At 40.9% G+C, this 53,360-nt stretch carries 47 protein-coding genes, 1 tRNA gene and 1 CRISPR repeat array; of the genes, 25 read left to right on the forward strand and 23 right to left on the reverse strand.

What is annotated here, in order from left to right; all coding sequences use genetic code 11:
• Positions 1–99 precede the first annotated feature (99 nt).
• Positions 100–351 (forward strand): AbrB/MazE/SpoVT family DNA-binding domain-containing protein, encoded by a 252-nt coding sequence (locus JW841_08205; protein MBN1960915.1) that lies wholly within the window; start codon positions 100–102, stop codon positions 349–351.
• Complete coding sequence (locus tag JW841_08210) at positions 348–761, forward strand: PIN domain-containing protein (protein MBN1960916.1); 414 nt, start codon at positions 348–350, stop codon at positions 759–761. The genes JW841_08205 and JW841_08210 overlap by 4 nt, the downstream gene beginning before the upstream one ends.
• 13 nt (positions 762–774) lie before the next feature.
• On the opposite strand, the gene JW841_08215 is transcribed toward JW841_08210, so the two are convergent.
• Positions 775–2,001, reverse strand: a complete 1,227-nt coding sequence (locus tag JW841_08215) for a U32 family peptidase C-terminal domain-containing protein (protein MBN1960917.1) — start codon at positions 1,999–2,001, stop codon at positions 775–777.
• Positions 2,002–2,028: 27 nt separating this feature from the next.
• Entirely contained in the window at positions 2,029–6,246 is a 4,218-nt protein-coding gene (locus JW841_08220) for a hypothetical protein (protein ID MBN1960918.1), read from the reverse strand.
• 98 nt (positions 6,247–6,344) lie between these two features.
• Between JW841_08220 and JW841_08225 the strand changes: the two genes are divergently transcribed.
• From JW841_08225 to JW841_08250, 6 genes are all read left to right on the forward strand, one after another.
• On the forward strand, positions 6,345–7,589 hold the full coding sequence (locus JW841_08225; protein ID MBN1960919.1) for a hypothetical protein: 1,245 nt from the start codon (positions 6,345–6,347) through the stop codon (positions 7,587–7,589).
• 120 nt (positions 7,590–7,709) lie between these two features.
• Positions 7,710–9,647, forward strand: coding sequence for a molecular chaperone DnaK (gene dnaK / locus JW841_08230; protein ID MBN1960920.1), 1,938 nt, complete (start codon positions 7,710–7,712; stop codon positions 9,645–9,647).
• A gap of 25 nt (positions 9,648–9,672) precedes the next feature.
• Positions 9,673–10,323 (forward strand): PilZ domain-containing protein, encoded by a 651-nt coding sequence (locus JW841_08235; protein MBN1960921.1) that lies wholly within the window; start codon positions 9,673–9,675, stop codon positions 10,321–10,323.
• Positions 10,324–10,347: 24 nt separating this feature from the next.
• Complete coding sequence (locus JW841_08240) at positions 10,348–11,445, forward strand: DUF4388 domain-containing protein (protein ID MBN1960922.1); 1,098 nt, start codon at positions 10,348–10,350, stop codon at positions 11,443–11,445.
• A gap of 180 nt (positions 11,446–11,625) precedes the next feature.
• Positions 11,626–12,840 carry a hypothetical protein gene (locus JW841_08245; GenBank protein MBN1960923.1) on the forward strand — a complete coding sequence of 405 codons (1,215 nt, stop codon included), beginning with the start codon at positions 11,626–11,628 and terminating at the stop codon, positions 12,838–12,840.
• A gap of 284 nt (positions 12,841–13,124) precedes the next feature.
• Entirely contained in the window at positions 13,125–14,546 is a 1,422-nt protein-coding gene (locus tag JW841_08250; protein ID MBN1960924.1) for a hypothetical protein, read from the forward strand.
• Positions 14,547–14,761: 215 nt separating this feature from the next.
• Here the strand turns inward: JW841_08250 and JW841_08255 are convergent, their stop codons facing one another.
• A complete protein-coding gene (locus JW841_08255; GenBank protein MBN1960925.1) occupies positions 14,762–15,325 on the reverse strand; it encodes a hypothetical protein in 564 nt (187 codons plus the stop codon).
• 52 nt (positions 15,326–15,377) lie between these two features.
• Here JW841_08255 and JW841_08260 point away from each other — a divergent pair, with 52 nt between their 5' ends.
• Entirely contained in the window at positions 15,378–16,421 is a 1,044-nt protein-coding gene (locus JW841_08260) for a GTPase (GenBank protein MBN1960926.1), read from the forward strand.
• 19 nt (positions 16,422–16,440) lie between these two features.
• Here JW841_08260 and JW841_08265 read toward each other — a convergent pair whose 3' ends face one another.
• The 4 genes from JW841_08265 to JW841_08280 form a co-directional block, all read right to left on the reverse strand.
• Complete coding sequence (locus JW841_08265; protein ID MBN1960927.1) at positions 16,441–17,199, reverse strand: hypothetical protein; 759 nt, start codon at positions 17,197–17,199, stop codon at positions 16,441–16,443.
• 24 nt (positions 17,200–17,223) lie between these two features.
• Positions 17,224–17,299 (reverse strand) — tRNA-His (locus JW841_08270).
• An 88-nt stretch (positions 17,300–17,387) separates the two neighbouring features.
• Positions 17,388–17,810 (reverse strand): hypothetical protein, encoded by a 423-nt coding sequence (locus JW841_08275; protein MBN1960928.1) that lies wholly within the window; start codon positions 17,808–17,810, stop codon positions 17,388–17,390.
• A 214-nt stretch (positions 17,811–18,024) separates the two neighbouring features.
• A complete protein-coding gene (locus JW841_08280; protein MBN1960929.1) occupies positions 18,025–18,828 on the reverse strand; it encodes a hypothetical protein in 804 nt (267 codons plus the stop codon).
• Positions 18,829–18,927: 99 nt separating this feature from the next.
• On the opposite strand from JW841_08280, the gene miaA reads away from it, so the two are divergent.
• The 3 genes from miaA to aroA are packed head-to-tail and all read left to right on the forward strand — an operon-like array spanning position 18,928 to position 22,632.
• The gene (gene miaA / locus JW841_08285) at positions 18,928–19,854 is read left to right on the forward strand and encodes a tRNA (adenosine(37)-N6)-dimethylallyltransferase MiaA (GenBank protein ID MBN1960930.1); all 927 of its coding nucleotides are present in this window, start codon (positions 18,928–18,930) and stop codon (positions 19,852–19,854) included.
• Positions 19,855–19,871: 17 nt separating this feature from the next.
• The gene (locus tag JW841_08290) at positions 19,872–21,287 is read left to right on the forward strand and encodes a histidinol-phosphate transaminase (GenBank protein MBN1960931.1); all 1,416 of its coding nucleotides are present in this window, start codon (positions 19,872–19,874) and stop codon (positions 21,285–21,287) included.
• A 1-nt stretch (position 21,288) separates the two neighbouring features.
• Positions 21,289–22,632: a 3-phosphoshikimate 1-carboxyvinyltransferase gene (gene aroA, locus JW841_08295; protein MBN1960932.1), complete on the forward strand. Its 1,344-nt coding sequence runs from the start codon at positions 21,289–21,291 to the stop codon at positions 22,630–22,632.
• A gap of 348 nt (positions 22,633–22,980) precedes the next feature.
• Here the strand turns inward: aroA and JW841_08300 are convergent, their stop codons facing one another.
• Positions 22,981–24,153: a hypothetical protein gene (locus JW841_08300; GenBank protein MBN1960933.1), complete on the reverse strand. Its 1,173-nt coding sequence runs from the start codon at positions 24,151–24,153 to the stop codon at positions 22,981–22,983.
• 199 nt (positions 24,154–24,352) lie between these two features.
• Between JW841_08300 and cmk the strand changes: the two genes are divergently transcribed.
• The 11 genes from cmk (at position 24,353) to JW841_08355 (ending at position 36,295) form a co-directional block, all read left to right on the forward strand.
• The gene (gene cmk / locus JW841_08305; protein ID MBN1960934.1) at positions 24,353–25,036 is read left to right on the forward strand and encodes a (d)CMP kinase; all 684 of its coding nucleotides are present in this window, start codon (positions 24,353–24,355) and stop codon (positions 25,034–25,036) included.
• Positions 25,037–25,164: 128 nt separating this feature from the next.
• Positions 25,165–26,007: a GAF domain-containing protein gene (locus JW841_08310; protein MBN1960935.1), complete on the forward strand. Its 843-nt coding sequence runs from the start codon at positions 25,165–25,167 to the stop codon at positions 26,005–26,007.
• A 16-nt stretch (positions 26,008–26,023) separates the two neighbouring features.
• Positions 26,024–26,398, forward strand: a complete 375-nt coding sequence (locus tag JW841_08315; GenBank protein ID MBN1960936.1) for a response regulator — start codon at positions 26,024–26,026, stop codon at positions 26,396–26,398.
• 221 nt (positions 26,399–26,619) lie between these two features.
• Positions 26,620–27,081 (forward strand): cyclic nucleotide-binding domain-containing protein, encoded by a 462-nt coding sequence (locus tag JW841_08320; GenBank protein ID MBN1960937.1) that lies wholly within the window; start codon positions 26,620–26,622, stop codon positions 27,079–27,081.
• A 22-nt stretch (positions 27,082–27,103) separates the two neighbouring features.
• The gene (locus JW841_08325) at positions 27,104–27,784 is read left to right on the forward strand and encodes an outer membrane beta-barrel domain-containing protein (protein MBN1960938.1); all 681 of its coding nucleotides are present in this window, start codon (positions 27,104–27,106) and stop codon (positions 27,782–27,784) included.
• On the forward strand, positions 27,781–28,446 hold the full coding sequence (locus JW841_08330; protein MBN1960939.1) for an outer membrane beta-barrel domain-containing protein: 666 nt from the start codon (positions 27,781–27,783) through the stop codon (positions 28,444–28,446). The genes JW841_08325 and JW841_08330 overlap by 4 nt, the downstream gene beginning before the upstream one ends.
• Positions 28,443–29,984, forward strand: coding sequence for a hypothetical protein (locus JW841_08335; protein MBN1960940.1), 1,542 nt, complete (start codon positions 28,443–28,445; stop codon positions 29,982–29,984). Before JW841_08330 ends, JW841_08335 begins: the two co-directional genes overlap by 4 nt.
• Positions 29,981–33,430 carry a tetratricopeptide repeat protein gene (locus JW841_08340; protein ID MBN1960941.1) on the forward strand — a complete coding sequence of 1,150 codons (3,450 nt, stop codon included), beginning with the start codon at positions 29,981–29,983 and terminating at the stop codon, positions 33,428–33,430. Before JW841_08335 ends, JW841_08340 begins: the two co-directional genes overlap by 4 nt.
• Positions 33,430–34,089 carry a hypothetical protein gene (locus JW841_08345; GenBank protein MBN1960942.1) on the forward strand — a complete coding sequence of 220 codons (660 nt, stop codon included), beginning with the start codon at positions 33,430–33,432 and terminating at the stop codon, positions 34,087–34,089. Before JW841_08340 ends, JW841_08345 begins: the two co-directional genes overlap by 1 nt.
• Positions 34,086–36,059, forward strand: a complete 1,974-nt coding sequence (locus tag JW841_08350; GenBank protein ID MBN1960943.1) for a tetratricopeptide repeat protein — start codon at positions 34,086–34,088, stop codon at positions 36,057–36,059. Before JW841_08345 ends, JW841_08350 begins: the two co-directional genes overlap by 4 nt.
• 98 nt (positions 36,060–36,157) lie before the next feature.
• Positions 36,158–36,295 carry a hypothetical protein gene (locus tag JW841_08355; GenBank protein ID MBN1960944.1) on the forward strand — a complete coding sequence of 46 codons (138 nt, stop codon included), beginning with the start codon at positions 36,158–36,160 and terminating at the stop codon, positions 36,293–36,295.
• 7 nt (positions 36,296–36,302) lie between these two features.
• On the opposite strand, the gene JW841_08360 is transcribed toward JW841_08355, so the two are convergent.
• The 13 genes from JW841_08360 to JW841_08420 form a co-directional block, all read right to left on the reverse strand.
• Positions 36,303–37,013: a hypothetical protein gene (locus JW841_08360; GenBank protein ID MBN1960945.1), complete on the reverse strand. Its 711-nt coding sequence runs from the start codon at positions 37,011–37,013 to the stop codon at positions 36,303–36,305.
• A gap of 196 nt (positions 37,014–37,209) precedes the next feature.
• Positions 37,210–37,623, reverse strand: coding sequence for a type II toxin-antitoxin system VapC family toxin (locus JW841_08365; GenBank protein MBN1960946.1), 414 nt, complete (start codon positions 37,621–37,623; stop codon positions 37,210–37,212).
• Complete coding sequence (locus tag JW841_08370; GenBank protein MBN1960947.1) at positions 37,620–37,847, reverse strand: ribbon-helix-helix protein, CopG family; 228 nt, start codon at positions 37,845–37,847, stop codon at positions 37,620–37,622. Before JW841_08370 ends, JW841_08365 begins: the two co-directional genes overlap by 4 nt.
• 454 nt (positions 37,848–38,301) lie before the next feature.
• Positions 38,302–41,445: an efflux RND transporter permease subunit gene (locus JW841_08375; GenBank protein MBN1960948.1), complete on the reverse strand. Its 3,144-nt coding sequence runs from the start codon at positions 41,443–41,445 to the stop codon at positions 38,302–38,304.
• A complete protein-coding gene (locus tag JW841_08380; protein ID MBN1960949.1) occupies positions 41,442–42,584 on the reverse strand; it encodes an efflux RND transporter periplasmic adaptor subunit in 1,143 nt (380 codons plus the stop codon). The genes JW841_08375 and JW841_08380 overlap by 4 nt, the downstream gene beginning before the upstream one ends.
• Before the next feature lie 233 nt (positions 42,585–42,817).
• Positions 42,818–43,108, reverse strand: a complete 291-nt coding sequence (gene cas2, locus JW841_08385; protein ID MBN1960950.1) for a CRISPR-associated endonuclease Cas2 — start codon at positions 43,106–43,108, stop codon at positions 42,818–42,820.
• 3 nt (positions 43,109–43,111) lie between these two features.
• Positions 43,112–44,743 (reverse strand): CRISPR-associated endonuclease Cas1, encoded by a 1,632-nt coding sequence (cas1, locus tag JW841_08390; protein MBN1960951.1) that lies wholly within the window; start codon positions 44,741–44,743, stop codon positions 43,112–43,114.
• Between the two features lie 500 nt (positions 44,744–45,243).
• A CRISPR array of direct repeats spans positions 45,244–45,936; the repeat unit is 36 nt; unit sequence GCTTCAATGGAGCCGTAGTTTTTCAACTACGGAAAT.
• A gap of 560 nt (positions 45,937–46,496) precedes the next feature.
• Positions 46,497–47,528, reverse strand: coding sequence for a hypothetical protein (locus JW841_08395; GenBank protein ID MBN1960952.1), 1,032 nt, complete (start codon positions 47,526–47,528; stop codon positions 46,497–46,499).
• A 211-nt stretch (positions 47,529–47,739) separates the two neighbouring features.
• A complete protein-coding gene (locus tag JW841_08400; GenBank protein ID MBN1960953.1) occupies positions 47,740–48,900 on the reverse strand; it encodes an ATP-binding protein in 1,161 nt (386 codons plus the stop codon).
• 302 nt (positions 48,901–49,202) lie between these two features.
• Complete coding sequence (locus tag JW841_08405; GenBank protein MBN1960954.1) at positions 49,203–49,496, reverse strand: type II toxin-antitoxin system VapC family toxin; 294 nt, start codon at positions 49,494–49,496, stop codon at positions 49,203–49,205.
• Positions 49,497–49,541: 45 nt separating this feature from the next.
• Positions 49,542–49,805 (reverse strand): type II toxin-antitoxin system Phd/YefM family antitoxin, encoded by a 264-nt coding sequence (locus tag JW841_08410; GenBank protein MBN1960955.1) that lies wholly within the window; start codon positions 49,803–49,805, stop codon positions 49,542–49,544.
• Positions 49,806–50,010: 205 nt separating this feature from the next.
• Positions 50,011–50,319 (reverse strand): hypothetical protein, encoded by a 309-nt coding sequence (locus JW841_08415; protein ID MBN1960956.1) that lies wholly within the window; start codon positions 50,317–50,319, stop codon positions 50,011–50,013.
• Positions 50,320–50,983: 664 nt separating this feature from the next.
• Entirely contained in the window at positions 50,984–51,280 is a 297-nt protein-coding gene (locus JW841_08420; protein ID MBN1960957.1) for a hypothetical protein, read from the reverse strand.
• A gap of 341 nt (positions 51,281–51,621) precedes the next feature.
• Between JW841_08420 and JW841_08425 the strand changes: the two genes are divergently transcribed.
• Both JW841_08425 and JW841_08430 read left to right on the forward strand, forming a co-directional pair.
• Complete coding sequence (locus JW841_08425; GenBank protein ID MBN1960958.1) at positions 51,622–51,882, forward strand: DUF4160 domain-containing protein; 261 nt, start codon at positions 51,622–51,624, stop codon at positions 51,880–51,882.
• Between the two features lie 6 nt (positions 51,883–51,888).
• Positions 51,889–52,125 carry a DUF2442 domain-containing protein gene (locus JW841_08430; protein ID MBN1960959.1) on the forward strand — a complete coding sequence of 79 codons (237 nt, stop codon included), beginning with the start codon at positions 51,889–51,891 and terminating at the stop codon, positions 52,123–52,125.
• 168 nt (positions 52,126–52,293) lie between these two features.
• On the opposite strand, the gene JW841_08435 is transcribed toward JW841_08430, so the two are convergent.
• A complete protein-coding gene (locus JW841_08435; protein ID MBN1960960.1) occupies positions 52,294–52,596 on the reverse strand; it encodes a hypothetical protein in 303 nt (100 codons plus the stop codon).
• Positions 52,597–52,946: 350 nt separating this feature from the next.
• Positions 52,947–53,159 carry a hypothetical protein gene (locus tag JW841_08440; GenBank protein MBN1960961.1) on the reverse strand — a complete coding sequence of 71 codons (213 nt, stop codon included), beginning with the start codon at positions 53,157–53,159 and terminating at the stop codon, positions 52,947–52,949.
• Positions 53,160–53,360 lie beyond the last annotated feature (201 nt).

Consider the following 53,360-nt stretch of genomic DNA (forward strand, 5'->3'; position numbering starts at 1 on the left):
AAATTTTAAGTGAGATTATTCGTAATCAAGTCTATTGACACTAAAAAGATAACACTAAAAAATCTTGCTTTTTTTGTAAGAATATCCTTCATTTAAAGTATGAAACAAATAGCTGTGGTTGGGGTAAAAGGCCAGGTAACGATCCCAAAATTATTGCGTAAGCGTCTTGGTATTAGCCAAGGTACTGAGTTACGGTTTGAAGAAGTGGCAGGCGCATTAATTGTTAAACGAGTTGCTACTGATGATCCTCTTGCTACTTTAGTAGGTCTTGGTAAACCACAAACTACTGAGCAATTACTTACGCAACTGCGTGGTCCAAAATGGTCTACTGATTTAGATGATGAAGAATGATTACCGCTATTGATAGTTCTGTTTTATTTGATGTTATCCTTAATGATGCAACATATTGTAATAATTCACTTACTGCACTTCGTCGTGCTCGTTCTGTAGGGGCCTTAATAGTTTGTCCGGTAGTTTGGGCTGAAATTCGTGCTGCGCTTATTAAGCCTGAAACTATTAGTGAAGTCTTATTCAACGCAAATATTTCATTTGATCCATTTGATCAAAAATGTGCAGATATAGCTGGAGACATATGGCGAGAATATCATCGCAATGGCGGCAAAAGACAGCAGCTTATTCCTGATTTTTTAATTGGAGCACATGCAAAAATTAAAGCAGATAGAATTTTAACGCGTGATCGTGGATTTTTGCGACGATATTTTCATGGCTTGAATGTAATCGAACCAGACGCATTGGTGTAATATATGTAACGCCTCAAGGTCGTTTTTTGTGCAAAAAACTCCAAAGAGGCAAGCGTGTTGGGTGATCTTTAAAACGCACTTTATAGCTAGCACCGCTTATTACTTTGTCACATTTTTGTTCTTGACTATCGATGATTGTATCGATAGCGATATGGCCATTTTGCATATTGGGGGCAAACCATTCGAGATCATCTGACACAGAAAACGGATTACGTGTGGCAATTGTATACCAATCGTTATCTATAGTTTCGATAAAGGCCAACACTTGATATGTTGCTTTCACAGTACTGTTGGTTTGCAATGCTTTTAGGTCACGATAGGGGTAACCAAAGAAAAACCCTGTTTCATAATCGCGATGACTGATATTAGTGAGTTCGACAAGCCAATTGGGATCAGCAAGGTATTGCGCAGGGTTATTAAAGTAGGCATCCAGGGCAGCGCGGTATACTCGCGTCACACTGGCAATATAATATTCGCCCTTCATTCGCCCTTCGACTTTAAGCGCGCTAATACTACTTTTTACCAATTCAGGTATGTGCTCGATCATGCACAGGTCTTTAGAACCAAGAAATATAGTTTCTTTACTGGTTTCAAATACTGGTAGGGTTAAGCCTGGTCGTTTTGATTCTACTAATTGCCAATCCCAGCGGCAAGTGTGTTTGCAACGACCTTGAGAGGCACTCTCACCACATAAATGTGCCGACAGTAAACAGCGGCCAGAGACAGCCATACACATGGCGCCATGGACAAAAACTTCAAGCTCAAGTGAAGTTTTTTGGGCAATATTTTTAATATCGGCCAAGCTGCATTCGCGAGCCATATTTACCCGCTGTATCCCAAGGCTTGCAAGCAGATTAACGGCGTGAGCATTGGCGGTGCTAAGCTGGGTTGAGGCATGGATATTAAGGTCAGGGCGTTTTTGGCGCACAAGAGAAAGTGCACCAAAATCAGCAACAATTACCGCATCGAAATCAAGATGGCTGGTGGTTTCAAGCCAATCTTCAAGGTGAGCACAATCTGCTTCAAACATGAGCGAATTTATTGCCACATATAGTTTTTTCTCTTGCTGGTGCGCAATATTAAGAGCGGTTGCTAGCTCTTCTACACTCAGGCATGTCTGATCTGGTCGCATTGACAAGCCGCTAGCTCCAACATAAACAGCATCCGCACCATATGCATAAGCTATTTTGATTTTTGTCAAACTGCCGGCGGGTATGAGGAGTTCGGGTTTTGTGGACATTTTTTTTAAAAAACCAAAATAAATCTTTTACGCAGCCTCTAGCTTAGATGCCTTTGTGGTTTTACTGGCTTTGTTACTTGAATCATTTTTTTGCCGATTCATAGCGTTGTTTAAAAACACCGCTAATCTTTTATTTTGGTTGCCTTGACCATCGTAGAACATATTTACAATAGGCATATCATGAAGTGCGCTTACGTGTCGTGAAATAGCAGTAGTGATTACCCCAGGCATACAACTAAAAGGTGCACAATTAACTACTAACGCCGCACCATCACGGGCGAATTTAATTGTGCGACCAATAATGGACATGCCCTCACCGCCAATATTGCGCTCCATATAAGGTTTAGCTTCGTTCAGAGTGGCATTAATATTGGGTTCATGACGGTCAGCTAAAAATGGGCCAGCAGCCTTATATAAAGCTCGCTCCCAATAAAGCTGCCAACGATAAGTGATATATGATTTAAGTGCCTTTAAATTAAAAGCACTTTGCATATAAGGTAGAAAATTTTGTGGTGAGGCTAAAAAGAGCATCCACTCAATAATTGGTGTGGGCCAAGCTTCACCACCTAAACACTCTATAGTGTCTATAAGATTTTCATTAGAAAACATATTATTGCGTACATAAATTTCGCCAACTATACCTACAAGTGGTTTATTAGTTGGGGTATGAGGAATAGCAGCAATACGATCAATCGAAGCTTTTAGTGCTTGCCGTAAATCAGCACCGTCATTAATTGCTTTAATGAGAAATTCTTTTTCGTAAGCTACAACACGATTAGTTGCACCAGGTTCATTTTCATAAGGCCTTACTTTACAGCGCGCTTTTTGTAAAATGTCACTCATGACAATGGCTTTAAATAGGGTGCGCCTTACCGTATCATCAACACCTTGATAAGCGTTGAGACTTGATGGTGAAAGAATTGCGACATCTTCTAAACCTTCACGATCAAGTATTTGGCGATGCAACTGACAATATTGCCCGAAGCGACATGGGCCACACGCCGTGGGCATCATTAAAGCTTGGCCTTTCGTAAGACCTTGCTCACGCAAATTTGCAATGAAGGCCCCGATAGTAAGTGCGGTCGGCAAACATTCACTACCGCGGGTTAAGCTACGGCCTAGTTCAAAAGTAGCGGCGGTCTCAAAAGGTATTTGCCTTGCATTATAACCGTGTTGGCGAAAAGCGGCAGCAAAGAATTCAGCCCCAAATTCGTGCATGGGTGGGATCCACAACGTACGTTGCTTAAAATCGATTGTTTGTGTCTGATATGAACGTCGTTGTACCTCTTGTCGTCGAGGTCGTTTTAATACATCAAGAAAAGCTTCAATACGAGTTAGATAGCCCGCATCACCACCATGCTCATCAAGTTCTAAAGCTAAAAATGGTTGGTTGCCCATAATTTCTTCGGCATAAGTGAGTAAAAAACTATCAGGGCCACAAGAGAAGTTAGTTAAATAAATTACATCAAGTAAATCATCTCTAGCAACTTGTTCAAGTACAACGAGAATTTTTTGCCCGTATGCCCAATAAACATTGCGATAGCGCTCGCCAAGCAATGAGTAGTTGGGTCGAATGAAATCCATTGGCAATACGGTTAAGCCATGCTCAGCAATTTTATTTGGTAGGTCAAGATTGATGCCATAATCGGCAGTATTGTAAGGTCTACCTACTAAAACAATGAGACGTTCATTACGCTCACGCGCCTCACGTAAAGCTTTATCGCCCTCGGCATAGCAGCGTTGCTCAAATTCTTTTTGAGTAGTATTGGCTAATTGCCAGGCACTTTTAATTTGTTGTTTAGTACGACCAAGTGGTGCAGCTAACGTTTGTGCAAGCTGCCGCACAAGTTTAGCCTCTGGCATCCGTTTGTCGATTAGTGGTGATAGAAGATGTGCAGTATTTATACTGTTTAGTGCCAAAGCGCTGCGTGAATATGCTGGCAATGCCTGTACATAAGGGCAATAGGTTGCTGCATTAACATTGATATTGCGAGATTCGTTATCTAAATGCGGCACAAAAACAAAATCTACGCCCTGACGAGTTGCTAACCATGCAACATGACCTAAAGCAACTTTAGCTGGATGACAAAACTCAGCACCAGCTATACGACTGCCGAGTTCACGAATTTCTTGATTGGTTTCAGGCGATAGTTCAACTTTAAAACCAAGCTCATTGAAAAAGCGTCGCCACATTGGGGCAAAAGTATAGGTTGATAAACTTCGTGGAATACCAACTACCGATGCGTTGTCAGCAACAGTTACGCCACTCCCACCTTCAAGCCACAATCGCCGACGTAGGCGCAAGTAACGAGCGTGTGGCGAAACCCGCACACGATTTTCGTAAGGGTCGCGACCACACATATAACCCCAAGAGGGTGATTGTTCAACGCCTTCAATATCAGCATAGGTAATAGTGCAGTTATTTTGGCAAAGCGTGCAGGTCTCCTTGCGTAGTGAAATCTGGCGCTGATCAAGATTAAGACCGCGAAATGACGAACTATTCTTATTTTGTTCAGACATGAGTTGGCGGGTGAGTAATGCAACACCGTAGCTGCCCATAACATGACAATAAGGCGAAACTACCATTTTTACATTGAGTACACGTTCAAAAGCTGCAACTAAAGCAGGGTTGCGCGCCGTGGCGCCTTGAAAGAATATTTTCTCACGACTTATATGACGATTTCCTACTACTTTATTAAGATAGTTTTTAACTATAGCAACCATAACTGCAGATAGTGCTCGTTCACGACTGGCACCATTTTGCATTAAGGTTACAACATCTTGTTCCATGAACACCGTGCAACGATCAGAAGCTCGTGGTGGTTTACTACCTAATACCGCTTGGCCAACCTCACTTACCTTATAACCAAGCTTTTGTGCCTGCTCTTCGACAAATGAACCAGTACCAGCAGCGCAGACATAATTCATGTTGGCATCACGAATATGTCCGTCAACAATATGCATATATTTAGAATCTTGCCCGCCAATCTCAAAGATAGTGTCAACGGTGGGATCAACACGAACTGCGCCGGCAACATGAGCAGATATTTCGTTAATTACCGCATCAGCGCCAATAACCGCACCCACAAGCGCACGACCACTGCCGGTGGTACCCACTGCGCGAATGTCCCAAGTTACACCTAGCTTGCTAGCAATATCTCGAAGAGCTTTACATAGCAGCTTTGTGGCATTTATTGGGTCACCAGCGGTTTTACGATAAATATCGACTATAACCTGATCATCTTCATCGGTAACAACTGCCTTGGTGCTTGTCGAGCCAATATCAAAACCGAAGTAAACTGGTAGGGTACTCTGTCGTGGTTTAATTAAAATACGAATTTCATTGTTATACTCATCAACATAATTATCAAGGCAGGCAAAAGAAGGGTAATCTGATTTTGCCATGGTGAGCGGCCAAGAGTAACTTGAAGTGGCATGTTGGGTAGTATCATCATCCTTCACATTTTGTTTGCGTTCAGCTTTTTCTCCTAGCAATGCTGCCCCCCGAGCAGCAATTATATGCGGCTGCTCGGGTATAATGATTAGATCACCAAGACGTTCGCTAAGCCAGCTAAGCACACTTTTATTAAGTGCGACACCGCCAATAATGGCTGTTTTACCTGCCAAAGGTCGTCCTGAAAGCAGTGTACCTAACAACGTGCGCGTCATGCCACGGCATAAACCTGACCACATTTCTTTTTTAGAATAACCTTCTTGTTGACGATGAATGAGGTCGCTTTTAGCAAAGACACTGCAGCGTGCTGCTATTGAGGGAGGATTTGTAACATGCTCAAATTCTTGTGCGTCATCGTATGATAAACCAAGTCGTGTGGCTTGCTCGTCTAAAAACGAACCAGTGCCAGCAGCACACAATGAGTTGGTGCTAAATCCTTGAAACTGACCTTTGCTATCAAGTTGAATGAGAGTGCAAGAAGCACCACCAATATCAAGAATTTCAACTACCTCGGGATGTGCTTCAGTAACCGCGGCGATTTGTGCACGTACTTGGTCAACAATTGGTGCGGTAGTTATGTTGTAAACCTGTGAAGCAGCCGCACCAGATATGCCAAGGCTATCACCACTGCGAAAATGCATAGCATGTAGGGCGGCATCAAAAGTATTTTTAACTTCTCCACGATGGCGACGATAGAAAGTCTCAACAACTTGGCCATTAGTATTAAGCCGAACTGCTTTGACATATACCGAGCCTAGGTCAATACCAATTCGCCCAAAAGTGTGCGTCATTTTACCCTCAGTGGTTAATTGTGCTTATTTAAGGTATTAATTAAAATATAAGTACATTATTAGCTAGCTATTAAATTATTAATGTATAGGTCTAAAACATGTCACCTGAGGCACTTGCAGATTCTGCTTATGAGTTTTCGCAAAAAACACGCGAAATTTGCGTAAGTATTAATGATTTAGAACTGCGTAAAGATGTAGAGGCAGTAACACAAAACTGTTTAAAGTCACTAGCTGCTTTAAAACGTATTCATTTACCGCAAGACCGTTTTGAAGAAGGTCAGGTAAGTGATCATGATGCAGCTAGCAGTAATTATCATATTGAACTTGCTCCATACGTTCTTTCGGCTTTAACTGCCGTTAATCATCTTACCGAATCAGTATTAAATACTTTTTCTAATCCGACAGGTATTGATAAGGCTACTACAGCCGAAGATTTTGAGCTCGAATTTGACTTAGTCGATGGTCCCACTGGTGAAGATGGTCGCTTAAGTATGCAAAAAAATCAAAGCGATTTATCTTTGCGAGAACAAGTTGCAGAAGTTGCCTATTCTATTAGTACAATGCTGCGTAGTCGCGTAGCTAATATGGGCCCAAGATTACGTCACGCCTTAGAAAAAAAAGATGTTTGGCCTTTACTGACCGAACTTGACGAAAGCCAACATGGTTTAGTTAAGGGTGTGCAAGGCATGCTTTTTGGCGTGTTAGGTTTGTTTAATGCCAGCGTTAGGCGCGAAGAAATTTTGCCTGAATATCGTTCGGCAGTACGCGAAGCTGTTGATTTACGAGCTGCAATTGCAGATCTTTCTTACCATATAACTCGATTTAATTTGGCAATTGCGCAAGCTGATGCCACAAATGTTGTTCCCTTAGTGGTTGGCGTTGCTGATCGTTTGTCTCGTTTTGCCACTAGAGTTGAATATCGTTCATTGCGCGTTGAAGATAAACGCTCGATTATTGAATTTCGCCGTACTTTGCATCGGTTGCGTTATCATAGTGGTGGTATTCCGTTAACTAAGCTTCGTTATGCTATTGAGGGATTTGCAAAATTTCTTGAAGCTATGCATTCAATAAATCATCGTGAGGTTTTGGTGGTACATGATAATCAACGTCTTAGTGAGGCTTCAGTTAAATTAGATGAATGTTTATCGGTAGTTGATGTTTCAACTGCTTTGGGTCGGCTTTTTTCTATTGTACGATTGCTTTCATCTGTAATGGGTCGTTATCCAGATTTGGATGATGCTTTGCGTAATTTTGGTAATAAAGCTGCATCACAGCTTGATGTAAAAGCAGAAATTCAACACTGGAAACAGTTAGTTAAAATGGCCCTCTTAGCAGTAGGATGACTTTTTCTAACAACAGCCTGGTTGACATAACCTGAAGTTCGACCATATTACCCCCAGGATTTAGAAAATACGCGGACTTATTGAAACTTTTTCAACTGGGTAGGAGGCCAAAAGAAGGCCATGGGTAAGGTAATCGGAATCGATTTAGGAACTACCAACAGCGTTGTTGCTGTCATGGAAGGTGCTGAGCCAAAAGTTATTACCAACGAAGAAGGTTCACGCCTGACGCCATCGGTTGTTGGTTTTGGCAAAGATAATGAAATCATGGTCGGTCAAGTGGCTCGTCGCCAAGCCATCACTAACCCTGAGAATACCATTTTCTCTATTAAACGTTTTATGGGTCGTCATTACGACGAAGTCTCTGAAGAGAATAAGCGCGTTCCTTATAAAGTTAAGCGTGGCAAAAATGATATGGCCTATGTTGAGGCTCGTGGTAAAGATTATGCCGCACCAGAGATTAGCGCCCAAATATTATTAAAACTAAAGCGTGCTGCTGATACCTATCTTGGTGAAGAAGTAAAACAAGCTGTTATTACAGTTCCAGCATATTTTAATGATGCTCAACGACAAGCAACCAAAGACGCTGGCCGTATTGCGGGGCTTGAGGTTTTACGTATCGTAAATGAACCTACCGCAGCGGCGTTAGCCTATGGGCTTGATAAGAAGAAAGACGAAATAATTGCCGTCTACGATTTTGGTGGTGGCACTTTTGATATTTCAATTCTTGAAGTCGGCGAGAATGTAGTTGAAGTTCTTTCGACTAATGGTGATACCCATCTTGGTGGCGATGATGTTGACCAACGTATCATTGAATATCTTATTGCCGAATTCAAAAAAGATCAGGGTCTCGATGTCTCAAATGATCGTATGGTATTACAACGATTAAAAGAGGCGGCTGAAAAAGCTAAAATCGAGTTAAGTTCAGTATCTGAAACTGATGTAAATTTACCCTTCTTGACTGCAGATGCTTCAGGTCCGAAGCATCTAAATCTAAAACTCTCGCGCGCCAAACTTGAGTCATTAGTTCATGATTTGATTGAGCGTGCTGCTGAGCCGGTTAAAAAAGCTTTGGCCGATGCGGGTAAAAATGCTTCAGATATTGATGAAGTAGTTATGGTTGGCGGTCAAACTCGTATGCCTCTCATTATTGAGGGCGTGCGTAAGCTTTTTGGCAAAGAGCCAAATCGCTCGGTTAATCCCGATGAAGTTGTTGCTATTGGCGCAGCCGTCCAAGCGGGTGTGCTAACCGGCGAAGTAAAAGATCTGTTATTGCTTGATGTCACTCCACTTTCATTAGGTATCGAAACACTTGGTGGGGTAATGACAGTTTTAATACCTCGTAATACTACTATTCCGACAAAGAAGAGTGAAGTATTTTCTACTGCTAGCGATAATCAAACTTCTGTCGAAGTGCACGTATTGCAAGGCGAGCGACCGATGGCCTCAGCAAATCGTACCCTCGGCAAATTCCATTTAGACGGTATTCCACCAGCACCACGTGGGGTGCCACAAGTTGAGGTTACTTTTGATATCGATGCAAACGGTATCGTTAATGTCTCGGCTCGTGATAAATCATCAGGTAAAGAGCAACGCATTCGTATTGAAGCTGGTAGTGGAATTTCCGAGAATGATATTGAGCGTATGGTTGCTGATGCTCGCGATCACGAAGCTGAAGATAAAAAACGACGTGAAGAAATTGATATCAAAAATAAAGCCGACTCATTGTGCTATTCTGTCGAGCGTTCGATGAAAGATTATGGTGATAAACTTGACGCTCAGACACGCGAAGATCTTGAAGCAAAAATTAAAGCAACTCGCGACGCTATTGATAGCAGCGATGGCGATCGTATCAAGAGCACCATGGAAGCTTTAACTCAAGCTAGCCATAAAATGGCAGAAAAAATGTACCAAGCTACTAATGCAGGTGGTGCTGCAGATGGGGATGGTGCTACAGGTGCTCAAACTAGTGGCTCTACTGCTGATAACTCAGCAAATGATGCTAGCAAAAAAACTGCAAGTGATGCTAACGTGGTTGATGCGGAGTTTGAAGAGAATTAAAATTCATGCCACGATTAAATGAATCATGAACGAACGGCTGGAGCAGCGAATAGATGCGGCTATAGGTATTGTGTTGCGAGTCAATGGTGTGACCGAACCATGCCATAGCCGCAGCATCAGTCGCAGTGGTTTAGCTATTGCCACGCAAAAAAAATTTGATATCGGTCTAGTTCTTGATCTTGAAATTGTGCATCATGGTGTCAGGCTACGTACTAAAGGACGCGTAGTTAGCCAGCAGCCTGGCGGTATTGGTGTTGAATTTATTGATACTGATGCAAAGCTCGAAACTGCAATAGCTAATTTAATAAATACCCTTTTAGGTATCTCTGGTCCTTCTCGTGTTGAGCCTTCAGCCGAATTACGAGTAGTGGCCTGGTCGCTAGTTGATGCTGGACGCGGTGTAGGCGGCTTAATTCGTGGTCGTATGCACCGCTCTCGTTTATTAGATGTAAGTGTCGATGGCGCTGCGATTGCAGGTAAAAGTCCTCCTGAGCTGGGCGTTGAAATTGATGTAATTTTACCTAACTATTTAGCAAAGGGAAGCAATGAACAGGTGCAATGTATGGCGCGGGTTGTACGGCATACTGAGCATGGATTTGCTGTAAAATTCGTTTTACCAAATGCATCTTTTAGACGCGTTGTATCAGAAATTCGTCGTGCTTCACGACGATCATAATTATGATATATTTTTATAACGCTCATGCTTTCAATAGATTTTAATGCACTGCAGCATGGTCCTATTGAAGGACAATTTCAGCAAGTTATGTTGCCAGCCTTATTAGTGCGTGTGGCTCGCATGCAGCGAACCGGTCGGTTAACATTAACCTACAATAACAATGAGAGAAGCATTTGCTTCGCAGAAGGTGTACCTACGTCTGCAGGTTCTCGTGCTCTTTCAGAGCATCTTGGTCAGCGATTACGCAAACTAGATCTAATTTCTTCTGAGCAGTTGGACCAAGTCGATCAATTGATGTGTAACGAGCCGTTGCAATTTGGCGAAGCCATGAGAAAGCTTGGTATAATACGTGAAGATGAGTTGCGGCGATTATTACGCACACATCATAATTGGATTTTAACTCAAGCCTTATCCGTCAAAGAAGCGACCGTATCATATTCACCATATGCTTGGGTTCCCACCGATCCTTCAGGGATAGCTTTTTTACAAACAATCGAGGATGGTATACGTGGTTTTGGTTTATCAATGGTGAAGGATCTTTTAGCAGCAGCTAACAATTGGCTTTTTATATTAAATACGGCTGATATTGAATTAGCTAATAAGCTTGGGGCAACAAAGCACACGGTTGAATCTCTTGAGAGATTGCAAGGTATGCCACGCTTGGCTGAGCAAATATTTGATGCCTGCAATGATAATGCTAATGATGTTACAGGATTAACACTGCTAGTTTGTGGCTTCTTTCGTGCGGTTGCTAAAAAACCAACAGCTAGTAAGCAACCGCTTTCATTAGTAGATAATCAAATTTCAGATTTATTAGTTCCCGCGGATAATTCCGTAGTAACTGGGTTAGTAAAAGATCAGCAAAAAAAGGCGACTTTGCCATCATCCAAGGAAATGTTTGACAGCAAATCGTTTTTTTCTAGAAACTCACCTACTACACAGCGATTAATCATTATTTTTGTTTTTATAGTGATAGGTCTAGCCTTAGGTCTTATAGGCGGTGTGTTTTTTATGTCGGGTCCCAAAAAAGCTAGCAAAGAAGCTAAAATTGAGAATGTGTCCATTCCTCCCGAGCCGGATTTAGTGACAAAACCACCAGAGAAGCCGTTGGGTAACGAGTAAAAATCAGAGGTTTATAATTGGTTAGTATTTAAGGACATCCCCTAATAAAATGGCTCAGCTTTTCTAAAAGTATCAATCATAGCTATAGACAATAAGTTCTGGTTATGTATAATTAATAAAGAAATATTATCAACTATTTAACCGCAACAGTAACAACTAGTATAAGATGAGGTGAAAACAATGGCCAACGTTCAAAGTATGCCCGCAAAAACTCAAGAGAATTCCTCAATTTTAGGTAGTGATTTTTCATTGCAGCCTGGCGGTTTGGCAAAAGTCTTAAGGGGAGAATTTCCTTTTCCGGTAAAGTATATTGATCCGACTAAACAAATTATGTCGTTCTCGGGCGATAAACAGACTGTCTACACGTCATTAGTAAAAGTTGCTAATTACAATCGTGATGCAAGTTTGTGTGATGTCACTACAACAGATGAGCTTAAAGAAATTGTAAACATCGCAAAAGATGATACCCAAGCTATTACTGGCTGGGATGAGGCGGTGTGCATTTCCTTCCAAAGCTATTCAATGGCACACAACAACGATCTTGGTATTTATTTGTGTAATAGTAACAATTTGCCAGAGGCAGTCTGGCTAAATAGCAATATGGACTCTACTTTTGCTCTATGTATTAAAAGTTGGGCTGAAGTTGAGCTTAAATGGCGAAAATGGGACGAACAAGAAGAAGAACCAGACTGGGAAGTTGAGAGTGCCTCATGGCATGAACAAAAAACTTATGATCAACCCATTATTGATTTTTTTAAACAAATCAATACAGAAGGGGCAACAACGAAACAAATTAAAGAGATGGAGGCTGCTCGCTACTTGTTTGGTTCTCTTTTATTAGCTCTGGCAAAATATCCAGACTCAAAAGAGCTTAAGGCTACTCTTGATGCTTTTTGCGATAAGCAAACTTTTGATATTTATGACGGAGTGATTGTTGAGAGTGGCTTAGTAGAGAAAAATAACAAGCAATTTAAAGCTGCCTACGAAAAGGCAAGTGAAATAACCAACGATGCAGATCGTCTTGATACGCTTAGCCGTTTAGCGTTTGTGGTTATGGCTACAGCATATGCTGATCATAATCCATCAACAACCAACGATAAACCAGTGCAAGCAATGAAAGCAACAATTGCATTGTTGCAAGAAGAGAGGAACAAAAAAGGCGAAAAGGTCTCCCTTGATGGCTATAAGAAGAATAATCCTACATATGAACAGGGCACTTTGAAAGCATTTCCAAAAGCCTATATGGAAATAAATTTGAGTGCAGCACATCAATCATATTCTAGAGACAGAACTACTTTTAATCTTTTAGGTAAAAACGTTCGCAGTATTAATCGTGCCTCTAATATAAACATTCATGTTCCAACTAATGGATATACTAAAGCGTTAAAGAACTAGTTGCTTTGTTTGGTCTTAGTAAATCCTATTGATTCGAGTGGCACTAATTTAAAAGATAGATTCTTAATTTGGTTCCTGTCGATTATATTCCAAATCTTGTAAAGAGTTTTTGCTATCGTCATACAATAATTATAGCTTCGTATTTAAATTTACATTTATATTCGTTCTAGTCATCGCTAATGCCACAGTTTCATGAGCTTATAATGGTTATTAATTGCTGGATAAAGCATAAACAGCCATACAAATTGCACTTATATAATATCTGGAGCTGGCTATGCCATTTAGTGAAAATAATTCTATCAGTGTTGTTGATAATAACATGGCACTCTGCAGCACTTGCTGATGATGCGCATTATCAAGATTTTCTTGTAGGTGGTCGAGCCCTTGGTCTCGGTGGAGCATTTACTAGTATTGCCGATGATCCATCAGGAATTTATTATAATCCTGCTGGCTTAGGTGATGTTCGAGGCACGGATTTACAAGTATCTACAAGCTTGTATGGGTTTGAGCGTGGTTCTATCCCTAAAGGGTTGGTAACTCCAGTACCAGGTGCTGATAACTTGCGCTTAGAATTTACTGATTTAATTATTATTCCAGCTAGTGCAGGCTTTGTTCGTACTTTTGGTGAGTTAGACAGCGAGCGGCGTCCGCGGCAAGCGTATGGGTTATCAGTTGTAGTTCCATCGTATCGTAGTTTTACGGCAGGGCTTGGTGGTGATGCCACAGACCCTTCACAAAAATTATTACTACGCTCATATCAACGTCGTGTAATTGATCGTGAATTATGGACAGGTTTTGGCATTGGTCGTCGTATGACCTCTCAATTACGTTTAGGTATATCAGCATATTACATATTACGCAGTTTAACCGACCGCGAAAATGTTTTAGTTAGTGAGCATGTTGATGTTGAGGCTACAAACACTACCCCTGCAATGAGCTATGATCGCTTTCAATCAGTGACAGATGATATAACTTTAATTAACGGTAGCATTATTTTCATTGGAGGTTTGCGCTATACACTAACACCAAAAATCGCAATGGGGCTTTCGTTATATTCACCGTCGGTTCCCATACATTCGCAAGTTCGTTTGGCCTTTTCTCGCGCTACTGCAAACCCGCAAGTGACCAATGGTCAACCATCTACTCTTGAAAACTTAACGCTATCTGGTTTTAGTAAACAAAAACATGCACCAGCGGCACGTTTTGGTATTAGCTTTATACAAAAATATAAATTTACTTTAAGCCTTGATATTTCATTTCATGCTCCGGTTTCTTATAGCCTCATTAGACCCAATGCTAATGACGCCGAACGTTTTCAAAGTTTTCGTAGTCGTTTACCTTTTGATCCGGATATTAGTCGCCGCGCGGTAGTAAATTTTAATCTTGGCGCAGAATTTTTAATTATTAGAGAAGTTAGCATTGCTGGTGGCTTTTTTAGTGATTTTTCCAGTGCCCCCCGTATTGCAAAAAGTCCCATTGGCGATCAGGCGCCAGATGTAGATTTATTCGGTATGTCTGTTTCTATTGGTTATTTTGGGCAACATACACTTTCACGCTTAGGTGTAATGTATAGTTTAGGTACTGGGTATGATGTTATACCTGAAAGTGATATTGATAGACTTACTGAGGGGCAACAAGCATTTAGACGGGTGGCATATTTTCAATCGTTTTTCTACGTGTTTCTTTCAAGTACTTTTCGATACTAATGCTTATAGCAATTTCCTCTTGAATTGATTTACTGCGACACGACATACCTGCCTGCAAATGGCGGCCTCGTCATTTCGCTGCTCGAAATATGTCCAATATTACTGCGCTGCTCACTCCTCGGGCGCCATTTTCGGCGACGGTCTGCCGTGTCTCGCTACAATCACTTCAAGAGGCAACTGCTATTAACTATTTTGCATTTATATGTGGAGAATGTTTAAAAAAATTTTGGATCATGATTAGCAAAACGAGAACGCAGCAATAATATGAATGCTGCAACGCTTATGTACATCAATATGCCAAGCCACCCAGCAAGCTGAGTTACAAATAATGCAGCTTGATCCTGCCAAAAAGCGTCGTATTCACCAATAAATATTAAGCGTTTATTAAAAATTATCGAGCCTATGAGAATGATTAGGCCAGCAATAATCGTACTTAGATAAGCTAGCCAAGTTTTTCCCAGCAAGACACCTTTGCGAGTTATGAAAAAGCCAGCAATGGCACCGAGATAATTTAATAGCACTGCTAAAAAGGATATAAAACCAAACCAATGTTCAAGTTGGGGAAATATCTGCGGATCAAAAAGATATAACATCGACCATTGTGGATAAAAACGAAATAAATAAGTCGCCAGCGGAGTAAAAAACAATGATTCAAAGAGTATTAGAGCTAATAGTGGCCAACTGATAAATTCTCTATGCAGGGCGGGTGAGCGTTGCAGCGATAAAACGATCAAACCACCGAGGCCAATATTTACTGCAAAATTTAACAAAATAGGCATAAGTGCTTAACCAATCTTGAACATAAGCCAGATGAGATTATACTATCATCCGGTGTCATCTATTAACTTTCATACTAAAGAGATTTCGGTCAAGATTGTTTACTATGGTCCGGGTCTATGCGGAAAGACAACGTCTCTGCATACGATCTACAATTCACTTCCAGAAGATCGGCGTCCACAGCTTGTCTCACTAGCAACCGAGGTTGACCGAACCATATTTTTTGATTTTCTTCCGGTAACTGCTTACCGCATTCGTGATTTTATTGTGCGATTGCAGCTTTATACCGTACCAGGTCAAGTTTTTTATAATGCCACACGTAAGTTGGTATTGAACGGAGTTGATGGCATTCTTTTCGTGCTCGATTCCCAAACTGGCATGAAAGACTCAAACCTTGAGAGTATGCAAAACCTTGAGGATAATTTGGCCGAATTGGGTCTTGAAACAAGTCGTGTACCTATGGTGCTGCAATATAATAAACGCGATCTTTCAGACATTTTTACCATCGAAGAAATGGAGAGTCTGTATAATCGCAATGGTCTACCAGCTTTTTCTTCGATTGCTACCAGAGGAGACGGACTTCTTGAGGCATTAAAATCTATTAGCCAAATGGTAGTAAATGATTTAGTTCACAAGGGGCTCGGCAGACAATTAACGCAGCCTGCTTCAGATACCCCAACTTCAACAGCAACAAGTGTAAATACAGATACTACAACTATAGGGGCTGCGCCGCGTAGCGTTGAAGAGGCGGTAAGTCGCGCTGCAGTACCGACAGAACATCGTAGTAGCATTGGCCTTTGGCCTGTTGGTGATATCGAGCCACTTGGGGCACAAATTGAGGCGGCGTTAAGAACTGCCAATTGGCAAAATGTTATTTTGGCAATTGAGCAATTAGTACAGCTTCAAGCTCGTAAGTGGGCTGCTTCAGAAGGGCTAAATAAAGAAGACCCTTTCACTCATTTTTTGCTAATGCGAGGTATTGCACCGGCTCGTTATCGCGCCCTATGGGAAGCTAGCAAAGCCTTAAGGGCGGGGCAGACTGTGGGGCGAGCAGAGGCAATGAGCGCTTTAGTTTTAGCGTTAGAGACTCTTTGGTAAAACAGTGCAAATAAGGCAGTTAACTTTTGTTCATATCTTCAGCGAGGTAACTTAAGATAACTTCGTCGAGAGATTTTTCGCTAATCAAATCTTCTCCGAAAATTGAATCAACAGCACTTTCATTTTTTGATTCAAAAGCGCGCGCGAGTGTTTCAGCTTCAATAACAGTTTCATTTTGCGGTGCTGGAGGCGGTGGTGCATATCTAGTAATGTTAGATTGGCTAGTTTTATATCCAGGTGGAGCTGGTGGTGGAGGTAGACCACGCGTGATTGGAGTGGTTACTGGCATGCCACCTTCACTTGGTTTGGTTGATGGTTGTAAAGGTAAATTAGCCGCAGTAATTGGTGTAACAGGCGGTAATTTAGTTGGAGATATTTCAGGTATAGGTACCTGAGGACCTTTTTGGTTTGTATCTTTGTTAGATATTGATGGTCCAATCAGTGAACTGCGATGTTGCGCCCCAGCTTCTACATTTAAAGGCGCTGGACCATTAAGCCTTGCAGCATTGACAGAGCGTTCAGCAATTTTATAGTCAAACCGGCCATTAATAAGGTCACGTAACATAGACTTATGCTGATCTTGCATAAGCTCAACTAGCATTTCTTTTAAACGCTCACTTTGGGCAATGTCGGCATACGAAGTTTTACGTGTATCGATAATATTACCACCGACAAATAAGTGGGTAATTATATGTGGATTATCAACACCTGAATCTTCAGTTTGAACGTGAAAAATCGTCTCTTGGTATTTTATGTTGTGATTATAGCCAGGGATCATGGCGCAAATATCATTAAAGTGAGATGGGGTGAGCGAGGGGATTTGAACCCCCGACCGTTGGAGCCACAGTCCAATGCTCTGCCTACTGAGCTACGCTCACCACGCAAATAACAATCGAGGCCGCTATTAAAACTTTGCTGACATGCTGTCAACGTTTGGCGGCACATTTATCATGCCTTTCTAAGAAATCAAAACTGAGCTAACCCAGCATCACCGCCGCGACAACGCATGCATAGACGATTACCAGGACCAGTCGATAAAAATACACGATCACAAGAAAGACAAGTGCGAGCACCAAGACTTGAAGGCATTGGCCGACGTACAGGTCTTTCGCCAGCAAGATCAGCAGCAACACCTTTAACCTGTCGAAGAAGAGCTTCGCTTAATCCTAATTCTGCAGCTCGTCGTAGTACTGCACTTGGTGCTAAACCCTCTTTCTGCATTTCATCTAGCAATGCTTTACGATCATTGAGCATGCCTTCGATAATGCGACGGTCAAGAACCGGATCATCTTTAAACATCGATTTTTCATTACCTACTGGAGGTAATTCGCAATTTTCAAATTCATGAGAATCTGTTTTTGCTTCACTAAGTGCTAAGTCTTTCGTCATTTTTTCTTTTTGCCGTTTTGTTGCTGTTAATGAAGAAGTGTTAGTGGTTTTTTATGGAGCCTGCTGTTTAACCATTTCTTTATAATAAGTACCAATATGATGGGGAAAATTCCCACCAACTGGACTCCTGAATTTAGCAGAATTATCACGAAGTTGGCAATCAATATCTGCTATAAAGCCTAAGCTGTTTATGCTTTACGGATCGAAGGTAGGATTAATAAAGTGGTGATTTTTTTTGTCGGCGTCTGCTTTTAGTCTTGTGACGTTTTTCCCATTCGTCAAAACGCTTTGCCAGCCAAATAGCTCCACTAACACCAGCAATAAATCCTACTATTCCAAACGAAAAGTCAAACGAACCTGGATCATTGCCACCACTTAATAATTTACCTACTAAAACAACAATAACAGTAATTGATATAATTGACAGTGTTACCCATTTAAACCATGGTGGCAGGGTAATATTGTAACTTTTAGTGGAACTAATTCGTTTGGCTGAAGCTTGCATCAATAGCCAGCGACCAAGCACTATGCCGATAGCAACGGCACCTCCAGCAGCAAGAAACCAACCTGCACCATAGTTGCTACCTTGTTGATAGTATGAACTGGCTGGAACATACAGAATTGCACCTGCACCGCCTAAAACAACAATTAGGGTCAACCAACGCTGCAGGGCTGATGGTGGTTTCTGCTCTTTATTTTGTAGTTTTGCCGCTCTTGCAGCATAGCGTTCAGCCGCAGCAAGACCCCAAAGCCACAGCCATCTACCAAGTAATATGCCTACGAATATTCCAATTCCGGCAAGTATGAAACTAATAGTGCTATTTTCGCCTAATAAGCGAAACCAATCAGTATTAGGTATCCATAAAATTACCCCCATGGCGCTTGCTAAAATTATTAAACCAACCCATCGCCAAGCTTCAGAAGGGTGCTCATCGATATCAATATCTGAAAGATCGAGTGCACTCAGGTCAATACCTTTAAGTTCTTCAATCTCTTGCTCTTGCTCAGAGTGCTGCACATTGACCTCGTTAAGTTATATATCTTTTATAGTAGCTCGATAACTATCCTATTGTCAGTAGACAACCGTGTTTATGATAATTAGAAACGAAAAAAAATTATGAAGTCTCCTTACGTTATTGCGATCACCGGGCCAACTGCTTCAGGAAAAAGTGCGGTTGCGCTCTCTGTTTCGCAAAAATATTGTGGGGAAATAATAAATTGTGATTCAGTGCAGGTCTACCGTGATTTTAATATTGGTTGTGCAAAACCAACTCCAGATGAACTTTCGCTTGTGAAACATCATCTCCTCGATGTTGTTAATTGGAATGAATCTTTTGACGCACAACATTATCGCAATTTAGCAATAAAAGCTATTGCTGATATTAATGCACGCCAAGGTCTTGCGATTATTTGTGGAGGTACAGGCTTATATCTACGTGCTTTACGTTGGGGATTATTAGCGGCACCACCAGCACAGGAAGAATTGCGAGCGTCACTTTACCAACAAGAAGAGCAAAATCCAGGTGAAATCTATAAGCGTTTGCAGTCTTGCGATCCCAAAAGTGCTAAGCAAATAGGCCCAAAGAATATTGTGCATTTGCTGCGCGCTCTTGAAATAACCCTTCTTGCAGGTGAACCTGCTAGTCAACTTCGCGCACAACATGGCTTTGCCCGTGAAGAGGTACCAATGATGGTAATTGCCCTTACTTGGCCATTACCAATGCTGCGCACTCGCATTAAAGACCGCGTTGAGGTTATGCTTAATGCAGGTTTAATTACCGAAGTTGAAGGATTGTTAAATAAAGGAGTTTCAGTTAATTCGAGGCCGATGCGTTCTGTTGGTTATAAAGAAGTAAGTGAAACTTTGCTTGGTTTAGCTCCTTTAAAAGGGTTATCTGAGCGAATAGTTAAAGCAACATATACATATGCTCGTCGGCAGCTTACTTGGTTGCGTAAAGAGCGTGAGGTTAAATGGATCGAGGTTCAAAGCCTTGACCAAGCCAACTCTGTTGTTATGGCGTTACTTTCTTCTTATAAGTCGTGATAAGCAAAAGAGTGACAATGAATATAAAAGAACAAAGCACTAATACAAACGAAGTCAGTGTTGCTCTTGGCGAACTTCGCAAAAGCATTGACGAAATCGATGATCGTCTAGTTGAATTATTAAAGCAGCGAGCAGCATTAGCCTTAGAAATAGCCGCTGCAAAAGCACAGGCTGGTAAACCTACTTATATACCTGAGCGCGAACTTGAAGTTTTAGAACGAGTTACTGCTGGTGATATTGGGCCGATGCCAGAAGAATCACTACGCATTATTTTTCGCGAGATCATGAGTGCTTCACGGGCGTTGCAAAGATCAGTTGGTGACAAAACGGAAGTCAACATGCTGCCATTAGTGAATGATGCCTTCTTAACATTAAAGCCTTATATTCCAGGCAAACCAGTATCAGAGACTAAGCGGGAGCTTGGCCTTACTGATGTAATCAAGCTGGCTTCTAATGAAAATCCCTATGGACCTTCACCTAAAGCTATTAGCGCGGCTACTTTGGCTTTAGAACAAGTCAATGACTATCCTGATGGCGGAGCATTTTACCTTCGGCAGGCTTTGGCTAAGCACTGGGGGTTAGACGCAAAAAATTTTGTTGTTGGCAATGGCACCAATGAAATTATTGAAATGGTAGTGCACACCTTTTTACGTCACGATGAAAATTTGCTCTATACCAATCCTTCTTTTGTTATTTATAAACTTGCAGCTCAAGCGATCGGTTGTGCAGTCAAAGAGGTGCCTGCTACTGCTGATTTGCGCCATGACTTAAAAGCTTTAGCACGTGCGGTTGAAAAAAAAACTAAATTAGTTTTTCTTGATAATCCCAACAACCCAACTGGTGGTTATAACAATCGTGCAGAGCTTGAGGCATTTTTTAACGATATTCCTGATGATGTTGTAGTTGTTTTAGATGAAGCATATTTTGAATATGCTACTGCAAAAGATTATCCCAGCGGCTTTGATTATTTAAACAAACGTCAACGTCTGTTAGTGATGCGTACATTTTCTAAATGTTATGGCTTAGCTGGGATGCGGGTTGGATATGCAGTGGGTAATTTTGAATTGATAGAATATATTAATCGAGGTCGTCAGCCATTCAATGTAAATAGCGTAGCACAAGCGGCGGCGATCGCTGCAATAGAAGATCACGAACATGTTGAAAAATCGGTACAACAAAATCACCAAGAGATGGTGAGAATGCTACCGTTGCTGCGTTCAATGGGATTAAAAGTATATGATAGCCAAGCAAATTTTTTACTAGTTGATTTTCATCGTGATGGTGAGCAGTTATTTACTCAGATGTTGCATGAAGGAATAATCGTGCGGCCAATGGGGCCTTATGGTTTGCCTACATCATTGCGAATAACTATCGGCACACGGTCACAAAATGATCGCATGATAGCGGTACTCACTCGTATTTTAGAAAAGTAACATGGAACTTAGAATTGAAGGCGGCAAGCCGCTGATTGGTAATTTTGAAGTACCACCAGATAAGTCGATTACGCATCGAGCACTAATGTTAGCATCTTTGTGCGAAGGTCAAAGTGTAATCGAGGCTAAAGGTATTGGTGAAGATAATCAATCTACTAAAAAAGTCCTCACCGATCTCGGTGTTGCAATACAAGAGGATAATGGCAGTATCATTGTCACTAGCCAGGGTGCAAAGCATTTTATTACACCCAATCAGCCATTAGATTGCGGTAATAGCGGCACCACCATGCGTCTATTGTCAGGCATATTAGCCGGTGCTGGCATAAATGCTGAACTATGTGGTGATGCCTCCTTATCAGGGCGTCCTATGGGCCGGGTATGTGAGCCGTTACGTAAACTTGGGGCGAATATTCGTGGTACCATCACTAATGGTCGTGAACTACCACCCTTGCGTATTGATGCAACAAAAGCTTTTAAAGGTGGTGCAATAGAGGTCAACGTCGCTAGTGCCCAAGTAAAAAGCGCTATTATTTTAGCTGGGGTAACTTCAGGTCGTAGCGTTTCAGTGCGACAGCCTGCAGTGTCGCGAAATCATACTGAAACCATGCTTAAGGCTTTAGGGGCGCCCATTAGAAGCTATCAGGAAACATTAGGTTCAGTAGTTGTAGAATTAGGTGATGGTACCAAACTGTTGCCTACGCATTTTAAAATTCCAGGTGATTTTTCGTCAGCAGCATTTTTTCTTGCGGCTGGAGTATTAGTTGCTGATAGCCGCATCACTATTACTAATGTTGGTATGAATGTAACTCGTAATGCATTTCTTGATGTCATGCTTGGCGTTGGTGCACGTATTGATGTTGCTGATTTAAATGAACACAATGGAGAATCGGTAGCCACCTTAAGAGTACAGCCAAGCTTTTTATGCACTCCCAATAGTGAATCAGAATCATATATTGTCGGTGGTGGCAAAATACCACTGTTAATTGATGAGTTGGTAATTCTTGCAGCCTTGGCGTCGCAAGTACGTGGTACAACTAAAGTGCAAGATGCTCATGAATTACGGGTTAAAGAATCTGATAGAATTAGCGAGACCTTACGTTTGCTATCGTCTTTTGGTGTGCAAGCAATAGAACAACCAGATGGTTTTATTATAAAAGGCCCACAGCAATTAAAAGCTGCTCGAGTTGATGTAAGTTCAGATCATCGCATTGCTTTAACTGCAGCAGTACTAGCTTTAGCTGCCCCAGGTGAAAGTATACTCAGCGGTTTTGAAGTTGCTGCCGTATCTTATCCCGGCTTTATTGATGTATTGCAAAAGCTTGGGGCAAAAGTGCGTGTAGCATAATTTACACTTTTCGTATGATAATTATGATCTGGTAGGATGGAGAAACCATGCCAGGCAAATACGGTTTGTCAATGGTTGTAGTTGTTCTGGGTGTGAACTTCGGTTGTGTTACAACGTCGATTACGACGAACAAGCCCCAAGAGAAAGTTTCATCTCCCGTGGTCACCGATTGTGACGGGATGACCGTGACCCAACTCGAGGAATGCATACACGATTGCGTTCGATCACAGTATGACCATCCCGAAGAGACTCCCTACGATTGTCGGCTAATGTGTTGTACCGGCGAGATGAGGTAGGAATAGAATTGCTTCGCTTTAGTAGACAAGTTTGTCATGCTGCAACTGGTTATTACGGCTTCGGTGCAGTCAGTAACTTATAAATACTATCAACCTGTTTTGCTGTACGAGCTTGCAACAATAAGTCGCGTTTTCGTTCAGGGATGATAGGGGGCTGTTTGCGTTTTTTACGTCGGTATTTCTTTTCTAATTCTTTTTCTGCACGAACAGTATCTTTTTGTAGCTTGGCATATAGTTGCGCTAAGCCAGTTACACGTTCGAAAATCGTACGATCACGGGTAATCGTATCATCAATATACGCTCTTCTTTTTTTAAATTCTGCAAGTGAAGTTTTTGCCGTGTACTGAGGTTGTTCTTTGGGTGATGTAAGTGGAATGATAGTCGCAGTATTAGTTACTTCAGCGAGCTTCTCTTGTGCTTGTTTTAAACTAGCTGAGGCAGCATTTAATTCTGCTTTGACTTTTTCAGTTGCAAGAGTCTGTGGGTTAGCTAACTCTGAAGTTAACATTGAATAAGCAATAAAGCCGACAAAAGCTATGCCACTAAGCACTAATAGCACATCGAAAGCGCCATTCATCGCTAAGCGATCGCGCCAAGCGTGCCAAACCCGCAATAGAGTAATAAAAGCAAAAAAAGAAAAAATAAATGGCAGATAGGCAGCAAATTTAAAAGGCATTAAACTCAATAAACTTCCGAACAAATAAGCAAAAGCAAGTACTGTTATTGCTGCACTATGAGCTATAAAAACATTTGAACGTAGCCGTGCGTCGCTAGCGCCGCCAAATATTCGTATGATTAATCCGATAAATGGATGCCAAATAACTGCAATAAGCAAAGCGGTGATACCGCCAATAAGTATGGCAAGAGTTAGTGCACCAACAATATTAATAAGTATAGCGCCGGTGAAATGGTTGGCCGCAAAAGAACCAAGAGTGTAACTAGCTGATATTGCCATGGTTGGTGGCAATGCCCAAATGATTAATTCTGTGGGGCTTAATGCACTAACAGGCGGATCGACTACTCCAGCTTTTAAGGTTGAAAAAGGGCGAAATATTAAGGCCATACTTATACTAAAATACCTACTAATTGCTGTTATTAGTGTTTCAAAAAGAGATGGACCAGAGTCATAGTCGTGTCTATTTTCAGTTTGTGATGGTCGTGAGTTTGTCTCTGGTTGTCGTGCTTTTGGCGGAACAATTCTGGTGTCTTGATTATCTGAACTCATAAATTAAGTCCTTGTACACCGTTAGTTTTTTTACACCGCGTTTAAGCTTTTAGGGATGCCCCTAAATTGATTATGGCCGATCTTAGAAATAATAGCACTGTATTGACAAAAGTACTTAAAATGCGCGTAGGGACACCCCCAAATAGCTTTCTTAAAATAGCTTGACGCCCACAACTGATAATGCAAACAGCGTTAGGTAATGGATGAATCAAGTAAAAGTGTAATTATTGCTATCGATGGTCCGGCTGGGGCAGGTAAAAGTACGGTTGCCAAAGCCGTGGCTACCCAGTTGGGATATCGGCTTGTAGATACTGGGGCAATTTATCGCGCTGTGGCATTATCAGCCACTAGACAAGGCATAGCTTTTAAAGATGAAAGTGGCCTTGCGCGCATTGTTAGCAATTTGAATATAACTTTTCATATGACCCAAAGCGTCAATCACGTAATTCTTGATGGTGAAGATATTAGTGAATTAATTCGGACTGCTGAGATTTCTCAAGGTGCATCAATTGTATCAGCACACCCTAAAGTACGCACCGGATTGCTTGAACTTCAGCGTCGTTTGGCAGGTGAGGGTGGTGCCGTACTAGAGGGTCGTGATATTGGCACGGTGGTTTGTCCAAATGCACAAGTGAAGATTTTTTTAGATGCTAGTGCCGATGAGCGAGCCCGTCGACGTCAACAAGATCTTAAACAGGCAGGTGTAACAGTAAGCAAAGATAAGGTTTTGGCTGAAATAAAAGAACGTGATGATCGTGATACAAAGCGTGCTACAGCACCATTAATTGCTGCTAAAGATGCTATTGTACTTGATTCCACGAAATTATCTATTGCTGAGGTTGTGCAACAAATTGTTCTAAAAGTAAAATCTGCGCTACCATAAACAATATTTGTTAATGGTACGTTTATAGGCATATATTTATGAATTTGCTTAAATTTGCAGTGATAATGCTAGAACTGTTGCTTGAGGCCTTCTAGGTGAGCATGATACAACGAGTTTAAGTAAGACACATGGAAGATCCAAAAGATACAGCTCGAAATGAACGCCCTGAAGAACTTCTCGCCGCACGACGAGAATTTTTGCAAATTTTCAAACGTGGGGCGGAATTTACCGAAGAATTGCTTAAAGAAAATGAAAGATTACGTTTTCGTGTTGCTGAATTAGAATTACGTCTAAATCCACCTAGTCGTGATGACGATCTTGTGCGTGAACTACTTGAAAAGGTGCAGCGTCTTGAAAGCGAAAGGCAAGAGGCCTTGTTACGCTTTCAAGAAGTTGAGGCTGAAAATAAAGATTTTGCCAGTCGTTATGTCGAAATTGAAAACGAAAATAACAATCTTTTAAATATTTATGTTGCAAGTTATCAATTACATTCAACTCTTGATTTTCAAGAGGTTGTGCAAATTATTGTTGAAATTGTATTAAATTTCGTTGGTGCCGAAAAATTCTGTATTGGCCTAATTGACGAAAAAACCAATGAATTGCGTTCATTAGTCGCCGAAGGTATTCAACGGGAGCAGTTTAATGCTTTATCGACTTCAGAAGGAATTGTTGGCAAAGTAGTTACAAGCGGTGAACCTCATTTTGTGAGCGATGTGGAGAGTGATTTAGAAAAAATTGACATTGGTAATCCGAAGGTTTGTATACCTTTAAAGATCAAAGATCGCGTACTGGGTGTTATTTTAATTTACGCTTTTTTATCGCAGAAAAAGCGCTTAGCGCATGTTGACTACGAGTTATTTACCCTACTCGCAGGGCATGCAGCTACCGCAATTTTTTCTGCAAAGCTTTACACAGAATCAAAACGTAAGTTAAACACAATCCAGGGCCTCATTGACCTCGTTACCTCGTAAAGGGTGGATACGCGGTATGGCTGATATTCAGGCGTTAGTGGTTGAAGATTCTCCAACGATGCGGCAGCTAATTGTCTTTGCGCTGCGTCGTTTACCTACACTCAAAGTGACCGAAGCCGATGACGGCATGGATGCACTTAAAAAGCTAAAAGCAAACAAGTTCGACATCCTTATTACTGATATTAATATGCCAATGATGGATGGACTGAAGCTTGTATCTATTGTGCGCTCTGATGATGTTCACAGAGATATTCCGATTATTATTATTACTACAGAGGGCGCAGCCGAAGATCGACAGCGAGCATTAGCCTTAGGTGCTAACGCCTACATCACTAAACCCATTCAAGCGCCGCAAGTAATTAATGCTGTTAAAGAATTATTAAAAATTTAAAATTAAGATTTTCTCCAAATTACCGCGTATTTTAACTGTTTTTAGGGACACCCCCTAGATAACCATTAAAAAAATGCATTTTATTGGTTCGAAGTTTTCGACGTCGGCTTACATGTAGGCTAAACTGCTAAACGAAATATAAAGCTAGTCGTTGACCCCACAGCCAGTGCTTAGGTAGGCTATTATCAAGTACTGTCAGTTGACGTCGGAGGCGACCATATATGAATACCGCGATGGAATTGGCGCAAACCGAATTATTCGCTGATCTAAATTCTGATCAAATAGCAAGTTTTGCAGCCATTGCTTGCGAGAATAAGTTTGAATCAGGTCAAGTTGTTTATAATTCTGATGCAGCAGGCGATGCCTTATATGTAATCATTGAAGGCACTTTTGTCGTTCGTGTAATTGATGAAAACGGTGATGAAGTAGACGTTACTGTATTAAAAAAAGGTTCGTATTTTGGTGAAATGGAAGTGATTGGCGGTATGAATCGTACGGCTGCCATTGTGGCCGACAGCCCAGGTCGATGTTACCGCTTTGAAGCAGCTTCGCTACTTGCGTTGCTAAAACGCGACAATGCACTTGCAGCCCATTTTTATAGAAAAGTTGCTCGTGAGCTAGTGCGAAGGTTACGTAATACAACGCGAGACATGGGATACTTTAAAGTGCGTGCCAACCAATAGCCACGTGAAGGAGTGCAAAACCATGAACCAAGCGGCGCGTGCCGCATTTGTAGTGGCTCTAATAATGGCAAGTGGGCTTGCGCACGCTGCTCCATTTGAGCCACCGGCTGAAGATGATTCTGTAAAAGTCAAGTATCAACCGTATGTTATTCAGAATCGTAAGTATGAACTTAATCACGAATTTTTGTTTTCATCAGGTGTTTTGCCTGTTGATCCATATTACAAAAGTGTAATTGGTACATTTGGTTATACAGTTCATTTTAATGACCACTGGGCCTGGGAAATCGGTCAATTCAGCTACGCTTACAATATTCAAACATCTTTAATGCGAAAGTTAAAACGCACTGCTGAAGCATCGGGCGCTGATACACCTAACTTACCTGCTATACAATGGATTGCCGCATCGCATTTAGTTTTAAAACCGCTTTATGGCAAAGAAGCGATGTTTAATACAAAAGTAGTTCATCTTGAAGCATTTTTACAGCTTGGCCCTAATGTTTTAAATTTAACCAATACGAGCTCTAAACTTAGTTTTGGTGCTGATTTTGGCGGCGGTTTGCGTATGTGGTTATCGCGAACGTGGTCGTTGCGTTTTGATCTTAGCGAATTAGTGTATCTTCATGATGTTACTGGCAAAAGGCGAATTCGCCAAGCCATACAGCTTCGTCTCGGTATGGCAGCTACACTCGGAGGCGAAGAATGAAGCGGCCAATACTGTGGGGATTAGTAATTTTATTTCTCAGTATCAGTCGTAATGCGGCGGCTTATGATATTGAGAGTTTTAATAGAGGACCTCGTGTATTTGCGATTCAACCTAGACCATTTCATCTAGGCCATGAGTTTCAACTTGGCTTAGGCGTTTTGCCATTAAATGCCTTCTATGTTGGTATGGTACCAACAGCTAGCTACACTTATCATTTTAGTGATTTTTGGGGATGGGAAATTGCTAGTGCAGGATATTCACTTAATAAAGATACCTCGCTAGAGACTGATCTGTATAAGGATTACAGTGTCAGACCGGTAAATCATGGTGGTGATCGCATCCATTTTATTGCCACAAGCAGCCTAGTAGTGAAGCCTCTTTTTGGTAAACTCGCAATTTTTAATAGAGATATTGTCACTAGTGAAACGTTTTTTGCCTTTGGGATTGGCGGAGTTTTATTGGGCAAATATCCTCGCCCAGTTGCCAACGTGGGTTTAGGTCTGCGGTTTTGGTCAACCAAAACAATATCGTGGCGTCTCGATTTACGTGATTACCTAATATTTAATCAGCTTCCTCCGGAGAATGCATTTTTTATATCAATTTCAGCGGCGCTAAATTTCTTAAGTAGCCCGATTAAACCGGCGGCGGAGGTGCAGCCATGATTGGGCGCCTAATTGTAATTCTGTCATTAATTTGTGCTCCTTTCTCAGTTTTTGCTCAAGAAGCTGAGAAAGAAGAGGTCAAGGCACAAGAGCAAGACGAAGCTAAAGAAGTCGAAGAGGTTTCAGAAGAAATGGTAGCTGAAGAAGCCGAACCAAATTTAGAAACTACGGTTTTTGATGATGGTTTAGCAGCTTTTCATGAACAAGATTGGGTAGAAGCAGCTTCGTTATTTTATGGTTATCTAAAATTTGGTGGCGCTAATGCAGAGAATCGCGAATGGGCGCAATTCTTCTTGGCTGAAAGTTTAGCTGGGCTTGGCCTCTGGCATGGCGCCATTCACTATTATTCAATTGTGGCAAAAACACGTTCGCGGCCAGAAATATTGCCGCAGGCCATCGCGCGTATTGAGGCTATTCAAAATGAACGTCCAGTAGATGAACGTTTAGTTTATCAAGAAGTCATTTATGACTCTGAATTTGGGACAATACCACAGCATCTCAATGATTTTATAAATTACATGCAAGGTTTAATTGACTATCGTAATGGCTATATACGCTGGGGTGAAAATCATTTTAAAAATATATCAGATAAAAGTGTTTATGCGATACGAGCGCAATACGTTCGAGCTGTCTACGCCCTTACTAAAAAACAAGACGATAAAGCAATTGTACTGTTTGATATGATTATTGAAAGTCCGATTGAAGATGCTGATATGAAAAATAAGGCTCATTTGGCATTAGCGCGTTTATTGTTTGATATGCATCGCTATGCCGACGCATTAAAAGAATATGACAAAGTACAACAAACTGAACTTTCTTTTGAGCAAGCTCAATTACTTTTAGAAAAAGCCTGGGCGGCATATTACATTAAAGAGCCACGCCGCGCTTTAGGCTATTTACATGCTCTTGGTGCTCCAAGTTATAAACAGTATTTCTTACCTGACATTTATTTAATTCGTGCGTTGATTCTAAAAGAGCTATGCCATTACATACCGGCAAAACGTGCTTTGCGGTCTTTTCGGTTTCATTTTGGTGATGGCATAGAACAGCTTGAACGCCGGGTTCCATTAGCGCAGGCAAAAGTTATTTTTGACGGAGCAACCCAGCAAGGTCCTATCTCTCGGCGAACAGCGTTCATTCAAAATTTAGAGAAAGAGCGTGAAAAAATTGAAGACTATGAATCAACTTGGGAACCAGTAGAACTCGATAAAGAATTAAAAACGCTTTATGATTTAACCCTAAAAGAGCAGGGACGATTATGGCGTCGAGAGTTTACCGGTCATGCCGATGTTATTGCTCGCGAGTTGCTTGATGCGGCAGAGCAAATAGAACTTTTAGATTACGAAGTTGGTCTTGATATTTTCAAGCGACTAAAAGCCGATACTGCTCGTACCACGATGGAAGAACAATTAGTAGTTCCATATGACTCAGCCAATGTTTACTACGAATTCGATACTGAATATTGGAATGATGAACTACATTCATATGAGGTTTTTGTCACCAATCGATGTTTTGAAGAAGTGGAGGGTCAGCAATGAAACAGTGCAAGACCCTATTTAGCGGTGTCGTGTCTCTCTTTTTAGGCTTAACGTTTATTAATAACCAACAAGCTTACGCTGTCGTAATTGGTGATGTTGACGCTGCCCAAGCTAAAGCTGAGCTTATCGCTAAACTATCAGCCAATATTAATAAGGTTGATCACGCAATTACCGTCACTAAAGAACTAATTAAAAACAATCCAGATGCAAATTATTTGCCTGAGTTATATTTTCGCCTTGCTGAACTTTTTGTCGAGCGTTCACGCTATGTATATGCGCGCATTATGGAACAACAAGCAGAGGGCGCCGCTAATCTTACTGGCGATAAAGCCATCGAAGTACAAATCAGTAAGCGTTTAGCTATCGAAACATACACTAAGATAGTAACAGAGTACCCCGATTATCCCAAAAATGACCAGGTTCTATTTTTTAGAGCACATGAATACCGTGAACTTGGCGAATGGGAAAAGATGCTTAAAGAGCTTAATGATCTTAAAGAAAAATATCCCAAAAGCGATTGGGCAATAGAAGCAAGGTTAATTTTAGCCGACTATTATTTTGATAAAAACGATCTGCCCCAAGCAGAAAAATATTATAGCGAGATAGTCGGACTGCCAGAGAGTCATTTGCACGACATGGCCCGCTATAAACTTGGATGGATCCGTATCAACCAAGAAAAGTATAAAGAGGCGTTAAAACTTTTCGAACTAGCTGTTTCAAGCAAACCGAAAAAGAAAAAAGGTGCAGTGGGTGATGCACATAAACTTGATGTCAAACGTGAAGCTTTGCTGGCGATGGCTTGGCCGTACTCTGAGGTTCGTAAAGCACCACAAGCTCTTAAATATTTTCGTGGTTTAGCATCATCAAAAACACTTTATGTAGAAGGCATTAGGCGACTTGCAAATCGCTATTTTGCAAAGACTGAATACCTTAATGCGGTTATTCTTTATCGTGAAATTGTAACGCTGGTAAATGACCCTGAGCTAAATATGGAGTATGTGCAACGTATTGATGAGGCAATACGTAATTTACCGCGTCGTGATAGTCGCAAGTATGACCATGCAGCTGCAGATGTTAAGGCTATCATTGAAACCGTAGCCGCGGTGCAAAATCATTGGAAATTTGCTGATGAAGAAAAGGGACAAATTTTAAAAGACTTCGAATTACGTGCACGCGATTTAGCAACAAGATTGCATGTTGAGTCACAACGGCGCCAAGATATTAAGAGTTCGGAAAAAGCAGCATTGGCGTATAGACGCTACTTATCTTTATATGGTGATTCAAAAGAAAATCGTACTATTCGACTCAATCGTGCTGAAGCACTTTTTCAGGCACGTGAATTTGTCGATTCAGGAGAACAATACGAAGATGTTGCAAAAAACATGCAAGATGGACCAGAACGTCGTGACTTGCTTTATAGCGCGATTGTTTCATTTCATAATGCTCTTGAAGATGATGCGATTGCGCGTGGACCTGCCGCGAGTTCAGCAGCGCTTGCTGGTACTTCATTAAAGTCATCATCAACAAGTAGCGAAAACGTCGATAAAAAGAATAGAAAGCAGCTTGACTCGTGGCAGATATTGCGGGCTCGTCAAGGAATGAAACAGATCGGCGCTTACTTTGTACGCGCCTGGCCCAAAGATGCAAAAACACCAAATGTGAAGTTTAATGTTGCCAAGATGCATTATTTGCAGGGCGGTTATGAAAAAGCTGCTGAACTCTTTAAAACATTTGTTGATGAATATCCTGAACACAAAGATGTTGTCATTGCAGCTAACCTTGCGCTTGATAGTATAAATCGACTTGAAAAATATACTGAGTTAGCGGTGCTGGCGAAACACTTTGTCGATAATCCACGAATTAGAGATACCAAATTTAAAAATGAAGCGATGCAGCTTGCTGAAGCAGCAAAGCGCCGCAATGTTGAAGTCACAGTACTTAATGCAAGCGAAAGTGATTTCTCTGAACAAATGTTGGCACAATGGGAGAAACATAAAGGTGCAAAAGAAGGTGAAGACTTTTTATATGCTGGCTTCATGAAATTTATGAGTGAAGGTAATGTCGCTGGTGTATTTGACTTTGGTGGTCGTCTTCTTGGCGCTTATCCGAAATCTACTCGTGCTCCCGCAGTATTAAATGCAATGGGTGCTTTTGCATTGCGGGCGGCAGATTTTGAGCGAGCTGCCGTTTTATATGAAGAAATGTATCGACGCTTTCCTACTAATAAAAATGCAAGATCAGCACTTAATTCTGCAGCCGGTATTCGGATGCGCTTGGGTGACATTGATAAAGCAGCACCACATTTTCTCTTATTACGTCGGCGTGGCACTTTAGCTGAACGTCGTGAAGCGTCTTCGCAGTTATTATCAATATACCGCGTTTCACAATCATGGGCAGAATTAGCAACATCTGCCAAAGAAGTTCTTAATGATGATCGAAATTGGATAGTTGGGGCTGCTAACCTTGGTATTGCTTATGCTGAGCAAGGCAAAGACAACGAAGCCATCCGAGAATTGACTCAAGTTGCTAAGATGCGAGCTAGTACGGATGATGAAAAAGACATACAGGCAAACGCAGTTTATATTTTAGCACGTGTATTGCTGCGGCAATTTGATGCCTTGCAGTTTCGTGATGCTGCTTCTGCCGAAGCAATTTTGCAGCAAAAAATACAACTGCTAAATGCTGCTGAACAATTATATGTTCAAGCAGTTAATTTCGGTCGCGGAGAATGGGCTATCGCATCGTTGCAAGAATTGGCGCGTTTATATCATGGGTTTGGTTTAACCATTGCTAAATTGCCATTACCTGGAGGCCTTTCTGCTCAAGATAAAAAGACATATCAGGATCAAATCAACCAACAAGCCCAATCATATGAAGCAAAAGCTAAGGAGGTTATTAAAGCCTGCGCAGATAAAGCCGAGCAGCTAAAAGTTTTTACACCGCACGCTTCGGCTTGTATGGCGCACAGTTTTGATACAGTTGTTACCGATGCGAAGCGACATAGAGCTAGTAGTTATGGTGATGAAGCCTATCAAGGTGAATTAAACAAACTTCGACAGAAATTAGTAAAAACGCCAGAGAGTGTTGATGTGCTTAAACAGCTAGGTCGTATGGCTATACAAGTGGGTGATTATCATTTAGCAAGGCTTACTCTTGATAAAGCAATTGAGTTGGCTCCTCGTGATGCTGTAGCTCTCAATCTTTGGGGAGTCGCCGCCTGGAGTCTTGGTGAGCCACAAGACGCTTTTGCCAATTTTACGGTGGCTATGCGTGAACGTTCAACCGCGGCAGCAGCTAATCTTGCAGCCTTATGTCATGCCTATGGATTTGACCGTATGTCTAAACGCTATCTAAGTGCAGCCGGAAATCTTGCCACTGCAAATTTAAAAGCACCAGATTACCATCCTGGAGTCGCTCGTATGCTTCAGGAAGGGGGTGGAACATAATGAGAGTTACGATTTTAGCAACTGTTTTACTTTTAGGGGGTTGTGGTGGTTTGAGCTATCAAGTCGACCGTGATCTCTTACTTGAAGTTTCGGTTGAGAACAAACTCTTGCTATTTGAAGCTGAGAACGAAGTAAGTATTGCTATTGATGAGTTAGAACAAATCTCTCGACAAATACAAAAAGTTAAACAACAAATAAGTTCCGTTAACTCCCAACGCAATGCTGCTGAAGCTGATTATGAACGCGCTGATAGTAAAGAAGATGAAAAGGCTATGCAAATTGCGAAAACTTCGGCTGATATTTTAGAGTTGAAAAAAGACTTTCTTGAGGCTCGTGTTTCTCTGTTTGAAGAAAAACTCAAAGCCCAGGATGGTTTAGTACGAGTTGCCTTTGCCAAGTATGAATTGGCTAAAGCAAAATTAGTAAAAAAGAACAACGTACGTGGCGCAGATAAGATAGACCTAGCTGATTATGAAGCCCAGGTTGATGAAGTGGTCGCAGTTGCACGCGAAGAACAGCAGGCCATTAATGAGACTGAAAAAGAAGTTGAGACGCTACGTAAGCAATGGCTAGATTCTCGCAATCAACTTGAACAAACAAGTGGCGGTGGTGCCGCTAGTCCTTGGGCAGATGATGCTATGGCTTGGGGTGAACCGTGATCGTAATTTTATTATTAGTTGCCCTGCAGCCTTGGGGAGCTGCAAAGGAAGCAATAGATCCAACTGCTGGTAGCACAATTGGTGAAAATATTGATGATCCCGACAAAACTATTGTTAAATTTGAGGGTCTCGCTGCGGCAAATAAAGATGATCCGACAGTATTTTTTACCTTAGGATTATCATATGCGAAGAAAGACAAATTAGATAAAGCGATATCAGCTTTTAAATATGTTACAGAATTATCGCCAACTGATGACGATGGTTTTCACTACTTAGGTCTTTGCTATCGACGCGCAAAACGTTTTGATGATGCCATTGAAGCATTAGGGCATGCTGTTGAATTAAATAACCAAAGTCCAGAGATTTTTTTCGACCTGGGCCTCGCCAATTTAGACAAAAAATCATACTCTAACGCGATTGAGGCTTTTGGTAATGCGGTACGATTGCGTCCAGCATTTGCTGCAGCCCACTACAATCTTGGTGTTGCATACGAAAAAAAAGATAATCTCGATGAAGCCATTACTGAGTATAAAGCAACGTTACGATTAGATCCTGAATATACACCGGCTTTAGTAAACTTAGGTAAATCATATGCTGATCGTGGTTTTACTGAGCAGGCGGTTAAAATGCTTAATAAAGCGCTACAGCTAAGTCCCAACGATGCCATGGCTCATTATAATTTGGGCGTCATCCATCAGCGGCGTGGTGAATTAAATGATGCGATTGCAGCATATGCAAAAGTAGTTCGAATTGATCCTACCTATGCTGAAGCCTACAATAACACTGGCGTTATTTATGACAAGCTAGGTAAGGGTCCAGAATCAATTACAGAGTTTAATAAAGCACTAAAGCAGCGCAAAAATTTTGTTGATGCAATTTATAATCTTGGTTTAGCCCAATATAAATCAGGGCAAGTTGATGCAGCTCGCAAAACACTCGAAGGTTTAGTTTATGATAAACCTGATCATCGAGACGCACAGATTGCTCTTGGTGAAATTTATTATCAACGTGGCAATATGAAAGCAGCATTGGCAGCATATAGTGTAGCTTTAAAAGACCGTCCAGCCGATGCTGAAACTCATAGAAAGCTTGGCCAAGCTTTCATGAAAGCTCGTAAATTTACGCAAGCTGCTGAAGCTTTTGACAAATATGCCAGCTTACTTCCTAAAAATGCTGAGGCGCAGATTTTATTAGGATCAGCACAAGCGGCGCGTAAAGACTGGAAAAGTGCAATAGCGGCTTTTGAAAAAGCTCGTGAGGTTGATCCTTACAATACTGAAGCTCGAGTTAAATTAGCCCAAGCGTTAATGTCATATGGTTTTAGTTCTCGTGCTTATGATGAATTACAAGGAGCCCTTGAAGATCATCCTAATTTTGGTCCAGCATGGATGGTGAAGGGGCAGCTTGAGTTACGACGAGGTAAGTATGATGATGCTGAAAAATATTTTAAAAAGGCTTTAGCATTCAACGCACAGTTGAGTGAAGCTTATGTCGGTTTAGGACAAATTCATTTCGCTCGTGGTGAACATAGCCAAGAAATAATTGCCTATCGAAACGCAATTGCTGCAGATCCTCGTGATGCTCGAGCTCATGTAGAGTTGGGTCGTGCGTTATATGCCAGAGGAAACAATAATGATGCGATTGCTAGTTATCGCCAATCTTTAAAGATAAGCCCAGATTTCGCTGAAGCTAATTATTATCTCGCATTTGCTTTATATAAAGACGGTAAGGTTGAAGAAGCAATAGCATCGTTGAAAGCAGCGACTAAGGCAGATCCAAAATACGCTGAAGCTCATTTCAATTTAGGAAAAATACTTGAGCGCAAAGGTTTAATTGCCGAAGCAATAAAATCATATCGCGCAGCTGTTGCTGCAAAAAACGATTATAATGATGCGATTTTAGCTCTTGAACGTTTAAGTCCAGGTGAATCATATAAAAAGCGTAAAGCTCCTCCACCGCCAGAGCCATAATACGCCATATCTATATTCGCATCAGCATATCTAAATAATTGACGTTATTGATTGGCATCGAATTTCACCATAATTTCAAGCTATTATCAATAAGAAGTATGAATTTCTTTCGTTATAATTTTAATTCTGTACGCGACGATGTGCTTAGCAAAGTACCTCTTACCGCTTCACAAATTGGCGTGTTTTTTACTGCTAGCGTTAAAAAATTACAACATGAGTTTGGGGTGAGTAACTAATCAATTTTTATTTTGTAATTATTTTATGCAGCTCTTCAGTTGAACGTGCCATTGCTAAACCATTAAGCTCAACAGGAGCGCCAACTTGAAGTAAAAAAGAGCCGAACAGTTTGTTATTTTTATCAGCCCCAATCGCAATACGATAAAGTCCTCGACTAATGCTCTTTAGCGGGTCATCATTAATAGATGCTACTCGCATCAAACAATTACCATATATTCCATTGGGCAAGTCAGGCATTTCTTTAGAATCATCATTTTCAGCTAATTTTACCCATTGACTACACTGTTGATTATTTACCACCTCAGGCATAGCTATGGTAGGGCAGCGTTCAATACGCATCCAGGCATCGAAAAAGCTTTTAGGGTCTTGATAATAATTTTGTTCAAAATTATCGTCCCCTGCATCGCGAGGTGATGGTTCAATAGATTTGGGCACTGGGGAGATAAGTCTTAGCCCTAATTCAGGCAAAGCTTGGGGCAACCAGAGGTATACGTAGAAAGCTCTAGCTTCTGTAAGTGTTGTTTTTGGGTCAAGTTGATTTTGTGAATTATCATTAGTTGGTTTAGCAAAGCCAAAATACCCATAGATATCTGCGTAGGGCAGGCGTATCTCACCAAATGGCGAAGTTTCACGTCCTAAATCGGCCTGAAATGTGTCAAGATTGCGACTACAGTTTGAGAGAATTAGTAATAGGATAATTTTAATTATTTTTTTCATGTGAGGTTAATATTACTTTTTTAGTAGGCTGTTTAACAATTTATTTTATAAAAATAGGACATTTTCTTGAATATACGCTTATCTGGCTTGTTCCCTTGAAAAACGATAAAAGTCTTTCTATAACAATATGTTAAATTCGTCTGGCCCCGGTTGTTGCCCTGTTGCCCCGGTTGTCGCTGGTTTTACCTATAACGCATCACTTTTCATTTAGTTCGTGTGGCCTGCAAGCAATCGCAGGAAATAATTCTATTAACCGTTGGTCAAAAGTTGCAAGCTTACATCCTTCACGTACTGCAAGTTCTATAAAAAGCGTATCATAAGCAGGATGTTTATAAGTGACTGCACGAGCTAAAGCCCCTTGCCAAATAGCTGCTGGAGCAATACTACAAATACCTAATGAGTTAGCTAACCGCAAACACTCAATACCCTCTGCTGCATCAAACACTCCATGCATTACGGATAACCACAGAACGTTAGTAAGTTCTGCCTGCCATGAACTCGGTGCTAATAAATCTGTAGTAGTATGAAAAAAAACAGAACATTCATTGCAATAAGGTTTAGTCCCTAAAATGTAGTAAGCAATTACATTGGTATCAACGACAACTTTCACGGACGACTCTCACGCAGCCATGCATTTACTTCTGCAACCGAAGGAGTTCGCGATTGCCTTTGCCAAGAGGCTTCAATTAATTCACATGCGGATAAGTGATCAACTACAACTTCTGCAAGTAGACGACGCACCATATCTTCGAGCGAACGACCATTTCTCTGTGCGAGTTTTTTAAGCTCGGCAAGTATGTCATCGCTTAAATTTCTGACTGTTAATGTAGCCATGCATTCATTATGCATTCATTATGCATTCAATACAATCATTTTATTTAAAATAATAATTTAGCCGGACTCAAGATTTATTGATATTTTCAAGCAAATGAAAAAAGACCTGATTTTTCGTTTCCCCCAAACAATGGTGCCAAACAATGGTGCCAGACACCAAACAATGGGACACCAAACAATGGTGCCAGACACCAAAAATATGCAATAATATCAGCAAGTTATACAAAAAGAGAGGTAACTTCTCCAAAAGCCTGGCGCACACGTGACAGGATTGTCATTTAAGAGCGTAGCGAAGAATCTTTCTTTAATGTTTATTATAAGATCCCTCTCTTCGTTCGGGATAATAACCCTAGTTTCGTCCAGACTTTTGGAGAAGTTACGAAAGAGAGTAATGGCAAGTAGCGTTTTAATAAACTAGAGTATGGCGATGAAGGGCTTACCTTTAAAAGTAATTTTATAATTTATTATCACTATACTCGGATTTTTCTTCATTATCAGCATATACTTTTTTCACCGCAAAAATAGTGTACATGCATGGCACAACAAATAAGGTTAAAAATGTTGAAGTTACCATACCGCCAATAACCGCCTTGGCCATACCTTGCCAACCAGCTGAACCTTCACCAATACCCAGAGCTAATGGAAACATAGCCATTGATGTTGTAATGGCGGTCATTAGCACAGGGCGCATGCGTAGTTGTGCCGCCTGCCAGATGGCTTCTTTTTTATCAGGAGAACTAACGCGTAGCTGATTAGCTGCATCTACCATAACAATACCGTTATTCACGACAATACCAATAAGAATAATACCGCCAATCATAGAGGAAACATCAAGAGGAGTACGCGTAAGCACAAAAAACGGAATAACACCAACCGCAGCCAGAGGTACAGTGATTATAATGATAAATGGCTCGCGCAGTGATTCAAACTGTGCGGCCATGACCATATATACTAAAAATACAGCAATTAATAAAGCCAAGCCCAGATATTTAAATGATTCAAGAAAGTCTTCAGCAGTGCCGCCTACATGAAAGCTAAATTCGTCAGGCCATGAGTAAGAAGCTAACATTTTATCGATTTTGTTAATGGTTGCGCCTAAATCTTTACTCGCGTTTTTACCATTAGCATCAGTATAATCTTTGTTGAGATAACAGTTAAGTTTGGTGATGCGTCTTTGGTCAAGGCGGGTAATATCAACCGGGCCCAGACCTAACGAAACATCGGCAATGTTAGCTAGCGGCGCTACACCTCCAGCAGGGGTAGACACGGGCATGCGTTTAATCTCGTTAACGTCAAGGCGATACTTTCGATCATAGCGAACAACAATATCATATTCTTCACCGTTTTCTGAGAAACGGCCAGCAGTGCGTCCCATAAAATAAGTGGATAAGGCATTACCTGCTGCTGCGGTAGAAAGACCAATTTGGGCCATTTTGGCTCGTTTAAATCGTAGACGTACTTCTGGTTTTTGATCATCCATTGAAAAAGTCACATTGCCCATTTCTGGCCATTTATTTAAACGGTCGCGTAAATCGAGACCGAGGCTACGTGATATTTTAAGGTCATGACCGCGAATTTGGATCTCAATGTCTCCTTGGCCTCCCATCATGTTGAATGGTTGCGCTACGGTTGCTTTTAAACCAGATATTTTCTTTAATTCTTTACGCACAGCATCTTCAATTTGTTGTAGTGAACGTTGGCGTTGGCCAGGTTGTACTAAAGGCACACGAATAGTCGCAGAGTGTACACCCTTAGAAAAGATGGCGACGAAACCTTCGCCAGTGCCCACATCTAATGCAATCATTCGGCGTTCTTCTGGTTTGACAACACGTTCAACCGCATCAACAACTTCGTCCATAACAGTTTTGGCTTCGTCGATATTGCTACCAACCGCAGCTTCAGCAGAAATAAATAATTGTGAGTTGTCATCTTCTGTCATGAAATCAGTTGGTAAAATTACCAACAACAAGACAGTAACAGCGATTAAACCGCCAACTCCTGCAAATACCCACTTTCGATGAGCAAGCGCCCAACTTAGGGCGCTACCATAGCGCGAGCGCAGTTTGGTTAGCGGATCATGACTGCCTGCGTTTTCAGAAAGTGTCATACCACGCGAAGTGCCAAGCAACCGTGAGGCTGCTAAAGGTATCATGGTTAAGGCCACAACAAGAGACACCGAGAGCGAAAAGCAAATAGTAATTGCCATGTCACGAAAGAGAACCCCGGCAATGCCTGGCACGAATAAAACGGGCAAGAAAACCGAAATGGTAGTTAATGTTGATCCGGTTACTGCATGCGCTACGTTTTTAGCGCCGCTTATCGCAGCTTGCCATGGAGGTTTTTTATTGCCGCGAGAGCTAAAAATACTTTCAAGCACCACAATAGCGTTATCAACAAGCATACCTATAGAAAGAGCTAAACCTGCCATCGAGATAATGTTTAAACTCATTTTTGCAAGGTGCATGACGCCAAAAGTGGCAACAACCGACACCGGGATAGCGCTCGCCACGATAATTGAGCTTCTGATATTGCGTAAGAAAAACAGTAACACTAAAAAAGTGATGGCAATACCAGACAAGCCGGTGGTTGAGAGATTGCCGATTGCTTGATTAATATAATCAGCGGTATTGAATATAAGCTTAAATTCAATCTTGCTGCCGGCGATTTTTTTTATTTCGGGTAATTCAGAGATCACCGCTTCTGCCGCTTTAACGGTATTGGCGCCTGATTGTTTACGCACCATGATCCAAACACCAGGCGTTTTATCAACTTCTAGCTGGCGTTGATTTTCGTGAAAAGTGTCGATAACTTTTGCAACTTCTTTAACACGTATCGGTACTGGCCCTTTATAACTTTGGCGTGATCCTACAACCACTTCATTGATTTCATCGACCTTGCGATATTTGCCAGTTGCATTAATCGTAAAATCTAGAGTGCCTTGTTGAATAGCTCCCCCTGGTACTTGCGTATTCTCTTGATAAATTGCTTGCACTATTTGAGAGGGGCTAATACCAAGGGTTGAAATTTTAGCAGGGTCAAGAACCACCTGAATTTCGCGCACTAGGCCTCCTGCTATTTCAGCCGAAGCAATGCCAGTCAAACGCTCTAGACGTGGTTGCACTATATTAATCGCGATGCGTCGTAGTTCATCTTGTGGATAGGGGCCGGTGAGCATCATACCAACCACGGGTTGCAGTGAGGGATCAAAAGCAAAGATCATGGGTTCAGAGGCATCATCAGGGAGCGATTTTTTATACATGTCTACAGCACGCCGGATGTCGGTCTCGGCTTGCTCCATGTCTTTGCTCCATTTGAAATTTACTTGCACAATCGAAGTACTATCTTTCGAGGTCGATTGGATTTCTTCAGCATCTTTTACTGAAGCGACTGCACTTTCAATCGGACGACTGATAAGTGTTTCGATGTCTTCTGGACTAGAGCCTTCGTAGGTAGTGATAATTATTACCGACGGAAAAGAAATATCAGGAAACATGTCGAGATCGAGTTGGTTTAAGCCAAAAAGACCAAAGCCAACGATAATCAAATAGAGCATCGCAAAGGTTACACCACGATGTACAGAGAGAGACGATAAACTCATGGTTGTTTCTTTTCGTCGATTTTTATTTCTTGTCCATCTTTAAGAGCATGATGGCCACGTATAATTATTTGCTCACCAGCTTCAACTCCTTGTTTAATTTCCCACTTAGAGCCTTTGCGAGCGCCAAGTTGTACAACTCGTTGTTGAGCAGTTTTATTGTGTACCACAAAAGCAAGACGCAGATTTTTATCTTGCTGTTGCAACAAACTATTATCAAGTAGCAGGGCTTCTTCAGGGACAACGATAACTTGCGAACGTTTAGCAACAACAATAATAGCTCGGCCAAACATACCGGGTTTTAGCAGGCGTTTTGCGCTAGTTTCGTCAATAGGATTGTCGATGGTAATTTCAACCGTATTGGTAAGTGTGCCAGGATCTAAAAATGGCATAATTGTGCTGATTACTCCCGCAAATGAACGCTTTGGGTAAGCATCAAAATGTATTGTTGCTTTTTGCCCAATTTTCACTTTGTTAATATCGCTTTCGATAAAATTAAGCGTAGCCTTAAGCTTAGCAATCGATAAAATTTGGCAAAGAGGCACTTGTGGCATGGCGATATCGCCAACTTCAAGCATCTTGCTGGCAATGACACCACTAATCGGAGCTGTAATAATGGCGTTGCCTGCTGTGATTGCAAGCTGATCCCGACTTGCTTCTAAAGCGCGACGCTGCGCCTGCAAGGATAGATATTGCGTTTGTACTTGGTCAAATAACTGCCGCGAAATAGAATTAGCCTCAAGCAAACTTTTATTGCGTTCTACTTCACTAGCGGCATTTTTAATTTGTACATCTAGCGCTTCTGCCTGTGCAACTAGCTGTTCAAGACCTTTATCAAGGCCGCTTTTGCGAATAAGGGCAACACGCTGACCTCGTTCAATATAATCACCATCTTGCCATGGAAAATAAAGAATACGGTCGGGCACTGTTGAATATATTTTTACATCAGCAAAAGCACGTAAGTTAGTGACATAGGTAAGTTCGTCAGAAATATCCTCACGTGTGATTGTATGCACCCGTACAGGTGTTAATGATTCTTCACTATTTTTATTGCCATCAGTCGTTTTTGCACAAGCATTTAAGAAGCAAAAAAGGCTTAGCAAAAACCAATAACGTTGTTTATTTAAATGGATACGAAACATTTGCCTTAACTCCAATGTTGGTAACCTAAAGGCTCTATGATTGATACAATTTTGATATAATAAGTGCATATAGCATTTTTGTCCCCGTTGTTGTAAGTGACAACTTTGCTCCTTTACTGAAAAAAGAGACACGTGGTTCTTTGGTGTTGAAGATGCTATGAATGTAGTATCTCTTAATACCAATCAAGCATATGAAATATATAAGCGATTTGGTCATAATCAATATAACGATATTAAACTACAATCGCAGTTCGCTCTTTAACTGCATAAGAGCGACCAATGGCCTCTACTGCCTGGTCACTGCGACCTGGGGCAAGGCCAATATCAATAATCAGTATCTGATCTTCTTTGTGATGAATCAATTTAGTGAGTTTAGCCATCATTCGTACTTTATCGCGTGCTGACAATTCACAGCGAAATACAGATAATTGCACATGATCACCCATACCTTGCATGGCTTTAAATACTTGTCGTAAACGCTTAGGATCTGAAATGTCGTAACTAACAATATACATGCTACGCATGCATCACCTCGTAATAAATTCAGGATAGGCGTTAATTTCGCCGCTTAGATAGCGACCTAGCAAACGTGTTTGCACATCAAGAATGCGGCGATAACTAATCTGGTATCCAAATACCGGATGACGAATAAGTTGATCCATACGGCGTTCATAAGCTTGCATAAATGATTTTCGTGCCCCTTTATTTAACGCCACCGCACCACCTGCATATGTAAAATCTTCTGAGGTAATAACGCCTGTATTAATAGCTGCAATAACTGTTGAATCAGCAATGATAGGACGAAACTCTTCCATAAGATCAAGAGCTAATGAGGGTCTACCATAACGAGGTCGGTGATAAAATCCTAAATAGGGGTCGAGCCCCGCCATTGTAATAATGATAGTTAAATCTTTAGTCAGTAGTGAGTATGCTAGTGACAATAGAGCGTTTACAGGATCACGTGGTGGCCGACGATTGCGACCTGTAAAAGTAAAATCGCCGTCAATTTCGTTGCGTTTAATCATGTTGGGAAATATCTCAAAGTATAGGCGAGCTGCTGTACCTTCAATACCAAGCAGCGATTCGGCTGACTCGCATTCATATGCTTGTTGCGAAAGTTCTTTAAGTTGATTGAGTATAAGTTCTGTTATGTTGTCAGCATTGCGTCGCAGCATTGTGCGACAGTTACGGATCTTTGTGCTTACAAAGCGACAGGCTAATAGCAGTGACTGTTTTTGATTAGCCGCCACTCTATGCTGATGAATACGCAGTTCAATATTTTTGTGAGGCAAACCGATAGTCATTCCATAAAACCAACCACCTGAAGAAAAATAACCCACTGGTATATTACGACTCACCAGTTCGTGTAATGCTTGGGTTGAGACTTGAATGTTGCCAAGCAGACTTAACTGCGAGGTTTCGAACAATTTACATTCGGCAAGTTTTTGGCTACCTTTTTTAATGATCAACAAATCGCCCGATTTGGTGACGTATGCACCTTGTTCTTGTACATAAACGGGCAAGGCATCATCGCGCGCTGGCATAAGGCGACGGGGTTCGTTGCTATCTTGTTGTTGCTGTTGCTTTGACAACAATACCAATTCATCAGGCAGGCAAATACTTACCAATGAACAACCTTCACATTTTGGGCTATCATTAAGAGGCGGTGGTATATGACCTTGCTCACCCATTTTACGCAGTTGAGTCGCCAATGATTGTGTCTGCGTAATGAGAGCATCGTCAAATGTAACCTCGACACGGTCTTTAGAACCAGCAAAATAAATAATGCCATGGTCACAGGTAAAGCCATTTTCACGTAAGATAATGCCTTGTACACAAAGTTGTACGCGTTCTGGGTCGTATGCTCCGTTAGGAGTGTTAGGTTTGCTGCTGCGTTTATAATCAACCGGCACAGCAACTTCACCAGTAACTTCGATAAGATCGATACGCGCAATAAAACCAGCTTGTGGTGCTGATAACATTGATGAACGGACGACACGCGGCGCATCATCGTCAGTTGTTTGGTTAACGTCACCTTGCTCAACATCAACACGGCGATGAGCAAAACGCCCATCTTCAGTGAAATAGTTATCGGCAAATTCGTTTTGTACCCATTCTAGATATGCAAGCCGTGGACAATAAGCGTATTCATTGAGCATGCGGGCCGGTATAAGATCAGGTACATCAAGTTTTACAGGTGTTGATGGTGGGTTAACATTAGTGGATACGGTGCGCTCGACTCGTTTTGCTGGTTTTAATTCAGTGTGATCGCCTGTGGGTTCAATGACTGCTAAAGCGTCATTGTCGCTTTGTATAGACATGCCAAGTATCTCCTTGTCTGTACCATCATAGCCAAGACTGTAAGAGCCAAATGATTGCGGTATCGCTTGTGCTTTCGTATGACGCGGCGCTCGCGAGCTGTATCTGCAGCCGCGAGTTATTCAGTAGAAAATTATGCTTTAATAGTAAATTTGAAACCGTTCCATTAGAAAAATAAAAATCAATAAATTTTTAACGAAGAAAGATGATGACTGTCATTTCGAGTGAAGCGAGAAATCCTACGGTATTGTTTGTTAGTGAACAATAAAAATATTTTAAGGAGATTTACTGCCATATGGTAATTGATTGGTAGTGCAATATTAAGAGCAAAAATTGTTCAGCTTTAGTAGAGCCGTAACAGTTTAGTTGCGGAAATCGCAAAGCGAGGCGGCGCAGGGGGCGGCAGCGTCGGCGCTTCAATGGAGCCGTAGTTTTTCAACTACGGAAATCCTCATATATTTCTATACTCTGGATGGCCGGGGGAAGATGCTTCAATGGAGCCGTAGTTTTTCAACTACGGAAATTGCTCGGTTGTCTTTTATTAAAGTGTTTGTCTTGTCTGCTTCAATGGAGCCGTAGTTTTTCAACTACGGAAATAGAGATATCCAAAGGCACTGCGAAAAAAGGTAGAGAAGCTTCAATGGAGCCGTAGTTTTTCAACTACGGAAATCATAATAGATCCCAATGCAGTGGCGCAAGAATCCATGCTTCAATGGAGCCGTAGTTTTTCAACTACGGAAATCTCTTTTACTCGATCTAGGCTACTAAACGAAAGGCAATGCTTCAATGGAGCCGTAGTTTTTCAACTACGGAAATGTATAAGCAGTGGCTTGCTCAAATTCCCCATAAGCATGCTTCAATGGAGCCGTAGTTTTTCAACTACGGAAATCTGGCGAATTAATAGACAATCTAAGAAAGATACAAAGCTTCAATGGAGCCGTAGTTTTTCAACTACGGAAATCACTTAGGCAATCGTCCTTCAAAAGAATTTTTATTGGCTTCAATGGAGCCGTAGTTTTTCAACTACGGAAATCGCTCGCGCCAAAATATTAGATATTATACATAGATACAACATGGTTTGCGAGAACCGCGTTAAAAACAAATTTTGATCATACTTTAGTGGCACATTTAATAATTTTTGATGACTGCAACTATATGTAAATCTTAATGATTTTAATGTTACGAGTGGCCCTAGAGGATTTCGCACCATATAACCGCTCGCAAGCGTAATAATTGACTTTTTTATGCAATTTTCAAAGAGCTGAAACATCATGGATTATATCACAAAAAGGTAGAAGTATGCTTGTATAGAATACATACGTTGCTCGATAGCTGCGATTCTAAGTACACTTACCAATTATAAGACTATAGCTTACACCTGTGACATCTATGGTCACATAAGCGGTAAATGAGATCTTTGTTATTGATCAGGCGAAGTTACTTTTTCTATGTTTTGTTGGCACGTGTGCAAAATACAACGTAAAATGAACACAAGTACCGGAGCGCACTTGTAAGCAATTAAAGCGCAGCAAAGAATCTAAGGCATAGAGATGTCGGGTTATTAATATATAACTACAGCTAAATTAATTTTCCCTAATCATCTGCAAGTTTTGGAGGATTAAAAAGAGGCGCCCATTCAGCATTATCAGCGCAGGCGTCACTATTTGGTGATGCTCCTAAGCAGGGGCCGAATAGATTATCACCATCAAAATCTTCAAAGTACCAAGTATCTTTTACCGGAAAGTTTATCGTAACTGCCTGATTGCCATCTGCAACCACTGTGAGGTTAAGCGGCATATAATAAATAAAGATGTCTTGATCAGCGCCTTGTTGAAATTTTACTTGATCCCAAAGGGCCGTATTGCCAAAGAGGCCACGTTTATGCCCCGATTGGCTGTCGCTGCTATTAAAGAATACAGTACGTGTAGGGCCAAGATTATCAGTGTTCCAGCTTTCACCAGGCAAAACAAAACCTAGCTCATCGCCGCTAGTTGCATCTATAAAAGTAATATCGCCTTGGTGATGTCCTAATGAACCTTCATTTATAAAGTCATCATCAGATAAATAAATGCGCAGTGTAGTCAATGTATCTGCATTATTGATAGGCATGGTAAGCTCAACAAAATAAAATTCAAATTTGGCGGCAGAGTAATTACCTGCAGCTAAGGTCTTGGCTGGTAAAGTAAAGGTCGAAGTTAGATCAACAATAGGTGCAGCCGCCAACGTGCCGCTATCAGCAATGATATCTACGGTTTCATTGCTATCGCTTATAAAGCTTAGTCGCTTTATGCTTACGCGATACTTACTAGGCGTCAAATAGCTAACTACGCCTCCATCTTGATCGCAGTCTAGTCCTGCGGCAAAGGTTGGGTCGTCGTGCATTGGTGCGGGAGTAGGGCAAACCGCTTGTTTGAGCGCGGTATTAATTTTAGGCAATGATAGCGCGCGGGTAAGGCTTATATGCAAGGCATTAATAGAGGTGGCTTGCGTAGAAAAATCAGCTTTCATTTGTATTGTAGCAACGCCTGAGCCTTGTGTTAAAATTGTCGTATCATCGTCATTGCTACCACAAGAGATGACAAACAGTGCCAATATGCCCATCAGAGTCGGCCAATATTTACGCATACCTCTCTCCTAACAAGCTAAAACGCCTATTATAAACAACGGTATTTTATTAAGCGGTGTTTAGTGTTTTTTTAATATTTTTAGGGTTGTGGGTTTAAAGCGAAGGCTACAAGTGCTTCCCCGCATTCGCAGGCAGTGTCATGGTGGTATGCAGGATAGTTAGTATAACAAGCAATGGCAGCTAAGCATGCTGAAAGACGATCACATATAATTAATGTGATAGTTCATTTAATAACTTTGATAACGCCATTATTTCAATACCGTTTTTAAGGCGACGAGATGCGCCATCAGGAATAGTTAAAATGTAACGAGTCTTAGCGGGTAGATATTTGCTTGCCGCTAATAAAGTATTGGTATCGTGAGTGGTTGGATGCGAAGTGGCTTTAGCTTCAATTGCCCAAATTTTGTCTTTTATTTTAAGTATAAAATCAACTTCAAGACCGCCACGTGTGCGAAACGTATGTATGCTAACATGTTTATCGAGAGCTGTGGCAGTGGCAAAGAGTTGGCTAACTAATAGATGTTCAAACAAGGCACCAACACGATCAAGAGAAACTGAAAAATTATTTAGTAATCCATTTAAAACACCTGGGTCAAAAAAATAGAATTTATTATGTTTAATAAGATCAGCGGTAGTTACCGTATCTGTAAATGGAGTCAATCTATATACCAGTAAAGTATCTTCAAGAATTTCAAAATATCTAATGGTGCTAGTACGTGAAACTTTTGCAGCTTGTGAAATTTTTGAAAAATCTAAAAATTGCCCAGAAACACTTGCCGCTACTTTAATAAACCGCGAAAATCCTTGCAGATTACGCGAGAGGGCTTCAGCCTGAATTTCTTCTGTTAGGTATGTGCCAGCATAAGCCTCAAGCAGTTTTGTTGCAGTAGAGATATCTGGTTCGAGGTATGGCTCGGGCAATGTACCGAGTGCCATTGCACGTTTGGCGTTAAAGCCAGCGCCAAGCTCGTATTGAGTGAGTGGCCCAAGAGTGTAATTTAATATGCGACCAGGTAGCAAATTGGCTTTGCCCCGGCGTAACTTACGTGCACTTGAGCCCGTGAGTAAAAATTTAAGCGCCTTTTTTTCTTGCTTAGCATCATCAATTAAAGCTTGCACGGTGTTAAGCATTTCTGGGATGCGTTGTATTTCATCAATAAATACCGTTTTGGGACGTATAGCGGCAATTCGTTGTTCAAGCTCATCGGGATTTGCAGTAAAGTTAAGAAACTCGCTTTCACGGGCTAAATTTATGGTTAAATCAGGAGCCAATTGCTGCATTAGCGTTGATTTGCCGGTTTGTCGCGGCCCCAACAGCAAAACGCTTTTGCTTGTTTTTTTAATATTTGCTTGTAGCGCTCTGTCTATCATGTGGTCATTTTTACATACAAAATGACCATTGAGAAGTAAAAAATACCTCAACTATAAAACAATTTTTACTTAACCAACCTGATTTTGGCTTCAATGGAACCGCAGTCATGTAACTGCGGAAATAAGCTGATAATTGTAACTTATGCTTGTGACATCTACGGTAACATAAACGATAAATTAGTAAGGCGTTTTACCGGTAAATCTCTTTCTTAAGCAAAGCGTCAGTCAACTTATTAAACGCAACAAAAAAAATAGTGCGTGTACTTATTGATATCTTATATTAAAAAATTTGGCTAAATTGCTTAACCGATAATTTTGCATTTATATGAACTTAGTTTTTTATCATTTGAAATTATTGGATAATTGTTGCTGATGCTTTGTGCAACCAACATTCTATCAAACGGATCTTTGTGATAAAAGGGCATGGAGCCAAGCAGGAGGGCATCTTCAGCTCTGAAATCAAGAAGTTCAAAACCAGACTCAATGGCTTTTTCAACAGGATTAAATGAAATCTTTAATTTACCCAGTGATGACTTAATTTTTATTTCTGCAATAGAAATTGAACTTACATATACTGTATTCGCCAGGGTTTCAATTTCGTCTCTTTGCTTAGCTGATAGATTTTCTGGTTTTGCAAGGCATCATAGAAAAATATGCGTGTCAATTATGATATGCATATTATTACCATAAAACATGCGGTTAATTTCTGGATCCTCGTCATCAAAATTTTGGGGAATTTTTATTTTGCCTTTGGCTACACCAAGCTTTCTTTTTCCTTTACGGCGATGCTGATCTAGATCTGCTATCGGAAGATTATTTTTTGCGATAGTAACTTCTTCTCCGTGATATACCATATCGAGTAATTTTGAAAGTTGCGCCTTGGCTTCAGATACATTTACAATCATAGTAACTCCATAATCTGATTGTCCTATATAGAGTTGATATACCATAATAGAGACCAACATGGGCAACGTTATAGCCTATGGCTGTATGCAGAAGACTGTAAGCAATATATAAAAAGTTATTAATATTATTTATTAGCCAGTGATGCGGCAGTAGCTTAAATTATACTGAGACGCATCACTGGTTTAGCAATTTACTTAGTTAAAATTAATCACGTGAACTTTCATCAAAACGTTTATCAACTTGCTCAGCATGAGCCATAGCGTCTTCGCGATAACTTTCACCTAAGTGGGCTAATTCATCAAGCATAGCTAAGCATTTGCGATATTGTTTTTTAAGGTAAATTACTGCGTTGTGGTAATTATTGCCAGATGGCGGTGGTGATGAAACTTTTGAATTAATATTGGCTTGGGTTTTCGCAGCGTTTTTAGTGCAGCGATCGCTTTTGTGGTTGTTTTTGTTAGGTAACTGTTTGAATCGCTTGACTCTAGTACTGTGACGAGTTTGATCCTTCATTAGGTTTTACGGCCTCCGTTTTAGGCATGTGAAACTTAGAGGAGCATTGCTGGTGCAAACAGCAGTGCTTCTCGCTTAAAAAAATATTTTAGTTAGTTGTGTTGATGATGCCCCCCCTTTATTAAATGAATTGATATTTGCAGAGCATCATGCAGGGGATCCTCTGTCAATAGTAAATGATAGTATAATTTATAAATAAATAAAGATAGTTGGGTATAAAGTACTTATGCTTATGTAGTTAAAAAAATGGTGAGATAAAACAATACTAAATATAAATGCTATATAAATTATGGTATTTTTAAGTTTGAATATTCGGACTTTGCAGCTAAAGCATTTTGAATTGTTGGCACTGGTAAGGTTATAGGGAGGTTATAGGGGACACTGTCTTATAAAAATTCAACCGTTATCCGAAGCACAAAAAAAACATAAAAATAAAAATACCCTGTATTACCTGTTGTCGTTTTTTAATGCTCAAAAGGTTGCTCATAAACGCGCTATGGGCAAAAACTGACCACGACGGTCAACGTCTCGGCTTAGGTTTTCTCAATTACCGACTTTGAAGTGCAGGTCTAAGCAGTGTCCCCTTTACTTCCCTGTACTTCCATAAATCAAATCCAACGTTGCGTAATGTTGGTGGTATAATTGCTTTTGGCAATCTAGCTATTTAGTCGGCTAGCTGCAAAGATGGTTGTATTCGAGATTTTTGGTTACCATTACGCTGTCTATGATGATCATCATGTGCAATGCCAAGAACTAATAAAATAACAATAATACTTACGCCTACAAATATGGCGATACGACCAGATTTATGCTGACAACATGAAATCATAGCACGCCAATTTAGGATAAGATGAAGTAATGCCAAGATAATGAGTATAAGACCACCAAGTTCGTGCAGAACCATTATCCCAGGAATACGAATATGAAAAAACATCAAAATCCCAGTAACGCTTATAGCTATAAAGGTGAATCCGGTAAGTGGATTTAGCCAAAGGCGATAATTTTTTTGTTTATTAGTGCCATTTTTTTACTCCTTAGACACAAAGACATCCAATAGAGCGGCGTTTAGTGTTTTTAGAGGTCTAAAGAAACCGTATGATCACCAGCTTCCATTTTAGCAACCATTGATTGGCTCGCCTCAAGTTTGCTAGCTACGGCACTCTGGCTCAGTTCCATCTTTCGGCGTTTGCAAGAAGGAGCATGCCCCTAGGGCGACACATTTTTCACGTTTAGTAATGAAGGATAGGCTTTCATTAGATTAATTAAAGTGATATAAAATTAAACATTAGGAATTAAAGAATTATGCCGACTATAAGTACATTTTTAGGGATAGCTATTCGTATGTATTATAACGAACATGCACCGCCACATTTTCATATATATTATAATGAATACTTAGCTGAAATAAGAATTGATACATTTGAAATAATTGCAGGCAATCTTCCCAAACGTGTCTTATCGCTTGTTATTGAATGGGCTATCGAGCACCGCACAGAGTTGTTTGATAATTGGCATAAGTCTGAACAGCACTTGCCACTTAATTCTATTGCCCCGTTGGAGTGAGTCATGATTGCGCGTATGACTAAAGTTGAAGCACGTTCTGATTATAAGTTGTATGTTGAATTTGATGACGGTACATCTGGCGAAATTTCACTTGCTAGTAGCTTATGGGGCCCGGTATTTGAGCCTCTTAAAAATACACAAATGTTTGCGCAGGTTAAGTTAGACAATTATGGTGCGCCATTTTGGCCATGTGGTGTCGATGTAGCACCAGATGCAATTTATAATACTCTAAAACGTCGATAAATTAGCCAGAACTGACATACTTATGCAACCAGTAAGTATAGGCCCAGTAAGTATAGGCCCAATCAGACCGGTGCCTGGCACTCGACGTAATGGGCCATTGATGCGGCAGTAGTTTAAATTATATACTTGCACGCATCACCGGCGGCCTTTTTAATCAGTTAAAAATTATCACAACTTACTTTCATCAAAACGTTTTTCAACTTGTTCTGCATGAGCAAAGGCATTATCGCGATGACTTTCGCCCAGGTGTGCTAATTCATCAAGCATTTTTAAACATTTTTGATATTGCTTCTTTAAGTAATTTACGGCGTTTTGGTAATTGCTGCGGGATGATAATGTTAAAGATTCTGAATAAATATTGGCTTTATTTTTCGCAATATTTTTATTAGTGCGATCGCCTTTGCGGTTGTTTTTGTTAGGTAACTGCTTGAATCGCTTGACTCTAGGGTTAGTACGAGTTTGATCCTTCATCAGGTTTTACGGCCTCCTATTTAGGCATGTGAAACTTAGAGGAGCATTGCTGTTGGTTGCAGCAGTGCTTCTCGCTTTTGGGCGCTGGTAGGGGCGCCGCTTGCTGCGCCCTTTGGGTATGGTCGCGCCCATATAATTAATAGTTAGTTGATTTTGTCGAAGATGCCCCCCTTTGTTAAATGAATTGATATTTACAAAGCATCATGCGGGGGATCATCTGTCAATAGTAAATGATAGTATATTTTATAAATCGATAAAGATAGTTGGGTGTAAAGTACTTATACTTATGATTATTCGGTGAATAAATAATGGTACGATAAAAACAATACTAAATATAATTGTTATATTAGTTATGGCGTTTTTGAGTTTGAATATTCGGACTTTACAGCTAAAGCATTTTGAATTGTTGTCACTGGTAAAAAAAGTTGTAGTTCATCAGATGGTAACGAAATAAAACCAAACTGTTCATAATAACGTTTAGCTTCTTGGTCTTTAGCAGCAACAAACAGACCGATCCCACCAGCTTTATTGAAAATCTCTAAAAAACTTTTCCATGGCAGCAATTAACAGGATTTTGCCATAACCTTGCCGATTGCAGAGACATCAATACAAGAGGGGAGCAACGACGCTCAAAATTTAATTGTTAAAAAATGGAATGTTTCAATCCACGCCCCCGCGTGCTGACTCTTAGTCTCATTTTTCACTTTTATCGGAATTGGATTCCTACTTTCGTAGGAATGACGAGGAGTTACGTAAAACTCTCT

The sequence above is a fragment of the Deltaproteobacteria bacterium genome, from assembly GCA_016931625.1.
In the GTDB taxonomy this organism is placed as follows: Bacteria; Myxococcota; XYA12-FULL-58-9; order XYA12-FULL-58-9; family JAFGEK01; genus JAFGEK01.

Coding starts and splice junctions, on each gene's coding strand:
- JW841_08240 (MBN1960922.1), top strand. CDS start 10,348: ATGCTTTCAATAGATTTTAATGCACTGCAGCATGGTCCTATTGAAGGA.
- JW841_08380 (MBN1960949.1), bottom strand. CDS start 42,584: ATGTTTCGTATCCATTTAAATAAACAACGTTATTGGTTTTTGCTAAGC.
- JW841_08395 (MBN1960952.1), bottom strand. CDS start 47,528: ATGCGTAAATATTGGCCGACTCTGATGGGCATATTGGCACTGTTTGTC.
- JW841_08225 (MBN1960919.1), top strand. CDS start 6,345: ATGTCACCTGAGGCACTTGCAGATTCTGCTTATGAGTTTTCGCAAAAA.
- dnaK (MBN1960920.1), top strand. CDS start 7,710: ATGGGTAAGGTAATCGGAATCGATTTAGGAACTACCAACAGCGTTGTT.
- JW841_08325 (MBN1960938.1), top strand. CDS start 27,104: ATGAACCAAGCGGCGCGTGCCGCATTTGTAGTGGCTCTAATAATGGCA.
- JW841_08435 (MBN1960960.1), bottom strand. CDS start 52,596: ATGAAGGATCAAACTCGTACTAACCCTAGAGTCAAGCGATTCAAGCAG.
- JW841_08335 (MBN1960940.1), top strand. CDS start 28,443: ATGATTGGGCGCCTAATTGTAATTCTGTCATTAATTTGTGCTCCTTTC.
- JW841_08410 (MBN1960955.1), bottom strand. CDS start 49,805: ATGATTGTAAATGTATCTGAAGCCAAGGCGCAACTTTCAAAATTACTC.
- JW841_08370 (MBN1960947.1), bottom strand. CDS start 37,847: ATGGCTACATTAACAGTCAGAAATTTAAGCGATGACATACTTGCCGAG.
- JW841_08375 (MBN1960948.1), bottom strand. CDS start 41,445: ATGAGTTTATCGTCTCTCTCTGTACATCGTGGTGTAACCTTTGCGATG.
- JW841_08255 (MBN1960925.1), bottom strand. CDS start 15,325: ATGCCTATTTTGTTAAATTTTGCAGTAAATATTGGCCTCGGTGGTTTG.
- JW841_08425 (MBN1960958.1), top strand. CDS start 51,622: ATGCCGACTATAAGTACATTTTTAGGGATAGCTATTCGTATGTATTAT.
- JW841_08220 (MBN1960918.1), bottom strand. CDS start 6,246: ATGACGCACACTTTTGGGCGAATTGGTATTGACCTAGGCTCGGTATAT.
- JW841_08340 (MBN1960941.1), top strand. CDS start 29,981: ATGAAACAGTGCAAGACCCTATTTAGCGGTGTCGTGTCTCTCTTTTTA.
- JW841_08315 (MBN1960936.1), top strand. CDS start 26,024: ATGGCTGATATTCAGGCGTTAGTGGTTGAAGATTCTCCAACGATGCGG.
- miaA (MBN1960930.1), top strand. CDS start 18,928: ATGAAGTCTCCTTACGTTATTGCGATCACCGGGCCAACTGCTTCAGGA.
- cas2 (MBN1960950.1), bottom strand. CDS start 43,108: ATGCGTAGCATGTATATTGTTAGTTACGACATTTCAGATCCTAAGCGT.
- JW841_08290 (MBN1960931.1), top strand. CDS start 19,872: ATGAATATAAAAGAACAAAGCACTAATACAAACGAAGTCAGTGTTGCT.
- JW841_08235 (MBN1960921.1), top strand. CDS start 9,673: ATGAACGAACGGCTGGAGCAGCGAATAGATGCGGCTATAGGTATTGTG.
- JW841_08215 (MBN1960917.1), bottom strand. CDS start 2,001: ATGTCCACAAAACCCGAACTCCTCATACCCGCCGGCAGTTTGACAAAA.
- JW841_08415 (MBN1960956.1), bottom strand. CDS start 50,319: ATGAAGGATCAAACTCGTCACAGTACTAGAGTCAAGCGATTCAAACAG.
- aroA (MBN1960932.1), top strand. CDS start 21,289: ATGGAACTTAGAATTGAAGGCGGCAAGCCGCTGATTGGTAATTTTGAA.
- JW841_08330 (MBN1960939.1), top strand. CDS start 27,781: ATGAAGCGGCCAATACTGTGGGGATTAGTAATTTTATTTCTCAGTATC.
- JW841_08205 (MBN1960915.1), top strand. CDS start 100: ATGAAACAAATAGCTGTGGTTGGGGTAAAAGGCCAGGTAACGATCCCA.
- JW841_08320 (MBN1960937.1), top strand. CDS start 26,620: ATGAATACCGCGATGGAATTGGCGCAAACCGAATTATTCGCTGATCTA.
- JW841_08245 (MBN1960923.1), top strand. CDS start 11,626: ATGGCCAACGTTCAAAGTATGCCCGCAAAAACTCAAGAGAATTCCTCA.
- JW841_08265 (MBN1960927.1), bottom strand. CDS start 17,199: ATGATCCCTGGCTATAATCACAACATAAAATACCAAGAGACGATTTTT.
- JW841_08345 (MBN1960942.1), top strand. CDS start 33,430: ATGAGAGTTACGATTTTAGCAACTGTTTTACTTTTAGGGGGTTGTGGT.
- JW841_08355 (MBN1960944.1), top strand. CDS start 36,158: ATGAATTTCTTTCGTTATAATTTTAATTCTGTACGCGACGATGTGCTT.
- JW841_08275 (MBN1960928.1), bottom strand. CDS start 17,810: ATGACGAAAGACTTAGCACTTAGTGAAGCAAAAACAGATTCTCATGAA.
- cas1 (MBN1960951.1), bottom strand. CDS start 44,743: ATGCTCAATGAATACGCTTATTGTCCACGGCTTGCATATCTAGAATGG.
- cmk (MBN1960934.1), top strand. CDS start 24,353: ATGGATGAATCAAGTAAAAGTGTAATTATTGCTATCGATGGTCCGGCT.
- JW841_08210 (MBN1960916.1), top strand. CDS start 348: ATGATTACCGCTATTGATAGTTCTGTTTTATTTGATGTTATCCTTAAT.
- JW841_08360 (MBN1960945.1), bottom strand. CDS start 37,013: ATGAAAAAAATAATTAAAATTATCCTATTACTAATTCTCTCAAACTGT.
- JW841_08310 (MBN1960935.1), top strand. CDS start 25,165: ATGGAAGATCCAAAAGATACAGCTCGAAATGAACGCCCTGAAGAACTT.
- JW841_08400 (MBN1960953.1), bottom strand. CDS start 48,900: ATGATAGACAGAGCGCTACAAGCAAATATTAAAAAAACAAGCAAAAGC.
- JW841_08300 (MBN1960933.1), bottom strand. CDS start 24,153: ATGAGTTCAGATAATCAAGACACCAGAATTGTTCCGCCAAAAGCACGA.